The organism is Stenotrophomonas sp. CASM110 (assembly GCF_049384345.1).
GTDB classification, from domain to species: domain Bacteria; phylum Pseudomonadota; class Gammaproteobacteria; order Xanthomonadales; family Xanthomonadaceae; genus Stenotrophomonas; species Stenotrophomonas muris.
In genome coordinates this window covers 109,680-167,350 of sequence record NZ_JBMRGI010000006.1, presented here as the reverse complement: position 1 = coordinate 167,350, position 57,671 = coordinate 109,680, and the positions used below count along the sequence as shown (strand labels likewise).

At 66.7% G+C, this 57,671-nt stretch carries 44 protein-coding genes, 1 tRNA gene and 2 pseudogenes (2 of these 47 cut by a window edge); 16 read left to right on the top strand and 31 right to left on the bottom strand.

Going from position 1 to position 57,671, the window contains the following annotated elements:
• Together hmgA and hppD are read right to left on the bottom strand one after the other, a co-directional pair.
• Positions 1-610, bottom strand: the beginning of a protein-coding gene (gene hmgA, locus VG561_RS07000) for a homogentisate 1,2-dioxygenase (RefSeq protein ID WP_032957134.1). 689 nt of this gene lie to the left of the window's left edge; only the first 610 of its 1,299 coding nucleotides appear in the window; the start codon lies at positions 608-610; the stop codon falls past the left edge of the window.
• 85 nt (positions 611-695) lie between these two features.
• Positions 696-1,808 (bottom strand): 4-hydroxyphenylpyruvate dioxygenase, encoded by a 1,113-nt coding sequence (gene hppD, locus VG561_RS06995; protein WP_014648684.1) that lies wholly within the window; start codon positions 1,806-1,808, stop codon positions 696-698.
• Between the two features lie 129 nt (positions 1,809-1,937).
• Between hppD and VG561_RS06990 the strand changes: the two genes are divergently transcribed.
• Positions 1,938-2,432, top strand: coding sequence for a MarR family winged helix-turn-helix transcriptional regulator (locus VG561_RS06990; RefSeq protein WP_014648685.1), 495 nt, complete (start codon positions 1,938-1,940; stop codon positions 2,430-2,432).
• Positions 2,433-2,512: 80 nt separating this feature from the next.
• Here the strand turns inward: VG561_RS06990 and VG561_RS06985 are convergent, their stop codons facing one another.
• The 4 genes from VG561_RS06985 to VG561_RS06970 all read right to left on the bottom strand — a co-directional run bounded on the left by VG561_RS06985 (position 2,513) and on the right by VG561_RS06970 (position 7,061).
• A complete protein-coding gene (locus tag VG561_RS06985; RefSeq protein ID WP_049404535.1) occupies positions 2,513-3,652 on the bottom strand; it encodes a hypothetical protein in 1,140 nt (379 codons plus the stop codon).
• Between the two features lie 227 nt (positions 3,653-3,879).
• Positions 3,880-4,485 (bottom strand): thioredoxin family protein, encoded by a 606-nt coding sequence (locus VG561_RS06980; RefSeq protein ID WP_014648687.1) that lies wholly within the window; start codon positions 4,483-4,485, stop codon positions 3,880-3,882.
• Between the two features lie 19 nt (positions 4,486-4,504).
• The gene (locus VG561_RS06975; RefSeq protein WP_014648688.1) at positions 4,505-6,004 is read right to left on the bottom strand and encodes a peptide MFS transporter; all 1,500 of its coding nucleotides are present in this window, start codon (positions 6,002-6,004) and stop codon (positions 4,505-4,507) included.
• Positions 6,005-6,185: 181 nt separating this feature from the next.
• Positions 6,186-7,061 (bottom strand): tryptophan 2,3-dioxygenase, encoded by an 876-nt coding sequence (locus VG561_RS06970; protein ID WP_014648689.1) that lies wholly within the window; start codon positions 7,059-7,061, stop codon positions 6,186-6,188.
• A 335-nt stretch (positions 7,062-7,396) separates the two neighbouring features.
• Between VG561_RS06970 and pdhA the strand changes: the two genes are divergently transcribed.
• From pdhA to VG561_RS06950, 4 genes are read left to right on the top strand one after another with little or no spacing between them, the layout of a single operon-like run.
• A complete protein-coding gene (pdhA, locus tag VG561_RS06965) occupies positions 7,397-8,479 on the top strand; it encodes a pyruvate dehydrogenase (acetyl-transferring) E1 component subunit alpha (RefSeq protein WP_014648690.1) in 1,083 nt (360 codons plus the stop codon).
• Positions 8,472-9,539 carry an alpha-ketoacid dehydrogenase subunit beta gene (locus VG561_RS06960; protein WP_005414714.1) on the top strand — a complete coding sequence of 356 codons (1,068 nt, stop codon included), beginning with the start codon at positions 8,472-8,474 and terminating at the stop codon, positions 9,537-9,539. Before pdhA ends, VG561_RS06960 begins: the two co-directional genes overlap by 8 nt.
• 1 nt (position 9,540) lies before the next feature.
• Positions 9,541-9,894 (top strand): SH3 domain-containing protein, encoded by a 354-nt coding sequence (locus VG561_RS06955; protein WP_012512332.1) that lies wholly within the window; start codon positions 9,541-9,543, stop codon positions 9,892-9,894.
• Positions 9,891-11,279, top strand: a complete 1,389-nt coding sequence (locus tag VG561_RS06950) for a dihydrolipoamide acetyltransferase family protein (RefSeq protein ID WP_046432903.1) — start codon at positions 9,891-9,893, stop codon at positions 11,277-11,279. The genes VG561_RS06955 and VG561_RS06950 overlap by 4 nt, the downstream gene beginning before the upstream one ends.
• 123 nt (positions 11,280-11,402) lie before the next feature.
• Here the strand turns inward: VG561_RS06950 and VG561_RS06945 are convergent, their stop codons facing one another.
• From VG561_RS06945 to VG561_RS06935, 3 genes are all read right to left on the bottom strand, one after another.
• Positions 11,403-11,789, bottom strand: coding sequence for a VOC family protein (locus VG561_RS06945; RefSeq protein WP_423179488.1), 387 nt, complete (start codon positions 11,787-11,789; stop codon positions 11,403-11,405).
• A gap of 304 nt (positions 11,790-12,093) precedes the next feature.
• Complete coding sequence (locus tag VG561_RS06940; RefSeq protein ID WP_423179487.1) at positions 12,094-12,801, bottom strand: helix-turn-helix transcriptional regulator; 708 nt, start codon at positions 12,799-12,801, stop codon at positions 12,094-12,096.
• Positions 12,801-13,436: an NAD-dependent dehydratase gene (locus tag VG561_RS06935; protein ID WP_195840040.1), complete on the bottom strand. Its 636-nt coding sequence runs from the start codon at positions 13,434-13,436 to the stop codon at positions 12,801-12,803. Before VG561_RS06935 ends, VG561_RS06940 begins: the two co-directional genes overlap by 1 nt.
• Before the next feature lie 106 nt (positions 13,437-13,542).
• Here VG561_RS06935 and VG561_RS06930 point away from each other — a divergent pair, with 106 nt between their 5' ends.
• Positions 13,543-15,081: a diguanylate cyclase domain-containing protein gene (locus VG561_RS06930; protein ID WP_423179486.1), complete on the top strand. Its 1,539-nt coding sequence runs from the start codon at positions 13,543-13,545 to the stop codon at positions 15,079-15,081.
• 319 nt (positions 15,082-15,400) lie between these two features.
• Here VG561_RS06930 and VG561_RS06925 read toward each other — a convergent pair whose 3' ends face one another.
• Positions 15,401-16,327, bottom strand: coding sequence for a DUF808 domain-containing protein (locus VG561_RS06925; RefSeq protein WP_075076651.1), 927 nt, complete (start codon positions 16,325-16,327; stop codon positions 15,401-15,403).
• Between the two features lie 205 nt (positions 16,328-16,532).
• Here VG561_RS06925 and VG561_RS06920 point away from each other — a divergent pair.
• Both VG561_RS06920 and VG561_RS06915 read left to right on the top strand, forming a co-directional pair.
• A pseudogene (locus VG561_RS06920) lies at positions 16,533-18,182 on the top strand (ABC1 kinase family protein); the annotation flags it as partial.
• Positions 18,183-18,426: 244 nt separating this feature from the next.
• Positions 18,427-20,532 carry a phosphoglycerol transferase I gene (locus tag VG561_RS06915; RefSeq protein ID WP_169411313.1) on the top strand — a complete coding sequence of 702 codons (2,106 nt, stop codon included), beginning with the start codon at positions 18,427-18,429 and terminating at the stop codon, positions 20,530-20,532.
• A 478-nt stretch (positions 20,533-21,010) separates the two neighbouring features.
• Here VG561_RS06915 and VG561_RS06910 read toward each other — a convergent pair whose 3' ends face one another.
• A complete protein-coding gene (locus VG561_RS06910; protein WP_046429929.1) occupies positions 21,011-21,931 on the bottom strand; it encodes a LysR family transcriptional regulator in 921 nt (306 codons plus the stop codon).
• Between the two features lie 140 nt (positions 21,932-22,071).
• On the opposite strand from VG561_RS06910, the gene VG561_RS06905 reads away from it, so the two are divergent.
• Positions 22,072-22,773, top strand: coding sequence for a pirin family protein (locus VG561_RS06905; RefSeq protein WP_014646736.1), 702 nt, complete (start codon positions 22,072-22,074; stop codon positions 22,771-22,773).
• A gap of 115 nt (positions 22,774-22,888) precedes the next feature.
• Here VG561_RS06905 and VG561_RS06900 read toward each other — a convergent pair.
• Together VG561_RS06900 and VG561_RS06895 are read right to left on the bottom strand one after the other, a co-directional pair.
• Positions 22,889-23,131 (bottom strand): annotated as a pseudogene (locus VG561_RS06900) (TonB-dependent receptor domain-containing protein); the annotation flags it as partial.
• A gap of 24 nt (positions 23,132-23,155) precedes the next feature.
• Positions 23,156-23,851 (bottom strand): alpha/beta hydrolase, encoded by a 696-nt coding sequence (locus tag VG561_RS06895; protein ID WP_014646735.1) that lies wholly within the window; start codon positions 23,849-23,851, stop codon positions 23,156-23,158.
• A gap of 184 nt (positions 23,852-24,035) precedes the next feature.
• On the opposite strand from VG561_RS06895, the gene VG561_RS06890 reads away from it, so the two are divergent.
• Positions 24,036-25,175 (top strand): MFS transporter, encoded by a 1,140-nt coding sequence (locus tag VG561_RS06890; protein ID WP_032957729.1) that lies wholly within the window; start codon positions 24,036-24,038, stop codon positions 25,173-25,175.
• An 82-nt stretch (positions 25,176-25,257) separates the two neighbouring features.
• Here VG561_RS06890 and VG561_RS06885 read toward each other — a convergent pair whose 3' ends face one another.
• The gene (locus VG561_RS06885; RefSeq protein ID WP_014646733.1) at positions 25,258-26,376 is read right to left on the bottom strand and encodes an alpha/beta fold hydrolase; all 1,119 of its coding nucleotides are present in this window, start codon (positions 26,374-26,376) and stop codon (positions 25,258-25,260) included.
• 184 nt (positions 26,377-26,560) lie between these two features.
• Between VG561_RS06885 and VG561_RS06880 the strand changes: the two genes are divergently transcribed.
• The 4 genes from VG561_RS06880 to VG561_RS06865 all read left to right on the top strand — a co-directional run bounded on the left by VG561_RS06880 (position 26,561) and on the right by VG561_RS06865 (position 33,441).
• Positions 26,561-27,907: a cytochrome c gene (locus VG561_RS06880; protein ID WP_262093292.1), complete on the top strand. Its 1,347-nt coding sequence runs from the start codon at positions 26,561-26,563 to the stop codon at positions 27,905-27,907.
• Positions 27,904-28,830 (top strand): c-type cytochrome, encoded by a 927-nt coding sequence (locus VG561_RS06875; protein ID WP_134808727.1) that lies wholly within the window; start codon positions 27,904-27,906, stop codon positions 28,828-28,830. Before VG561_RS06880 ends, VG561_RS06875 begins: the two co-directional genes overlap by 4 nt.
• 115 nt (positions 28,831-28,945) lie before the next feature.
• Positions 28,946-31,324, top strand: coding sequence for a TonB-dependent receptor domain-containing protein (locus VG561_RS06870; RefSeq protein WP_262093291.1), 2,379 nt, complete (start codon positions 28,946-28,948; stop codon positions 31,322-31,324).
• An 8-nt stretch (positions 31,325-31,332) separates the two neighbouring features.
• Entirely contained in the window at positions 31,333-33,441 is a 2,109-nt protein-coding gene (locus tag VG561_RS06865) for a phosphocholine-specific phospholipase C (RefSeq protein ID WP_423179485.1), read from the top strand.
• A 108-nt stretch (positions 33,442-33,549) separates the two neighbouring features.
• Here the strand turns inward: VG561_RS06865 and VG561_RS06860 are convergent, their stop codons facing one another.
• The 4 genes from VG561_RS06860 to VG561_RS06845 form a co-directional block, all read right to left on the bottom strand.
• Positions 33,550-35,145: an alkaline phosphatase D family protein gene (locus VG561_RS06860; RefSeq protein WP_262093289.1), complete on the bottom strand. Its 1,596-nt coding sequence runs from the start codon at positions 35,143-35,145 to the stop codon at positions 33,550-33,552.
• A gap of 10 nt (positions 35,146-35,155) precedes the next feature.
• Positions 35,156-38,089 (bottom strand): TonB-dependent receptor, encoded by a 2,934-nt coding sequence (locus VG561_RS06855; RefSeq protein WP_262093288.1) that lies wholly within the window; start codon positions 38,087-38,089, stop codon positions 35,156-35,158.
• A gap of 141 nt (positions 38,090-38,230) precedes the next feature.
• Positions 38,231-39,253 (bottom strand): FecR family protein, encoded by a 1,023-nt coding sequence (locus tag VG561_RS06850; RefSeq protein ID WP_423179484.1) that lies wholly within the window; start codon positions 39,251-39,253, stop codon positions 38,231-38,233.
• Positions 39,250-39,765: an RNA polymerase sigma factor gene (locus VG561_RS06845; protein ID WP_041863300.1), complete on the bottom strand. Its 516-nt coding sequence runs from the start codon at positions 39,763-39,765 to the stop codon at positions 39,250-39,252. Before VG561_RS06845 ends, VG561_RS06850 begins: the two co-directional genes overlap by 4 nt.
• A gap of 320 nt (positions 39,766-40,085) precedes the next feature.
• Here VG561_RS06845 and aceE point away from each other — a divergent pair, with 320 nt between their 5' ends.
• Positions 40,086-42,761, top strand: a complete 2,676-nt coding sequence (aceE, locus tag VG561_RS06840) for a pyruvate dehydrogenase (acetyl-transferring), homodimeric type (protein WP_126411922.1) — start codon at positions 40,086-40,088, stop codon at positions 42,759-42,761.
• Between the two features lie 51 nt (positions 42,762-42,812).
• On the opposite strand, the gene VG561_RS06835 is transcribed toward aceE, so the two are convergent.
• Positions 42,813-43,295: a hypothetical protein gene (locus tag VG561_RS06835; RefSeq protein WP_014646723.1), complete on the bottom strand. Its 483-nt coding sequence runs from the start codon at positions 43,293-43,295 to the stop codon at positions 42,813-42,815.
• A 221-nt stretch (positions 43,296-43,516) separates the two neighbouring features.
• On the opposite strand from VG561_RS06835, the gene VG561_RS06830 reads away from it, so the two are divergent.
• Positions 43,517-45,847 (top strand): TonB-dependent receptor, encoded by a 2,331-nt coding sequence (locus VG561_RS06830; RefSeq protein ID WP_423179483.1) that lies wholly within the window; start codon positions 43,517-43,519, stop codon positions 45,845-45,847.
• Positions 45,848-45,906: 59 nt separating this feature from the next.
• Here VG561_RS06830 and VG561_RS06825 read toward each other — a convergent pair.
• The 12 genes from VG561_RS06825 to folP form a co-directional block, all read right to left on the bottom strand.
• Positions 45,907-45,999, bottom strand: a tRNA-Ser gene (locus VG561_RS06825).
• A gap of 78 nt (positions 46,000-46,077) precedes the next feature.
• The gene (gene csrA, locus VG561_RS06820; protein WP_004152909.1) at positions 46,078-46,281 is read right to left on the bottom strand and encodes a carbon storage regulator CsrA; all 204 of its coding nucleotides are present in this window, start codon (positions 46,279-46,281) and stop codon (positions 46,078-46,080) included.
• A 147-nt stretch (positions 46,282-46,428) separates the two neighbouring features.
• Positions 46,429-49,077, bottom strand: coding sequence for an alanine--tRNA ligase (gene alaS / locus VG561_RS06815; RefSeq protein WP_014646721.1), 2,649 nt, complete (start codon positions 49,075-49,077; stop codon positions 46,429-46,431).
• A gap of 109 nt (positions 49,078-49,186) precedes the next feature.
• The gene (gene recX / locus VG561_RS06810; RefSeq protein WP_005409024.1) at positions 49,187-49,678 is read right to left on the bottom strand and encodes a recombination regulator RecX; all 492 of its coding nucleotides are present in this window, start codon (positions 49,676-49,678) and stop codon (positions 49,187-49,189) included.
• A gap of 110 nt (positions 49,679-49,788) precedes the next feature.
• Positions 49,789-50,826 carry a recombinase RecA gene (gene recA, locus VG561_RS06805; protein WP_005412937.1) on the bottom strand — a complete coding sequence of 346 codons (1,038 nt, stop codon included), beginning with the start codon at positions 50,824-50,826 and terminating at the stop codon, positions 49,789-49,791.
• Positions 50,827-51,030: 204 nt separating this feature from the next.
• Positions 51,031-51,666, bottom strand: coding sequence for a transcriptional repressor LexA (lexA, locus tag VG561_RS06800; RefSeq protein WP_423179482.1), 636 nt, complete (start codon positions 51,664-51,666; stop codon positions 51,031-51,033).
• Positions 51,667-51,876: 210 nt separating this feature from the next.
• Positions 51,877-53,559, bottom strand: a complete 1,683-nt coding sequence (ubiB, locus tag VG561_RS06795; RefSeq protein WP_032962195.1) for a 2-polyprenylphenol 6-hydroxylase — start codon at positions 53,557-53,559, stop codon at positions 51,877-51,879.
• Between the two features lie 34 nt (positions 53,560-53,593).
• Positions 53,594-54,088, bottom strand: a complete 495-nt coding sequence (locus VG561_RS06790; protein WP_005409020.1) for a CinA family protein — start codon at positions 54,086-54,088, stop codon at positions 53,594-53,596.
• A 119-nt stretch (positions 54,089-54,207) separates the two neighbouring features.
• Positions 54,208-55,518 carry a ribosome rescue GTPase HflX gene (gene hflX / locus VG561_RS06785; protein WP_049405705.1) on the bottom strand — a complete coding sequence of 437 codons (1,311 nt, stop codon included), beginning with the start codon at positions 55,516-55,518 and terminating at the stop codon, positions 54,208-54,210.
• Positions 55,519-55,532: 14 nt separating this feature from the next.
• Positions 55,533-55,808 (bottom strand): RNA chaperone Hfq, encoded by a 276-nt coding sequence (gene hfq / locus VG561_RS06780; protein ID WP_004152891.1) that lies wholly within the window; start codon positions 55,806-55,808, stop codon positions 55,533-55,535.
• A 96-nt stretch (positions 55,809-55,904) separates the two neighbouring features.
• On the bottom strand, positions 55,905-56,858 hold the full coding sequence (miaA, locus tag VG561_RS06775; RefSeq protein ID WP_014646715.1) for a tRNA (adenosine(37)-N6)-dimethylallyltransferase MiaA: 954 nt from the start codon (positions 56,856-56,858) through the stop codon (positions 55,905-55,907).
• Positions 56,858-57,671 carry the 3' portion of a dihydropteroate synthase gene (gene folP / locus VG561_RS06770; protein WP_197621514.1) on the bottom strand. Its footprint extends 83 nt past the window's final position, so only the last 814 of its 897 coding nucleotides appear in the window; the start codon falls outside the window, past its right edge; the stop codon is at positions 56,858-56,860. The genes miaA and folP overlap by 1 nt, the downstream gene beginning before the upstream one ends.

The following is a 57,671-nucleotide window of genomic DNA, read 5'->3' as shown; positions in this document are numbered from 1 at the left end:
AGTTCTCGCAGATGTAGCCGCGGCTCGGGCCATCGGGAAGTTCCACGCGGAACCGCACGCCGCGCGGGATCACCGCGATCTGCTGCGGCTCGATCTCGATCACGCCCAGCTCGGTCAGCAGGCGCAGTGCGCCCAGCTGAGGCACGATCAGCAGTTCACCGTCGGCGTCGTAGAAGTAGCGGCCGACCATGTCGCGGTTGGCAGCATAAAGGTGGATGCCCACGCCGGCATGCGCGTCGGGCGAGCCGTTGCCACCCATCGTGTACAGGCCTTCGACAAAGTCGGTCGGCAGCTCCGGCAACGGCAGCGGGCTCCAGCGCAGCTGGTTCGGTGAAGCCGGCTGTGCGCCGAAATCACACTGCAGCTGCGACTGCGCGAACGGAGTGAACTCGCCATGGGTCACCGCCGGGCGGATCCGGTACAGCCAGCTGCGGCGATTGCTGCCGCGCGGCGCGGTGAAGGCGGTGCCGGTCAGCTGTTCGGCGTACAGGCCGTGGGCCACCTTCTGCGGTGAGTTCTGCCCGACCGGCAGCGCGCCGGCGACGGCCTCGGTGGCGAATTCGTTGCCGAAGCCGGACTGGTAGCCGCGGGCGGTGATGGCGGGGGACATGGGAACTCCAGAGATTGCCGGCCAGCGGCCGGCACTACCATTCGGACAGGCAATGCCGGCGGGACGCCGACATTGCCTGCGGACCTTACAGCACGCCGCGGCGGATCTGGTCGCGCTCGATGCTTTCAAACAGCGCGGTGAAGTTGCCTTCGCCGAAGCCTTCGTTGCCCTTGCGCTGGATGATCTCGAAGAAGATCGGGCCAATGCAGTTCTGGGTGAAGATCTGCAGCAGCTTGCGCTGGTGGGTTTCCGGATCGGCGTCGATCAGGATCTTGTTCCTGGCCAGGCGCGCCACGTCTTCACCGTGGTTCGGCACGCGCTGGTCGATCACGTCGAAATAGGTTTCCGGCGTGTCGAGGAAATCCACGCCCTGCGCGCGCATCGCTTCGACGGTCTCGTAGATGTTCTCGGTGAAGCAGGCGATGTGCTGGATGCCCTCGCCCTTGTACGCGTCCAGGTACTCGTTGATCTGGCTCTTCGGGTCGGACGATTCGTTCAGCGGGATGCGCACGATGCCGTCCGGTGCGGTCATCGCCTTGGACACCAGGCCGGTCTTCAGGCCCTTGATGTCGAAGTAGCGGATCTCGCGGAAGTTGAACAGACGCTCGTAGTAGTCCGACCACTGCTGCATGTTGCCGAAGTACAGGTTGTGGGTCAGGTGGTCGATGAAGGTCAGGCCGAAGCCGAACGGGTGCAGGTCGGCCCCTGCGATCGGCTCGTAGTCGCCGTCGTAGATGCTGCCGGCGCTGCCATAGCGGTCGACCAGGTACAGCATGCAGTCGCCGATGCCCTTGATGACCGGCGCGCTGACCGCCTTGCTGTCCGGCTTGAAGGCGATGGCTTCGGCGCCGTTGCCCAGCGCGGTCTGGTAGACCTCCTGGCCCGGCTTCTTGAAGCGGATGGCAAAGCCACAGGCGCAGGGGCCATGCTTTTCGGCGAAGTCGGCGGCGAACGAATCGGGGTCTTCGTTGACCAGGAAGTTGACGTCGCCCTGGCGATAGACGGTAATCGGACGCTGCTTGTGCTTGAGCACCGCGCTGAAGCCCATCTTCCGGAAGTACTCGTGCAGCTCCTGGCCACGGCCGGCCGGGGCGGCGAATTCGACGAACTCGAAGCCGTCGATGCCCATCGGGTTCTCGAAGGTGGTGACCTGCATGCCGGGGTTGGGATGCGAGGCGGTCGGGACTGCGGTATTCATGGCGTGGCTCCGAATCGGTACCGCATCGGTACAAACCAGGTGCGGGCAGGTAGGGACCCGGCGAGAATGCAGGGTCTGGACCCACCCCTTATAGTTACACTTGAAACCACCAGCAAGGTGCACCGCAACATGAGCCCCGCCGATCCCGTTTCGACCCGCCTGCGTGCCTCGCACGTCCTGCTCGACCTGGAACAGTTCCTGCCGTACCGGCTGAGCGTGCTGTCCAACCGGGTCAGCGGCAACATCGCCAAGCTGTACGGCGATCGTTACGGTCTGGCGATCCCCGAGTGGCGGGTCATCACCATCCTGGCGCTGTACCCGGGCTCCTCGGCCAGCGAGGTCTCCGACCGCACGGCGATGGACAAGGTGGCGGTCAGCCGCGCCGTGGCCCGCCTGCTGGAGCGCGGCTTCATCAAGCGCGAGACCCACGGCGACGATCGCCGCCGCTCGGTGCTGGCGCTGTCGGCCGCCGGTTTCGAGGTGTACGAGACCATCGCGCCGATGGTGATCGAGATCACCCGCAAGCTGATGTCGGTGCTGAGCGAAGAGGAAGAGCAGGTGCTGGAAAAGCTGATCCTTCGCCTGGCCGGCGAAGGCCTGGAGCGGATGGGCGAAGGCGTCTGAAAGAAAAGGGGACGGAGGGGATTAAGTCGCATCAGGCACACCTGTGCTGATTGCGGCTTAATCCCCTCCGTCCCCTTTTTTCAGCTGAGGTGCTTGCGGCGTGCGTGGATCCACGGCACGGCCAGTGCTGCGATGGCGCCGCCGGCGAAGCCCAGCGAGGCGGCCACCGTCGCTGCTTCGACCGCCCCCGGCAGCGCCAGCGCCGCCGCCACCAGCAGCAACGACGGCAGGCCGACGAAGGTGCCCAGGAAGAAGTGCCAGCGCGGTGACCAGGTGTTGAGCTGCAGCAGGCTGACCGGCTGCCAGGCGTCAGAGGCGGCGTCCTCGGCGATCTTCGCCACGGCTTTGGCCAGGTCCACTTCCGGCAGCGCGCGCCCCAGGCGGGCGGTCGCCAGCAGCTCGGCCACCGCTTCCACCGGCGGGAAGCTGGACGGCCACGCAACCGGCGCCGGCACGCCGTAGGCGGTCAGCAGCGGCACGCTCAACCACGGCGCCACCAGCGGGCGCATGCGGCGGCGCCCGTGCACGCACCAGATCTGCGGCTGGCCGTGCGCAGTGACGCTGTACAGCGCCAGTTCGTTGGCCGGCGGATAGCCGAGCATGGTCACCCGCGCGGCCAGGCTGTCCTGGCCCATCGCGCGCAGGAAGCCGGGGCGGCTGCGACCTTCCTGCATCCACGCCAAGCCCAGTGCGCCCACCAGATACGCCTCGGCGACGTCCTTGCTGCCGGCCGTGGCGCGCTCGTCACTGGCCAGATACCACGCCAGTGATTTCGGTTCGGCCACATCGTCCAGGCCCCAGCGGCTGTCGTCACCCAACACATGGCGCACCGGCAGTCGCGCGGGGGCGGTCTCGCCACGCTCGCCGGTCTGCAGGAAGGGCAGCACGCCCTGGATGAAGGTGGACAGCTCGATCGCGCGCGCGCCGTGGCCCTGCCATTCGGGCGGCAGCAGCCCGGCCAGCTGGCCTTCGGCGGCCAGCGCATCAAGCCGGGACTTCTGCTCGACCAGCTTCTGCACCGCCCCCTTCAGCACCACGTTGTCGGGCAGCGCGATCTGCGGCAGGCGATGGCGTGGCGGCGCCAGTTCAACGGCGTCCTCGCCGGTGCCCGCGTCGTCCAGCAGGGCCTCCTGCGCTGGCAGGGTCACGCCCTCGCCTGCCCCACCCTCGGCCAGGTCGCTGGCGGGTTCGGGCAATCGTTCGGCGTGGTCGCTGTGCATGGGCGTTCTGGAAGGTTGCATCGACGGGATGTCGACTGAGGTCCTTGCCGGTAACGGCGTGCTCACGGTGAAGTTGAGACGCCGATTCAGAGAGTGTGACGGTGCGCGCAGTAGATCCGCGCCAGGCGTGGATGCGCCTCAGTGCCGACCAACGGTCGGCACCCACCGGGGTGGGCGGTCAGCGGTCGGCACCCACCAGAGCATGCCGGCCAGCGGCCGGCACTACCCTATTCCGGTTTGTCAGGCGCCCACTGCTTGAGGAAGGCACTCACCCGCGCAGGCTGGAACGCCTCGCCCCTGCGCAGCTCGCCGGTGGCCTGCGATACCAGCAGGCCGCCATCTGCATCGAGCACCAGCAGGTACGGGTAGTCGCGCGCCATCACAGGGTACTGGGCGAAGAAGGCGGTGTTGGGCTGCTCGTCGCTGGCGTTGACCTTCACCCACACGTAGTGGGCATCGCGGAAGCGACGCAGGTCGCCGTTGCCTTCCACCACGTCGTCCAGCGCCCGGCAGCGCTCACAGGCGGCGTTGCCGACCTCCAGCAGGATCCGCTTCTTGCCACGCTGGGCTTCCACCTTGGCGGTGGCCAGGTCGTCGGCGGGGTTGCGGGCCGGGTCGAACTGCGCGCCGAGCCCGGCGATGGCGGCGATGTCCGCCGCCACCGGGGTGTTGCCCGAGGCCACCGGTTCGCTGGGGTCAGCAACCGGTGGCTCGGTGGGTCGGGTATCCAGGGGCTGCGTGGGCTCGGCGGCGGCAGGCGGTTGCGGTTGCGAACAGGCGCCGATCAGCGCCGCACAGACCACCACCATTGCACCACCGAGCTTGCTGCGCATGCCTTCTACCCTCTCATCATTACTTGACGCCGTGCATCAGCTTGTTGATCAGCGGGGCGATCAGGAACAGCACCACGCCGGAGCCGATCAGGGCCCAGAACCCGAAGGTATACCCCTTCAGGGCCGACTCGACCGTCATGCCGCCTTCACCACTGACCACGCCGGCGAAGATGCCCGACAGGTTGTTGCCGATGCCGGTGGACAGGAACCAGCCACCCATGCCGAAGCCGACCAGGCGCACCGGGGCCAGCTTGGTCACCATCGACAGGCCGATCGGCGACAGGCACAGCTCACCCACCGACTGGATGACGTAGACCATGAACAGGGTCCAGAACGGGATCTTGCCGTCAACGACCATCTGCGACAGGGCGAACATCAGCAGCGCGAAGGCGGCGCCGTTGAACAGCAGGCCCAGGCCGAACTTGCGCGGGATGGACGGATTGGCGCGGCCCATGGCCACCCAGATCCAGGCAATGACCGGGGCCAGGGTGATGATCGCCACCGAGTTGACCGACTGGAACCACGCGGTCGGGAAGGTCCAGTCACCGAACTGGCGGTTGACGATGTTCTCGGCCAGGAAGGTGAACGAGCTGCCGGCCTGTTCGAAGAACATCCAGAACATCACGTTGAAGGCGAAGATGATCAGCATGGCGATCACGCGGTCGCGCTGCACCTTGCCTTCGCGGACGCCCTCGACCAGCAGCAGGATGGCCAGCGCGGTGAACATCGCGCCCAGGATCCAGGCCAGCGCGGTGGCACCGGTAGCCAGCAGGAAGTACGCCACCGGGATGGCGACCACGGCACCGGCCAGCACCATGATGATGCGGCCGAAGCCTTCAGCGCCGGCCGGCGGTGCACCGATGCCCTTCAGGCCGGCGCGACCGATGTAGAACCACACCAGCGAGATCAGCATGCCCACGCCCGAGGCGATGAACACGACCTTGTAGGACGGCATCGCGTCGGTACCGAACACCTTGCGGGCCAGGTACTCGGTCAGCACCGGGGCGATCATCGCGCCGATGTTGATGCCCATGTAGAAGATGGTGAAGCCGGAGTCGCGGCGCTCGTCCTTCAGGCCGTACAGCTTGCCGACCATGGTCGAGATGTTGGGCTTGAACAGGCCGTTGCCTACGATGATCGTGGCCAGGCCAAGCTTGAAGATGTGCTCCTGCGGCAGCGAGATCATGAACAGGCCGGCGGCCATGATGATCGCGCCGGTCAGGATCGAGCGCTGGTAGCCCAGTACCCGGTCGGCCACGTAGCCACCGAAGATCGCCGCGGCGTATACCAGGGCCAGGTAGGCGCCATAGATGCGGCTGGCGTCGCCTTCACCGGCAGCGCTGCCGTTGTAGAACTGGGCGACGATGTACAGCACCAACGCCCAGCGGATGCCGTAGAACGCAAAGCGCTCCCAGAACTCGGTCATGAACAGCATCCACAACGGGCGCGGGTGGCCCAGCGTGGTCTTGAAGTCCGGCAGCGCCGGCTCTGGGGTGTTCGCAGTGGCGTTTACGCTCATGCGGATTTCCTGGTTCGGTGGATGACGAGCACGTCCGCTGTGCAGTTGGAGCAACGCGCGAGGATCACCGACTTCTGCCGTTCACGTCAAATACACGCCGTTTGAGGCAGGTGCCAGCCTGCTCGCTGAACTTGCATCTGAAACGATCCAGCCAATGGCCGGGGTCCAAGCTGAATGGGGGTCAGCCCAGTTCTGCCGGGGGTGCCGCCTGCAGGCTGGTGCGCACCTGGAACAGTTCGGGGAAGAAGGTCAGCTCCAGCGCCTTGGCGAGGAAGCCCACGCCGGACGAGCCGCCGGTGCCGCGCTTGAAGCCGATCACGCGCATCACCGTGCGCATGTGTCGGAATCGCCACAGCTGGAAGGCGGTCTCCAGGTCCACCAGGTCCTCGCACAGCGCGTACTCGCGCCAGTAGCGGTCGGTGTCCTGGTAGATGCGCTCGAAGACCGGCTGCAGCGCGTCGTCGGCCACATGCGGCTGGGTCCAGTCGTGGGATTCGTACACCGCCGGCACGGCATGGCCGAAGCGGGCCAGGTACTTCAGGAATTCCTCGTACAGGCTCGGCGCCTCCAGCACGATGCGCAGCTGCGCCTGCCCGGCCGGGTCGTGCTCGAACACCTGCAGCATCTGCGCGTTCTTGTTGCCCAGCAGGAACTCGATGTAGCGGTACTGCAGCGACTGGAAGCCCGAAGACGGGCCCAGCACGTCGCGGAAACCCATGTATTCGGACGGGGTCAGCGTTTCCAGCACCGACCACTGCTCGGTCAGCTGGCGCAGCACCTGCTTGCTGCGCGCCAGCACCTTGCGGCACTGCCAGACTTCATCGCGCTGCAGGAAGCCGATCGCCGCACGCAGTTCGTGGCCGAGCAGCTTCAGCCACAGCTCCGAGGTCTGGTGCTGGATGATGAAGAGCATCTCATCGTGGTGCGGCGGGTTGGACAGCGGCTGCTGCGCGCTGAGCAGCTGGTCCAGCCGCAGGTAGCCGCCGTAGGTCAGGCGTCCCTGCAGGTCGGTGTGGATGCCGGCTTCGAGATCGCGTTGGTTGTTGTCGACGGACATGGGCGGGACCAGATCGGGGGCGGCAAGGGTAGCGCGTTGCCGCCGCGCTGGCAGCCGCCGGGTCCATACTGGGGCGTGCGGTGCCCCGTGGAGCAATGGCCGATGCGGGGCCTGCGCGTGGAACCGATCGGGTCGTTGCGCCAGCAGTCAGCCAGAGGCGTATTCTGATGCTTTGCAGCAACGACTGAATACGTTGTTGTTATTGGCCCCCCACCCGCCGGCAGGGGTAAAACAGGGCGTTGCCGTGTTGCGGCGCAGGAAGGCTATTCCGTACGCGTTCCTTAACATGGCGATTCATATCATTTGTAACTTCTCTGTCGAAGGTGCAGTACGCAATGACGGTTGCCGCTGAATTCAAGATCGAATACCTGCAGTACCTGGATACGGACGGCAAACTCGTCCGCGATGACCTGCCCGCGTCGCTGCGCGACCCCAAGGTCCTGGTACCGCTGTTCAAGCAGATGCTGTTCGTACGTACGTTCGACAGCAAATCCATCGCACTGCAGCGCACCGGCAAGCTGGGCACTTACGCCGCCTGCCTGGGCCACGAAGCCGCGCACGTGGGTATCGGCGCGGCGATGCAGAAGGACGACGTGTTCGCGCCTTCGTACCGCGAGTATGGCGCGATGTTCATGCGTGGCGTGCGCCCGCACGACGTGCTGATGTACTGGGGCGGCGACGAACGCGGCAACGATTACGGCGGCAACGCGGCCAAGGACTTCCCGTTCTGCGTGCCGATCTCCACCCAGTGCCTGCATGCCGCAGGCGCCGCGCTGAAGTTCAAGCTCAACAAGGAACCGCAGATCGCCGTGGCGGTGTGCGGCGACGGCGGCAGCTCCAAGACCGACTTCTACGCGGCACTGAATTCGGCCGGCGCCTACAAGCTCCCGCTGATCCTGTGCATCGTCAACAACGGCTGGGCCATCTCGGTCCCGCGTTCGGCCCAGACCGGTGCCGAAACGCTGGCGCAGAAGGGCCTGGCTGGCGGCCTGCACTGCCTGCAGGTGGACGGCAACGACCTGATCGCCGTGCTGGCTGCCATGGAGCAGGCGCGCGAACGTGCGCTGGCCGGCGACGGTGGCACCGTGCTGGAACTGATGACTTACCGCCTGTCCGACCACACCACCGCCGATGACGCGCGCCGCTACCGCGACGATGCTGAAGTGAAGGATGCCTGGCAGCGCGAGCCGATGCTGCGCCTGCGCAAGTACCTGATCAACGCCGGTGTGTGGAGCGAGGATGAGGAAAGCGCCTGGGTCGCCGAGTGCGGCAAGCGCGTGGACGAGGAAGTGAACCTGTACCTCAACACGCCGGTGCAGCCGGTCGAGGCGATGTTCGACTTCCTGTATGCCGATCCGCCGCCGGACCTGCTGGCCCAGCGTGCCCAGGCGATCGCCCTGGAGAAGCGCCATGGATGAGATCAAGAACGGCGCGCCCGGCGCGCACACCAACGCCGCCGACAGCGCTGCGGTCGCGCGCGGAGAAGAGAGCATGACCACCACCCCGATCACCCTCATCGAAGCCATCACCCAGGCGCTGGCCTGGGAGCTGGAACACGACCCGTCGGTGCTGGTGCTGGGCGAGGACGTGGGCGTCAACGGCGGCGTGTTCCGCGCCACCGCCGGGCTGCAGCAGCGCTTCGGCTCGGACCGCATCCTCGATACCCCGCTGGACGAAACCACCATCGCCGGCCTGACCATCGGCCTGGCCGCACAGGGCATGAAGCCGGTGGCCGAAGCCCAGTTCGACGGCTTCATGTACCCGATGGTCGACCATATCGTCTGCCACGCCGCACGCCTGCGTTACCGCACGCGTGGCCGCCTGCACTGCCCGATGGTGCTGCGCGTGCCGTGGGGCGGTGGCATCCGCGCGCCGGAACACCACAGCGAAGCCAACGAGGCGATCTTCACCAACGTGCCGGGCCTGCGCGTGGTGCTGCCGTCGTCGCCGCAGCGCGCCTACGGCCTGCTGCTGGCCGCGATCCGCGAGCCGGATCCGGTGATCTACATGGAGCCCAAGCGCATCTACCGCCAGTACAAGGAAGTGGTCGTCAACGACGGCGAAGCCTTGCCGCTGGACGTCTGCTTCGTGCTGCGCGACGGCACCGACGTGACCCTGGTGACCTGGGGCGCGCAGGTGAAGGAAGCGCTGGAAGCGGCGGACAAGCTGGCCGGCGAAGGCATCAGTGCCGAAGTCATCGACGTGGCCACGCTGCGTCCGCTGGACTTCGCCACCATCGCCGAATCGGTGGCCAAGACCGGCCGCTGCGTGATCGTGCAGGAGGCCCCGAAGACCGCGGGCTTCGGCGCCGAGATCGCCGCGCGCCTGGCCGAGGAATCGATCTACGACCTGCTGGCACCGGTCGAGCGCGTCACTGGCTACGACACCCACATTCCGCTGTTCCGCCTGGAAATGAAGTACCTGCCGAGCGTTGAGCGGATCGTGGCTGCGGCCAAGCGCGCGGTGGCGGCCGGCTGACATGCGGGCCCGCCTTCTGGGGGCTTACCGCAGCCAGTATCCCAACCCGCTCCGGTTCCGCACCGGCCAGATCGTCGAAGTAGGTGTCCGTGACGAGGAATGGCCGGCGTTTGCCTGGGTACGCACCAACGATGGGCGCGCTGGATGGGCGCCCATCGCCTGGTTGCAGCTGCTGGACGAGGGTCGCGCCGAAGCACTGTGCGACTACGACGCCCGCGAGCTGGATGTGGAAAGCGGCGAGATGGTGAAGCTTCATCACGAACACGGCGGGTGGTGGTGGTCCGAGCGCGCCAATGGCGCGACGGGCTGGCTGCCGGCCCGCGAACTGGAACTGCTGGAAGAGAACTGCAAATGAGCCAGACCAAGAACTTCAACCTGCCCGACCTGGGCGAAGGCCTGCCGGACGCGACCATCGTCGAGTGGTTCGTCAAGGAAGGCGATGTGATCAAGCTGGACGAGCCGCTGGTGTCGATGGAGACCGCCAAGGCCGTGGTGGAAGTGCCCTCGCCGTTCTCCGGCAAGGTGCTGAAGCTGTCCGGCGGCGCCGGCGACATCATCCCGACCGGCTCGGTGCTGGCCAGCTTCGAACTGGACCCGAACCTGCCGCAGCGAGCCGATGGCCAGGACACCGGCCACAGCCATGGCCACGCTGCACCGGCGGCCGCACCGACCCCGCCGCCGCTGCCGGCTGCGGCCGCTCCGGTTGCCGCCGAGGAGGCCAAGCCCGCCGCGGCCGAGCGCGATGACGCCGGTACCGTGGTCGGCGCGATGCAGAGCTCCAATGCCGTGCATGCCGAACAGGCGCTGGCCGTCGGTGGCGTCAAGGCCGTGCCGGCCGTGCGTGCGATGGCCCGCAAGCTGGGCGTGGACCTGAGCCGCGTGGCCGCTACCGGCACCGATGGCGCGGTCACCATGGCCGACGTCAAGCAGGCCGCCGCCAATGGCAGCGCCAAGCTCGGCGCTGCTCCGGCACCGGTTGCCGCTGCTGCCTATGCCGCGCCGGCCCCGGCGCAGGTGTCTGCCCCCGTGCAGAGCGAAGCCCGCACGCCGCTGTCCGCCGCCGGCAAGCCGATGCGTACCCAGCCGCCGGGCGTGGTCGCCAAGGGCCAGCCGGAACCGCTGAAGGGCGTGCGCCGCAACATGGCCCGCGTGATGGCCGATGCGCACAGCAAGGTCGTGCCGACCACGCTGAACGACGACGCCGACATCCACGCCTGGCTGCCGGGCAACGACGTCACCGCCCGCCTGGTGCGTTCGATCGTGGTCGCCGCGCAGAAGGTGCCGGCGATGAACGCCTGGTTCGACGGCGAAGCACTGACCCGCACCCTGCACGCGCAGGTGGACATCGGCATCGCCGTGGACACCGACGACGGCCTGTTCGTGCCGGCCCTGCGCAATGCCGACATGCTCGATGCACGCGGCATCCGCGAAGGCGTCAATCGCCTGCGCGAGCAGGTGGAATCGCGTTCGATCGCCGCCTCGGAACTGAGTGGCTACACCATCTCGCTGTCCAACTTCGGCATGTTTGCCGGCCGCTACGCGACCCCGGTCGTGGTGCCGCCGTGCGTGGCCATCGTCGGTGCCGGCCGTGCCCGCCACCAGATGACCCCGGTGATGGGCGGCGTGGAAGCGCACAAGGTGATCCCGCTGTCGGTCACCTTCGACCACCGCGCAGCCACGGGTGGTGAAGCTGCCCGCTTCCTGCGCGCGATGATGGACGACCTGGCACTGGCCAGCTGATCGGCCACCTGACCGGTGGGTGCCAACCGTTGGTTGGCACATGACTTGGAGAAAACGCCGGGCATTGCCCGGCGTTTTTTTTCCGGCATCCACGCATGGCGTGGATCTACACAATGCGGGCGATCAATCGCGCGCGACCATGCCTTCGGCGCGGCTGTACACACGCAGCCGGTGGCCATCAGGGTCGGCACCGACGAAGGTGTGGCCGAACTCCAGCGTCACCGGCGACTGCAGGATCTGCACGCCGAGCCCACGCCACGCATCGTGCATCTGCTGCACGGCCTCGGGGTTTGCGACCACCATCGCCAGTTCGGCGGCGCCTGCCTGCGCAGACACCGGCGGTTGCACGTCATCGCGTTGCCACAGGCCGAGTGCGGCGCCATCGCCGAGCAGGAACAGGGCGAAGCCAGGCGACTGCTCGACCGGCGGTTTGCCGAGGATGCCGCTGTAGAAGGTGGCGCTGGTGGCGACGTCGCGCACGTACTGCAGCAGGGTGCTGGGCATGAACATGGGGAAGCTCCGTTGTTGGGAGCGATCATGGTGGTACGGCCCTGCTGACAGATTCTGTCAGTAGCGGCGAGCGTGCTCTACTGCCGTCGCTCCTGCCCTGGTAGAGGCCGAGCTTGCTCGACTGCCGTTGCCACTGCCCTGGTAGAGGTCGAGCTTGCTCGACTGCTGTTCGCGAAGATCAAAGGCGGTCGAGCAAGCTCGACCCCTACCAGGAGCAAAGATCGAAGAGCAAAGAGCAAAAGCCGCCAACCCATCGCACCAGCAGCAGAAAGCGAAGCGCAATGACAGTCGAGCAGGCCCGACGCTACGAACGATCCAGCCAGTCCGGCGCGATGCCCTGCGCCTTCTGCCAGCGCCGCAGCAGCGTGGCGCGCGGTACGAGGTAGTGCTCCTCCAGCACGCGCACCTGGCGGATGCGATCCAGGCGGAAATGGCGAAAATCCTCGCGGCGCTCACACCACGCCGCAAGCATCGGCACCTCATCGAAGTAGCCCAGCGCGAACGGCCAGACGATGCGCTCGCTGCGCTGGCCGTGCGCGTCCTCGTAGCCGAACTTCAGGCGCTGCTGTGAACCGACAGCCTCTCGCACGGCCTGCAGACGAGCTGGGGGAACCTTGGCCGCCGCACGCGAAGGGCCCACCCGCAGGCCACTGTCACGCAGGGCCTCGCGCCGCGCTGCGGGCAACACATGGGCGATACGCGCCAAGGCATCGCGTGCGGCTTCGGCCAACGCGGGTTCGGTACGGGCCGCCACCCAGCGCAGGCCCAGCACCAGTGCGTCCATCTCGGCCGGTGGCAGGGTCATCGGCGGCAGGGTATCGCTCGGCGTCAGCTGGTAGCCGACGCCGGCCTCGCCGCGCAGGTCGGCGCCCTGCTCGCGCAGGGTTTCGATATCGCGGTACAGCGTGCGCAGGCTGATGCCCAGCGCGTCGGCCAGCACCTGGCCGGCCACCGGCCGCCGATGGCGGCGCAGCAGCTGTTGGAGCTGGGTCAGGCGCAGCGCACGCGACATCAGCCGGCCAGTGCGCTCGATGCCACCACGTGCTCACCCGGTTGCGGGGCCAGCGCGGCCTCGACCAGCGCCTTGGCGATCTCGCTGGCCGGGTTGATCCGCCACGCCCGTGGCAGTACCGGCCCCAGCACGCCCAGCACCTTCAGCGCGAGACGCTCACCGCGCCGCACCTCGTTGCGCTCGCCACCGATCAACCCTGGGCGGACCAGGGTCAACGAGGTGAAGCCCAGCGCGCGCAGATCGCGCTCCAATTCACCCTTCACCCGGCTGTAGAAGATCGACGACCGCGGATCGGCACCGGCTGCGGAATTCAGCACATAGGTCTGCGCACCCTGCGCCTGCGCCAGACGGGCGAACGCCAGCGGGTAATCATGGTCGATGCGATGGAAGGCCTCGCGGCTGCCAGCCTGGGCAATGGTGCTGCCGAGCGCGCAGATGACCGCGTCCACGCCCGCCCACCCGGCGGCGGCGGGCAGCGCATCGAAGGCCAGTACCGGGTTCTCCAGCTTCCCGTGGGCTGCGCCCAACGGGCGACGGGTCGGGGCGATCACGGCGCTGCAGCGCGGGTCGTCCAGCAGCCGGGGCAGGGTCAGCCCACCGACCAGGCCGGTCGCCCCCAGCAACATCACGCGCATCACCACCTCCACTGCGGCATCCTGTCGCCCATCCTAGCCGTTCAAGCCGTCGGCGGCCGCGCCGATATGCTGGAACCAGTCCCTGCCAGCCCCCAGGATTCGCTCCATGACGGACCAGCCCGACCACCGCCCTGCCCCCGGTACCGCCCTTGGGCCGCCGGCACGCGTGCGCGCGGTGGTGGACGATGGGCTGGGCGACCGCGTAGTGCTGCAGGGCGGCGGTGGCGTGGCGCTGCAGCAGCTGTTCGCAGGCGCCGACGCGCCGGAACCGCTGCTGGCCGCGTTCGCCAACGGCATGGCCACCCTGCCCGGCGAGCTGGGCGACATGGGCGACCGCCTGCAGTCGGCGCAGGCCAGCGCCGATTGGCCGCGCTACGGGCGCGCGATGCGCCAGTTGATCGACAAGTACATCCGCACCATCGAACAGCATTCGCCGGATGGGCAACCCGAGAGCCTGCGCCTGTCCGAGCAGCTGCGGCTGCTGCTGGGCGGCGCGGTGGTGGCGCTGCTGCAGCACGACCCGGACCTGCGCGAACAGGCGCAGGCACTGGCCATGCACCTGCGCCAGTGGCAGCCAGGCACGGCGCTGGAACCGATCGAGCAGGGCGTGCGCGAACTTGGCCACCAGGTCGGCGTGCGCGCCGAGAGCTGGCAGGAGCAGCAGGCACTGCTGCTGGAGCTGTTCGCGCTGCTGCTGGACAACGTGAGCGAGCTGCTGGATGACCGCAGCTGGCTGCAGGGCCAGATCGCCGCGGTACGCCAGCTGCTGGACGGGCCGTTGGAAGCTGAAGCGGTCGAGCGCACCCGCGCCGAACTGCGCGAAGTGATCTACAAGCAGGGCCTGCTGCGCCAGGGCATCGACGATTCGAAGGCGGCGATGCGCGGGCTGATGGGCGAGTTCATCGAGCGCATGGATGGCATGGCCACCAGCACCGGCGAGTACCACGATCGCATCGGCAGCTACGCACTGCAGCTGCGCGAGGCGCGCAGCATCGCCGACCTCAACCAGCTGCTACAGGACGTGATGCGCGACACCGGCAAGGTGCAGCAGCAGGCCGCGCAGGCGCGCGATCACCTGGCCAACGCACGGCAGGAAGTGGAGCGTGCCGAGCAGCGCATCGCCGAGCTGGAGCAGGAACTGCGCGCGGCCGGTGACCTGGCACGCATCGATCCACTGACCCAGGCGCTGAACCGCCGCGGCCTGGACGAACTGCTGCAACGCGAGCTGGCCCGTGCCGCACGCAACAACTCGCCGCTGGGCGTGGCGGTGATCGATCTGGATGATTTCCACCAGACCAACGATGCACATGGTCATGCCGGTGGCGATGCACTGCTGCAGCACCTGGTGGCCGTCTGCAAGCTGCTGCTGCGCGCCACCGATGGCATCGCGCGGCTGGGCGGCGACGAGTTCGTACTGGTGCTGCCGGAAACCCAGGGCGCCGACAGCATGGCCACGGTGCAGCGCCTTCAGCGTTCACTGGCGCATCGCGTGCTGACCGTGCAGGACCGGCGCGTACCGGTGCATTTCAGTGCCGGGCTGGCGCAATGGCAACCCGGCGACGACACCGAAACCCTGCTGCGGCGCGCGGACGACGCGCTGTATGCCGCCAAGCGGCAGGGCAAGAACCGCGTGCAGGCAGGCTGACCGTCCGGCCCGCAGCAAACTACGTTGGTAGATGCCAAACTTGGTTGGCACACGCAGAAACAAAGCGCCGACCAAGGTCGGCCTCTACCCGGCGACCCGCCGGCGATGATCCCGACCACCCTGAACCGCTTTGGTAGGTGCCAACCTTGGTTGGCACACGCAGGAAACAAAGCGCCGACCAAGGTCGGCCTCTACCGGGGAACCCGCCGGCGACGATGCCGACCACCTTGAACCGCTTTGGTAGGTGCCAACCTTGGTTGGCACGCGTGGGAAACAAAGCGCCGACCAAGGTCGGCCTCTACCGGGAACCTGCCGGCGACTACTTGCCGCGCAGCTTCTGGAACCCGGTCACCGCCGCCAGCACGATGGCGCCGGCGATGATGCCCACCACCATGTTGCCCGCCGCGCTGACCAGCCAGCCCCACTGGCCCTCGCCGCCCAGCGCCTGTACTGCGTGGTGCAGCGCCGGCACGTTGTGCACCAGGATGCCGCCGCCGACCAGGAACATGGCAATGGTGCCGGCCACCGACAGGAACTTCATCAGCCACGGTGCCGACGCGACCAGGCCGCGACCGAAGGCGGCAACAGCCCCACCCTTGCGCGACAGGTACAGGCCCACGTCATCCAGCTTGACGATGCCCGCCACCAGCCCATAGACGAAGACCGTCATCGCCAGTGCAACCACGGCCAGCGTGACCAGCTGGTTGGTGAACGATGCGGTGGCGACCACGCCCAGGGTCAGTACGATGATCTCGGCCGAAAGGATGAAGTCGGTGCGGATCGCACCCTTCACCTTGTCCTTCTCCCACGCGACCATGTCCACCTGCGCGTCGGCCAGCGCCCTGCGGCGTTCGGTCTGGCGCTCGGCATCGTCGTCGGCCGAATGCAGGAAGCGGTGCGCCAGCTTCTCCACGCCCTCGAAGCACAGGAAGGCACCACCGATCATCATCAGCGGCACGATCAGGGGCACGTTCCAGCCGCGGCTGTGCAGCCAGGCTTCCAGCGCACTGATCGCCAGGGCCGCCGGCACCAGGATCACCTTGTTGACCAGCGAGCCCTTGGCCACCGCCCAGACCACCGGCAGTTCGCGGTTGGCGTTGACCCCGGTGACCTGCTGCGCGTTGAGCGCCAGATCGTCACCGAGCACGCCGGCGGTCTTCTTCGCGGCGACCTTGGTCAGCACAGAGACATCGTCGAGCAGGGTGGCGATATCGTCGAGCAGGGCGAACAGGCTGGCACCGGCCATGGGGCGTCCAAGAAAAGGAATAGGCGGATTCTGACCGATCCGGTGTGGACTGCGGAAGACACCGGGTTCACCGCATGCCCACCGCCCCCGGGCGACACTGCGGAATCCGGACATTGCCGGCCCGCAGCCGGCGCTACCTGTCTTCGTCGCATGGGAGTCCCGCTTGAGCAATCCGTCCGCCGCCAATGGCAATCCCCCGCTGGTCAAAGGCATGAGCCGGCGCAGCCAGATCCTGCGCCTGCTGATGCGCTACCGCCATTCGGGCGTGTTCTCGGGCATGAACCTGGATGCGGCAAGCAACCAGGCCGACGTGCCCGCCGACGGCAATCCGGAACAGTTCGTCAGCGACCTGGAAGCGTTGGGGCCGACCTTCGTCAAGCTGGGCCAGATGCTGTCCACGCGGCCGGACATGGTGCCGGTGGAGTTCGCCACGGCGCTGGAGCGCATGCAGGAGAAGGTGGCGCCGATCCCGGTCGAGCGCATCCACGCGATCATCGAGCAGGAACTGGGCGTAGGGGTGAACAAGCTGTTTGCCTCGTTCGATCCCGAGCCGTTGGGCTGTGCTTCGATCGCGCAGGTACATCGCGCGGTGCTGCACGATGGCCGCCAGGTGGCGGTGAAGGTGCAGAAGCCTGAAGTGGCCGCGCAGCTGCGCTCGGACCTGGAGGCACTGCGCAGCTTCGCGCTGGCCGCCGATCACCTGACCCAGGTCGGACGCCGCGTGCGCCTGCGCGACTGGCTCAACGAGTTCGCCAAGACCCTGATGCAGGAGCTGGACTACCACGCCGAGGCCGAGAACCTGGCGCGCTTCGGACGGCACCTGCGGCCGTTCCGCCGGTTGTGGGTGCCGCAGCCGATCTGGGACTACAGCAGCCAGCGCGTGCTGACGATGGAGCTTGCCACCGGCGTGCGCGTGGATGCGATCTCCGGCGTACGCCGCACCGAGCAGGACATGGACCCGTTGGCGGCGGCGCTGATCCGCGGCTACCTGGACCAGATCTTCGTGCATGGCGAGATCCATGCAGACCCGCACCCGGGCAACCTGCGGGTGATGCCCGACGGCCGGCTGGCGATCTTCGACCTGGGCATGGTCGCGCACATGCCGCCGCGCCTGCGCGAGCGTCTGCTGAAGATCCTGTTCGCGGCGGTCGACGGCCGTGGCGAGGAAGTGGCCGATGACCTGATCAGTATCAGCACGCGGCTGGAGGCCTTCGATGAAGAGCGCTACCTGCGCGAAACCGGTCAGCTGATCGCGCGCTATGCGGCCAGTGGCAGCTTCTCCGAAGGCCGCGTGGTGCTGGACATGGTGCGCATCGCCACCGCCTGCGGCCTGCGCACGCCGCCGGAACTGAGCCTGCTCGGCAAGGCCCTGCTCAACCTGGAAACCGTGTGCCGGCTGCTGGCGCCAGAGCTGGACACGCGCCGCATCGTCGAGCGCCAGCTGCAGCACGTGATGCGTGCGCGCCTGAAGAAGTCGCTGTCTGCAGCCAACATCGCCAGCGAGGCGATGGAGCTGCAGCAGCTGCTGCGTGATGGGCCGCGCAAGCTGTCGGACATCATGGCGCTGCTGGCCGAGAACCGCCTGCAGATGAAGGTCACCGGCCTGGAAGAATCGCGGCTGATGGAGAACCTGCAGAAGATCGCCAACCGCGTGGCGGCCGGCATCATCAGCGCCGCATTGATCATGGCCGCCGCGATGATGATGAGGATCGACACCGGCTGGCACCTGTTCGGTTACCCGCTCATCGCCCTGATCCTGTTGTTCATCGGCGTGGTGCTCGGCCTGGGCATCGTAACCAGTGCATTGCTGTTCGACCGTCGTGCGCGGGCACGCGAAGAACGTGGGCATCGCTAGCGCATCGACGAAAACGCCCGTATTCATGCAGTTTTTAATGCAATCCAGCTACCCCTTTCACGCTCGTTTTACCTTCTGAGCGCGATTACGCGCGCGTCATTTCAACAAACATTTCAGTCAGGTTCGTGCATGCACTATCGGGTCATCGGCCTGTCACATGCATGTGCTTGCGGCAGCGCCGGTCGGATGGACACGCGTCGGTACGACGTCCATCACCACCACCCCGTCACTGCCGAAGCTGCCTATGCTCTGGATACTGCTGCTGTCGTTGTTGCTGTTGTGCTGGTTGTTCCTCGCGTCCGACAAGTGGGTGTGGTGGAAGGCCGGCGCGTTCTCGCTGCTGCTGCTGATGCTCAGCGCGTGGTGGCTGATCGACAAGCTGTCCGGTGATGGGCTCAATGCCGCCACCCTGTACCACCTCGGCGCCGACATGGAAGGTGCCGGTGTCTCCGACTTCAAGGGCTACATCGCCGGCTTCATCGTGTTGGCGCTGGTCTCGCTGCTGCCACTGTTCGCCACACGGGTGAAGCGCTGGCGCCGGCCCGGCCACGGTGGCGCGTTGTTCGCCGGTTTCGCGGCCGTGTGGGTGGCCACGATCATGATCAGCCCGCTGGCCCGTGACGGCCAGCGCCTGTACCAGCAGCTGCGCCCGGTCGACTTCGCCCGCATCGCCCCTGAGTACCAGGTGCCGACGCAGCCGCTGCAGCGCCCGCGCAACATCGTCTGGATCTACGGCGAAAGCCTGGAACGCACCTATCTGGACGAGGCCGTGTTTCCCGGCCTGATGCCCAACCTCAACCGCCTGGCGTCCGAGTCGCTGGACGTGCGTGGGCTGGCCTCGGCCGAAGGCAGCGGCTGGACCATCGCCGGCCTGGTGTCGTCGATGTGCGGCGTGCCGCTGACCACCTCGCAGGGCGATGAAAACAGCATGGACCGCATGGGCAGCTTCCTGCCCAAGGCGGTCTGCCTGGGCGACTACCTGAAGCAGCAGGGCTACACCAACCATTACCTGGGCGGTGCCAACGGCCAGTTCGCCGGCAAGGGCCAGTTCCTGGCCAGCCACGGTTTCGATGAAGTGCACGACCTGGCATGGTTCAAGCAGCAGAAGAAGATCGGCCGCATCCACTACTCGGCCTGGGGCGTGCACGACGACGTGCTGCTGGATACCGCCTACCAGCGCTTCGAGCAGCTCTCGCGTGCCGGTTCACCGTTCATGCTGACCACGTTGACCATGGACACCCACCACCCGGCGGGCCACCTGCCGGTATCGTGCAAGGGCGAGCGCTACCAGAGCCAGTACGGCAACATCAACATGCTCAACGCGCTCAAGTGCAGCGACCGGCTGATCTCGCAGCTGGTGCAGCGCATCCAGGCCAGCCCGTACGGCAAGGACACGCTGATCGTGATCGCCTCCGACCACCTGGCGATGCCCAACGATCTGACCCACATCCTGACCCGGCAGAAGCGCGAGAACCTGCTGCTGTTCCTGGGCGATGGCATTGCCCCGCAGCAGCTCAGCGCCGACGCCGGCACCACCCTGGATTCGGGTGCCACCCTGCTCAGCCTGCTGGACCCGAACCTGAAGACGATGGGCTTTGGCCGCTCGCTGATCGACAGCCAACGCGCACCCAGCGCCAGCGTGGCGGCCCGGCGCGATGGTGGCCGCGACTACCCGCAGTACCTGGCCTTCGCCCGCTCACTGTGGCTGGGCGAACCGACCCGCGAACTGAAGATCGATGGCGATGACCAGGTAGTAGTCGGCCTGCAGCACGTGCAGCCGCCGGTGCTGCTGGAGTACGACAAGGACTGGGGGCTGAAGTCGGTCTACCTGGAGAACACCTCGCGCCAGTTCGATGACGCGGATCCGGACAACACGCTGGCCTATGTTGATCGCTGCACCGCATTCGAGGACGGCTCGGCCGACGGCGACTGGTGTGCGCTGCTCGTCAACCGCGACAACGGCATCAAGCTGTACCGCGACAATGACCTGCGCGGCGGCATCGCGGTCGATGCACCGCTGGACGCATTCCAGGGCCCGCGCCCGAGCGTGCGCCAGGCGCACATGATCACCCAGAAGGGCCGCCGCACCCGTGCCGGCCAGTACATGCTGCAGCTGGTGGCGAGCACGCGCCCGGATCGCGGTTTCTGGATCGAGGCGGTGTCCTCGCAGCGCAAGGTGGTGCTGGCCCAGCAGTGGGTGCAGCCCGATGCCGACGGCAAGATCAACGTGTCGTTCGGGCTGGACCACGAAGTGGATGATCTGGAGATCCGCGCGTGGTTGAACCATGCCGAGAAGCTGGCGGTGGATACGTTCGCACTGGTGCCCTCGCGCGGCCGACCACGGGGATAGGGTTCTTTGCAGGGCTGCGCCCTGCACCCGCGGTAGTGCCGGCCGCTGGCCGGCAACCTCAGAAGCAACGGCAACAGCGTGCAATCCGTGGTTTGGCGGGGCGGTGTCGACCTTGGTCGACACACTCTGTCAGATATCGAAAATCAAGATGGGGTCAGATCCGTTTTCCTCCGGAAAACGGATCTGACCCCAAGAGCATTTCCGACAGATCGCGGGAAACTGTCGAAGCCGGGGTGGGTCCGGTTGCGGGAGTGTCCGCGGCATGGATGCCGCGGCCAAGCCCCCATGGGTGAGGGCGCTTTGCTTGCGAAGCACTGCTTCGCAAGCGCCCGAACGCACAGCCGCCAGCGGCTGGGCCGGCCTGGGGGTTTACGGCGTCTCCCGCAGCCGGACCCAACCCGCCACCTCACGGAATGCACGCTGTTGCTGTTGCTGTTACTTTGGCCTCGGCGGGTGCAGGGCGCAGCCCTGCCAAACCCTACCCCTTGGCCATTGCCTGCCACCACTGCGACAGCAGCTCCGGCCTGCGCAGGCGCTCGCGCCACCACCGCAGTGCCGCGCCGTCCTCGCCGGTGCGCCAGGCCAGCCAGAACGTTTCCTCCGGCTTGTGTTCCTCCACCTCGCGGATCACCAGCTGGCCACGCGCCACTGCAGCGCGCGCGCACGGCTCGGGCAGGAAGCCGAAGCCCACACCTTCGCATTGCAGCTTCAGTTTGCTGGCCATGTCAGGCACGGTCAGCATCTCCTGCCCCATCAACAGGCCCACCGTGCGCGGCAGCAACCGCCGCGCCGAATCAGAAACGGCGATCGCGCAGTGCTCGACCAGCTGCTCGCGACCGAGCACGCCCGGCACCTTGGCCAACGGATGATCCGGTGCGACCGCGAACACGAACTCCACCGTGCCCAGCGGCTCGACCACGTAACCACCGCCACTGGGCCCCTCGCCCGGCGCCCCGACCAGCAGGTCGGCGCGCCGGTCCAGCAGGGCCTCCCAGGTGCCGGACAGGGCCTCGCCGATCAGCCGCAGCCGGGTCGGCGCCTCGGCCTCACGAAACGCGGCGATGTCCGGGCCCAGCAGCCAGGTCGGGAACACCGAGTCCACCGCCAGGGTCAGTTCGGTCTCCCAGCCCGACGCCACCCGGCGCACCCGCAGCTCCAGCTCGCGGGCCGCACGCAGGAGATGGCGCCCCTCGTCCAGCAGGGCGCGTCCGGCCTCGGTCGGTTCGGCACGCGGGCCGACCCGGTCGAACAGCTGCACGCCCAGGTCCTCCTCCAGCTTGGCCACAGTGTAGGAAATGGTCGAGGGCACCTTGTGCAGCGCCTTGCCGGCGCCGGCAAAAGAGCCGCGGCGGTCGATGGCATCCAGGATCTGCAGGGCATCGAGGCTGAGCTTGAGCATTCGAATTTTTCGATGATGGCCGTCAAAACTATCCGTTTTTCAAACCCCGGGCGCAAGCGGATACTTCTCTCCAACGGGGAAACACGGCAACTACCGCCTCACCCCGCCCCATCGAAACCATCGAACAAGGAGATTCCATCATGCTGCAGATCCGCAAGAGCGCTACCCGTGGCCTGGCCGAGCATGGCTGGCTGTCCTCGCGCCATACCTTCTCCTTCGCCAACTACTACGACCCCCGCTACGTCAGCTTCGGCCCGCTGCGGGTGATCAACGAAGACAAGGTGATCGGCGGCCAGGGCTTCGGCACCCATAGCCACAGCAACATGGAGATCGTTTCCTATGTGCTGGGCGGCGCGCTGGAGCACAAGGACTCGATGGGCACCGGCTCGGTGCTGCGCTACGGCGACGTGCAGCGCATGAGTGCCGGCAGTGGTGTCAGCCACAGCGAATTCAACCACTCGGCCGACGAGACCGTGCACTTCCTGCAGATCTGGATCTTCCCGGACCGCGAGAACATCACGCCGTCCTACGAGGAGACCCACTTCGCCCCGGAGACCAAGCGCGGCCAGCTGCGCCTGATCGCTTCGCCGGACGGCGCCGACGGTTCGCTGCGCATCCACCAGGATGCCCGCATCTTCGCCACCATCCTCGATGGCGGCCAGAAGCTGCACCACGCGCTCGGCAATGGCCGTGGTGCCTATGTGCAGGTTGCCCGAGGCCAGCTGCAGGTCAATGGCATCACCCTGGAAGCCGGTGATGCACTGCAGGTCAGCGACGAAGCGCAGCTGACCCTGGAAAACGGCAACGACGCCGAAGTGCTGGTGTTCGACCTGCCGCTGTAACCACAACGCCCGCGATGCCGCAAAGCATCGCGGGCGCATTTCCGTAGAGCCGAGCCCACGCTCGGCTGCGGTGTGACAGCCAGCCGAGCGCGGGCTCGGCTCTACAGGACCCGCGTCAGAACCTGTACGTCATCGCCAGCCGCACATTGCGCGGCTCACCCCAGGTGTAGGTGCTGTACCAGCTGAAGATCGTGTAGTAGCGCTTGTCCAGCAGGTTGTTGACGTTGAGCGTCGCCGACAGGCGATCACTGAATTCATAACGCGCCATCGCATCCAGCAACCAATACGGTTGGGTGCGATGTACCACCTTGGCCTGCGTGGCCGGGTTGGTGATCTCGCCGAAGGTGGAATCCTGTCGTGCGGTGCGACGCGCCGCGCGGGCTCAGCCGCCGATGGCGGCGCAGGCCTCCAGGATCAGCGCGGTCACTTCCTTCGGCTGCGAGGCCAGCGAGGCATGGCTGGCATCCAGCTCCAGCAATCGCTTGGGCTGGATGCGCGTGGCCATGGCCTTCTGGTTGTCCGGCGCGATCATGCGGTCTTGGCGGGACAGCTGGTACCAGCTCGGCTTGTGCTTCCAGGCCGGATCGCTGACCGCATCACCGAAGGTGCTCGCCAACGGCGCCTTCTGGGTCACCGCCATCACCCGGCCCTCGTCGGCGCTCAGGTCCTGGCAGAAGCTCTCATGGAACCTGTCCGCACGCAGCCACAGGTAGCCATCGCTGTCGGGTGCCAAGTTCGGCGCTGCCTCCGGCAGGTGCTGCTGGGTGATGCCACCGGGGCTCTCGCCGGCATCAGGCGCGAAGGCAGCGATGTAGACCAGGCCCTTCACGTTGGGCTCGCTACCGGCCTGGCTGATCACCGCGCCGCCGTAGGAGTGGCCGACCAGCAGCACCGGCCCGTCGATCTGCCGGATCATTTTCCGGGTGCGTCCTGCGTCGTCGGCCAGCGAGGTAAGCGGCAGTTCCACCGCCTGCACACGGTCGTGGCCGTTGCGATGCAGTTCCAGGATCACCTTGGCCCAATGTGCGGCCCCGCCCCAGAATCCATGGACAAGGAGGATGGTCGGTGTCGTGCTCATGTACAGGTCTCCGGCAGCGGCCGGCGGGATGCCGACTGTGCAGCCACTGTCCGTGCGTGGCGTTAATCGCTGGTGACGCAATCGGGTCACTGCAATCGTATGCGTCGTTTGATGTCGTGCATGGCACTTGCCGACCTGGCCTGATAACGATTTCATGGAGCTCTCCCGGAGCTTCGCATCGCGCATGACGCCTTCATCCCCACGTGCCCAGCAGCACGCCACCCGTGCCGCCTTCTTCATTCCCGGCTTCGCCACCGCCGCGTGGGCGCCGATGGTGCCCTACGCAAAGGCCAAGGCCGGGCTGTCCGACGCCAGTCTCGGCGCCGTGCTGCTGTGCCTCGGGCTGGGTTCGTTGCTGGCGATGCCACTGGCAGGTGCGCTGACCGGGCGACTGGGATGCCGTCGGGTGATGGTGATCACCTGCGCGATGATGCTGGGCGCCCTGCCCTTGCTGGTGCTGGCACCCTCGCCCGTGGCGCTGGGCGCAGCGCTGTTCGTGTTCGGCGCCGGCGTCGGTGCATTGGATTGCGCGATGAACATGCAGGCCGTGGCGGTCGAGCGCGACGCCGGACGCGCGATGATGTCCGGCTTCCACGCCTTCTACAGCATCGGTGGATTCGTCGGCGCCGGCTGCATGACCGGGCTGCTGATCCTCGGCACGCCGCTGTGGCTGGCCGCGCTGCTTTCGGTGGCCGCGCTGCTGCTGGTTGCCGTGCTGTCGGCACCGCACTGGCGTCCGCAACGGATCCTGCACGAAGGCCCGCTATTGGCGCTGCCGCATGGCGTGGTCCTGTTCATCGGCGTGCTGGCCTTCGTGGTGTTCCTTGCCGAGGGCTCAATGCTGGACTGGAGTGCGGTGTTCCTGGCGGAAGTGCGGCAGGTACCGCGCGACCAGGCCGGGGCCGGCTTTGCGTTGTTCACCCTGGCGATGACCGCGATGCGCCTGTTCGGCGACGGCATCGTCGAGCGCCTCGGCCGGACCCGCACGCTGGTCATCGGCGGCATCACCGCTGCGGCGGGCTTTACCCTGGCCACGCTGGTGCCCTCGTTCCCGGTGGCGTTGGCCGGCTACGTACTGGTCGGGCTGGGCTGCGCCAACATCGTGCCGGCGCTGTTCTCGATGGCGGGCCAGCAGCGGGTGATGCCGGAGAGCATCGCCATCACCGCGGTGACCACACTGGGTTACGCCGGCATCCTCGCCGGTCCGGCAGCGATCGGCGCACTGGCGCATGCCACCAGCCTCGGTTTCGCCTTCCTGTGCGTGGCCGCGCTGCTGCTCGGCGTCGCGGCGTCTGCCCGCGCACTGGCACGACGCGTGGCCTGACAGAAAAAGGGGACGGAGGGGATTAAGTCGTTTCCCGCACACCTGGCCTGGAAACGACTTAATCCCCTCCGTCCCCTTTTTCTCAGCTGCGCGCCAGCCACTCAGCCTGGGCCGGCAGCTGCGGTGCCGGGCACGCGCTCTGCGGATGGTGCTCGTCGCGCGCCATCCAGTCATCGACCACGCCCGCCAGCAGGTCCAGCCGCAGCGGCAGGGTGATGTGGTCCTCGCCGCGCATTTCGATGTAGTGCGCGCGCGGATTGGCCTGGGCCAGTTCGCGGCCCTGGCTGACCGGAATGTGCTGGTCGCCCTGCCCGTGCAGCAACAGCACGCAGGCGCGGGTATCGGCCAACGCACGCGCGACGTCCACGCGGTCCAGATCGACGTCGATGCGGCGGCTGGCGGCGGCGATCACCTGGTTGATGTCCTGGCCGCCGTAGCGCCAGCGCGCGTACGACGCCACCGCCTGCGCCTTCAGGCCTTCCGGCTGGAGCCCCATCAGGTGCGGGATCATGGTGCGGATCGCCACGCCGGCATTGGCGAACGATTCCATCGCCACCACGCCTTCGACCTGGTCACCCAGCTTGTCGGCGGTGAACACCGCCGTGGCCGCACCATAGGACACACCGAACAGGTACAGGGGCCCGGTCACTTCGCCGCGCGCGCGCAGCTCGCCGATCACATCGACCACGTCATCCGACTCATAGGTGCCATAGCCGGACGGGCCGGTGCCGGACTGGCCATGGTTGCGCAGGTCGAGCGTGACCACGCGGTAGCCGGATTCGGCCAGCTGCAGCGACCATGGCAGCATCGAATCACCGTTCATCATCCACCCATGCAGCAGCACCACGGTGCCGCGCGGCGCCTGCGCGCGGAACGGCTGCGGCACGGCCAGGCTCAGGCCGGTATCCAGCGGCAGGCCGTTCTCGTGGCGCTGCGGCAGGTAGCGGTAACGCGCGCCGTAGTCGCCCGGATCGAATACGCGCCAGAAGATCGGCACGCCATCGCGGCCCGCCGCGAAGCCATGGCGGTTGGGCAGTTCGGCGATGGCCGCGGCGATGCGCGGACGATCGAGCAGGGTCGACACGCCGCCCGGCGCGATCAGCTGATCGGCGAGTGAGGTGGACGAGGCGTTGATCGAGGATGAGCATGCGGCCAGCCACAGGCCGGCGCACGCCAGCAACAACAGCAGCAGGCGCTTCATATCACGTCATAGGGGTGAATCAGACAGATTGGGACGGTAACGCCCAATAGACCGGCCATCTATCGCGCACGGATGACGGCTTGATGACAACGCAGGAACGATTCAGTTTGGTGTAAAAGCTGTATCCGTTCAGTCATTGATCCGGATCAATGAACGCGCGCCCGGGAGTGCCCACAGTGCCGCCATGCGCATCTCGTTCAAGCTCGCCATTGCCCTGGCCGCCACGGTGGCCGCCGCCTACGGCATCGCCCGCAGCACGCCCTACTGGTTCGCACCGCGACAGACCGCGCAGGTCGACATCCACGACCCAGCGCTGATCGCGCAGGGGCGCTACCTGGCACGTGCCGCCGACTGCGCGGCCTGCCACACCGCGCCGGGCGGCAAGCCGTTCGCCGGTGGCCTGGGCATGCAGACGCCGATGGGCACGATCTATTCGACCAACATCACCCCCGATCCGGACTCCGGCATTGGTGCCTACGACTACGCCGATTTCGAACGCGCGGTCCGCCGCGGCATCCGCCACGACGGCCAGCCGCTGTATCCGGCGATGCCGTATGCCTCGTACGTGATCGCCAGCGATGCCGAGATCAAGGCGCTGTATGCCTATTTCATGGGCTCGGTGCAGCCGGTGAAGCAAAGCAACGCCGACAGCACGATTCCATGGCCGGCCAACATGCGCTGGCCTTTGGCATGGTGGCAGCTGCTGTTCGCGCGCCCGCGCAGCTTCAACCCGGATCCGTCGCTGGATGTGGGCCAGCAGCGTGGCGCTGAGCTGGTTGAGGGCCTGGCCCACTGCGGCGCCTGTCATACACCACGTGGGCTGGCGTTCCAGGAGAAGGCGATGGCCGACGATGGCAGCCGCCAGTTCCTGTCCGGCTCGGTGCTGGAAGGCTGGTATGCGAAGAACCTGCGCAATGAATCGACCGGCCTGGCCAGCTGGAGCGAGGGCGAGATCGTCGACTTCCTGCGCACCGGGCGCACCGATCGATCGGCAGCCTTCGGTGGCATGGCCGACGTGGTCGAGCACAGCACGCAGTACCTGTCCGACGCTGACCTGCTGGCCATGGCGCGCTACCTGAAGCAGCTGCCGGCGCGTGAGGGACGCAGTGCGCAGTGGTCGCCTGGTACCGACACCACCACCGCCGCGCTGCGTAGTGGCGACTATCGCGTGGCCGGTTCGCTGGCCTATGCCGAGCACTGCCAGGCCTGCCACCGTGCCGACGGGCGCGGCATGCCACGCGTCTATCCGGCCCTGGCCGGCAACTCGATCGTGTTCGCCGACGACCCCAGTTCGCTGGTGCAGGTGACCCTGATCGGGGGTCGCACCCCGCATACCCCGCACGACCGCATGGCCTTCACCATGCCCGGCTTCGAGCAGCTGCCGAACGCGCAGCTGGCACAGATCCTGACCTTCATCCGCAGCAGCTGGGGCAACCAGGCCAGCGCGGTGAGCGAGGTCGAGGTGGCACGCATGCGCCGGGTGGTGCGTGACAAGCCGGTGCACTTCGTTCCGCAGGAGGCCGCACGATGAAGCGTTCGCGCAAACGTTCCCGCCTGCTGCTCGGTAGTGCGATCACCGTGGTGCTGCTGGCCGGTGCGGGCACCCTCGCCTATCGTCACCTGCACCCGGGCCTGGATGCCGCCGTAGCCAGTACGATCGATATCCTCGATGCACAGGGCAAGTTGGTCGCCCACTACCACGCGCCCAGTGCCGAGGAGATCGCCGGACTGGGCAATGCCGAATCGGTGATGCTCGGCCGGCGCATCCTCAACGAGACCGCGCGCCTGCTTCCGGACAACGTCGGCAACGATCTGAACTGCAATTCGTGCCACATGGCCGAGGGCAAGCGACCGTTCGGCAATCACTACTTCAATACCGGCGGCGGTGCCTATCCGCGCTACATGCCGCGCCCGGGCAAGGTGATCGGGCTGACCGAGCGCATCAATGGCTGCCTGCAGCGCTCGATGAACGGCAAGCCGCTGCCGAAGGACGCACCGCAGATGCGCGCGATGCTCGACTACATGGCGTGGCTGAGCAGCCCGGTGCCAGAGGGTGCAAAAGTGGCCGCGCCCAGTGAGGGCCCCATCGACAGCACGCTGACTCCGGACCCGGTCCGCGGCCAGGCGCTGTATGCCGTGCAGTGCGCCGCCTGCCATGGCGACAACGGCGAAGGCCGACGCGATGCCAGCGGCGACATCGCCTTCCCGCCGCTGTGGGGCGACCACAGCTTCAACATCGGTGCCGGCATGGCGCGCCTGTACAAGGCGGCCGGTTTCATCAAGCACAACATGCCACCGGCAGTGACCCGCGCACCGCCGCTGGGGCAGCAGGTGATGCCGGACCAGGATGCGGTGGACATCGCCGGCTATTTCATCAACCAGCCGCGGCCGGACTTCGCCAACAAGGGCAAGGACTGGCCGCGTGACCCGAAGCCCAAGGACGCACGGTACTGAAGCAGGCGGCGGGTGCCGGCCGTCGCACAACACGATTCCTGCATCGCCACGTCATGCCGATGTCATTGGCGCTGCCGACACTCCGGGGCTTCCCTCCTCTGAAGGTCCGGTCTCGATGCGAACGTCTGCGCGCTTTCCCCGTGTCTCGCTGCTTGCCCTGCTGATCGCTCCCGCACTGGACGCCCTGGCCGAAGCACCGCAGGGCGATGCCGCTGAAGCGCGCAGCAGTGGGGCCCGCACCCTCGACCAGGTGCAGGTGATCGGCCAGGCCACCAGCTATGCCAAGACTTCCGTGCGTGCGGAAACGCTGAACCGGCAGACCGTGATGAGCAGCGTCAACGACGCGCTCAACGAAGTGCCCGGCGTGGTGGTCAGCGAGGCCGATGCCACCGGCTCGTCGGTGTGGGGCACGCAGATCAGCATGCGTGGCTTCGTCACCAACCGTGATACCCAGCAGATCGGCACCACCATCGACGGCCTGCCCAATGGTGGCTCGGGTTACGGCGGCGGCTCGCTGGCCAACCGCTACATCGACACCCTCGACCTGGAAACGGTGGAAGTCAGCCAAGGCACTGCCGATATCTCCTCGCGCTCGAACGAGGCCCTGGGCGGCACGCTCAACTTCCTCACCAGCGATCCGCTGCAGGACAGCCGCCTGCGCTTCGTGGTCGGCGCCGGTGACAACGAGGCACGCAAGTACTACGTGCGCTACGACACCGGCCTGCTCGGCGGCCACACCCGCGCCTGGGTCAGTGCCTCGTCGGCGCGCGTGCATGACTGGATCGATGGCAGCGGCAAGACCAGCAATGACCACATCGCCGGCAAGTTCATCACCGAACTGGATCGCTGGACCCTGACCGGCTACCTGTCCTACAACGATGCGGACGAGCCGGAGTACACCAGCGTCTCACCGAAGGGCTTCGCGACCAATCCGGATCGCGACAACCTGGTCGGTACCCTCACCGGCATTCCCTACCTGGACCAGAACTACCGTTCCGGCTCGCGTGCGCTGCGCGAGAACACCTTCGGCTACCTGCGCGCGGCCTTCGACGGTGGCAACGGCTTCAAGGCCTCGGTGGCCGCCTACGGGCACCGCATGCAAGGCCGCGGCGACTGGCTGCCACCGTACCTGGCGCAGGTCAGCGATGACGGAGCCGGTCGCCCGGAGTCGGAATACCTCGGTGGCAAGACCGTGTACGGCGGCAGCAACCGTGGCCAGATTTTCTTCGTCAATCCCGATGGCAGTGCAGCGCAGCGCCTGGCCAGCTGCAGCCCGCGCCTGGGCTTCACCGCCGAGTACGATCCGAACTGCTACGCCGGCAACGTGCTGGGCGCGCAGTCGTATCGCCACACCCACTACGACAACGACCGCATGGGCGTTACCGCCGACGTCGAATGGCGCCAGACTTTCGGCGCAGTCGACAACACGATCCGCGGCGGCCTGTGGGTGGAGAAGCTGGACCGTTCGGCACGCCGCGACTGGCATCGCCTGCTCAACGTCGGCCAGGACATCGCCTTCGACCACCAGCCGTACTGGGTACAGTTCGAGGACAAGTACAAGGTCGACGAACAGATGTACTACGTCGAGGACGTGGCCCGCTTCGGCCCGTTCAGCGCGCGCCTCGGCGTGAAGCAGTTCTTCGTGGACCAGTCGCGCCGCCGCGTGATCGGTGCCAGCGAGCACGTCACATCCGACTCCAGGTCCGATCCGCTGCTGTCCACCGGCTTCACCTGGGCGCCCGGCGTGGAAGGCATGGAGCTGTTCGCGGGCTTCTCGCAGAACTTCGCCGCCATCCCCTCCGGCGTGCTCGGCGAGACCGACCCGCAGCGCTTCCGCAACGTCGAGCCGGAGACCGCCGACAACATTGAAATGGGCATGCGCATCAGCCGCTGGCCCCTGACCGCCTCGGTCACGCTGTACAACATCAAGTTCGACAACCGCATCGTCTACCTGCCGGCCGGCTTCGTCAGCGGCATCGACTACCTGGGCGAGACCGACGGCGTCTACGAGAACTTCGGCGGCGTGGAAAGCAACGGCCTGGAAGCGGCGTTCGGTTACGGTTGGGACAACGGCTGGCGCCTCAACGCCGCCTACACCTACAACCGCTCCAAGTACCTGGGCAGCGGTGATGCCGCGCGCGATACCCAGCTGGGCATCGTCGACGGCGCCAAGGTGATCGGCCAGCCCGAACAGACCCTCGTACTCTCGGCGGACTGGCAGGGCGAGAACTGGAACTTCGGCCTGTCCGGCCGTTACCTGGGCACCCGCTACCTCGACGCCGCCAACGTCAACAAGCTGCCCTCGGCCACCGTGTTCAACGCGAACATCGGCTTCGACCTGCAGGGCCTGTCGCCGCGCCTGAAGGGCATGGGTGCCAACCTGGTGGTGAGCAACCTCACCGACAAGCGGTATCTTGCGGGGGTGGACGGCCGCGACAACGCCTTCATCGGCGCTCCGCGCACCGTCGGCATCTCCTTCCGTGTGGACCTGTGAGTGAGCCCGTGACCGATATCGGCCGACGCCGGTTGTTGCAGGCCGGCGTTGCCGCCGGCCTTTCCCCGCTGCTGCCCAGCATCGCCCGGGCCGCCGCGATCGCCCCCGCCGCGCAAACCCGCAGCCTGGAAGACCTGCAGCACATCGTGGTGTTCATGCAGGAGAACCGTTCGTTCGACCACTACTTCGGCACGCTGCCGGGCGTGCGGGGTTTCGGCGATCGCTTCGTCGCTCCGGCGCAGGCACTGCAGGCCGGCGCCCGCGCGCGCAGCCTGTGGCTGCAGCCCGATGCCAGCGGCAAGCGCGCGATCGCGCCGTTCCCGCTGGATACCGCCGCGCACTTCGGCTACATGCGCGTGGAAGGCACGCCGCACACCTGGCCGGATGCACAGCGGGCCTGGGACCACGGACGCATGGGGCAATGGCCGAAAGCCAAGCAGAACCACTCGATGGGCTACTTCCAGCGCAGCGACCTGCCCTTCCAGTTCGCCCTGGCCGATGCCTTCACCATCTGTGACGCCTACCACTGCGCGATGCAGGCCGGAACCAACCCGAACCGGGTGTTCCTGTGGACCGGCCACAACGATGCTGCCGCCCGCGCCGGCGGCCCGGTGATCGCCAACTCGCACGACAACTTCCCCGAGCACGGCGGGCATCCTGCGTCGTACCGCTGGGCCAGCTATGTCGAACGCCTGCAGAAGGCGGGGGTATCCTGGCAGATCTACCAGGACATGGCCGACAACTTCACCGACAACCCGCTGGCCGGCTTCGAGGCGTTCCGCCAGGCCTACCGCGCTGCGCCGGGGCATGACCCGCAGCTACGCGCACGCGGGGTCAGCACGCGTGGCCTGGCGCAGCTGCGCCAGGACGTCATCGACGGACGCCTGCCGCAGGTCAGCTTCATCATCGCCGACGCGGCCGGCAGCGAGCATCCCGGCCCCTCCAGCCCGGCCCAGGGCGCGGCCTATACCGCACGCGTGCTGGATGCACTGACCGCCGATCCGCAGGTGTGGAGCCGCACCGCCCTGCTGCTGATGTTCGACGAGAACGACGGTTTCTTCGACCACATGCCACCACCGGCACCGCCTTCGCCGGTGGACGGTGGCTGGGCGGGTGCGTCCTCGGTCAGCACTGAAGGCGAGTACCACCGCCATCCGGCACCGGGAGATGAGAAGTACGACTTCGCTGAACTGCGCGGCCGCCCGTATGGACTGGGCCCGCGCGTGCCGCTGTACGTGATCTCGCCCTGGAGCCGCGGTGGCTGGGTCGATTCGCAGGTGTACGACCACACCTCGGTCATTCGACTGATCGAACGCCGCTTTGGTGTGCCCGCGCCGGACATCTCGCCGTGGCGCCGCGCGGTCTGCGGCGACCTCAGCACTGCGTTCGACTTTGCCCAGCGCGATACCCGCCCGTTCGTCCGCGGCCTGCCCGACGTGAGCGCGGTGGCCGCACGCGCCGCTGCTTTGCCGGGGCGCACCGTGCCCGCGCTGCCAGAGGGGCTGAAGCCAGCGAAACAGGAAAGCGGTGTACGCCCGGCGCGCGCCCTTCCCTATCGACCGCAGGCATCGATTGCTGCGGTCGACGTCGCGGGCGTTGACCTGGCGTTGTCCTGCGAGGGCGCAGCGGCAGTGCTGCATGTCTACGATCGGCTGCGGCTGGAGGCGGTGCCGCGCCGTTACACGCTGCTGCCGGGCATGCCGCTGCGCGAGCGTTGGCCGCTGGACGCCCAGGGCCGCTATGACCTGTGGCTGCTCGGTCCGAACGGCTTCCACCGCCACTTCCAGGGTGCGGCCAAGGCTCCTGCCGTGCAGGCTTCAATTGATCGCGCGGATGGCCAGCTGCGGCTGCACCTGCGCAATCTGGGTGACAGTGCACAGCAGGTGCGCGTGCATGGCGGCGCCTATGCAGGACACATGCCCGAACAGACATTGGCGCTGCCCGCACATGCGCAGACTTCATTGGCGTGGGATGCAACGCCTACCGCCGGCTGGTATGACCTGCGCATCAGCGCGGGTGGGAGTGTGCTGCGTTTGGCCGGCCGCGCCGAGGATGGTCGCCCCGGCACCAGTGACCCGGCGATGGGCACCGAACCGCTGCGGTTCGAGCACGATTGAAGAATCCCTAAAGAGCCGAGCCCATGCTCGGCTGCTTTCGCCCCGGTCGCATTGCCCCGAAAGAAGCAGCCGAGCGTGGGCTCGGCTCTACAGCGCAGACCGCTAGATTCAGGCCTCCTGCAGCCCCGGCCGGCCGTGCTCCACCGCGTAGCGCTTCCAGCTCTGCACGGTACCGTTCGGTCGCATCACCGTATCCAGCGTCTTCATGTCGCCGATCCACGCATCAGGGGTGACATCGCACAGCACATAGCCACGCTTGTCGGTGGTCGCCTTCAGATTGGGGCTGTGCGCAAGCTGGTTGCGGGCGTAAGCGTCCATGCCCTGGCCATCGGCCCCCGAAGTGATCGAAGTGGCAAGGAACTCGCTGGAGACCACGCCCGAATCACGATGGTCCTGCACCAGGTCGCTGGCGTAATGCCGGTGCGCGTCGCCACAGGCGGTCACCACGTTGCCGAAGCCGACCTTCTGGATGTGGTCGAGCAGGCGCCGGCGGCTGTCCAGGTAACCCGACCATTGGTCATCGGACGACTGCACCACGCCGTCCTTCTCGCGCATGTAGTTGCCCAGCGCTACCTGGTGGGCGATGGTGTGCCAACGCGGTGCGGCATCGGCCAGGCCATCGAACAGCCAGCGCTCCTGCTTCGCACCGACAATGCTGCGCTCCGGCGATTCCACGTCCTCACGCAGCGCCATGTTCACCTGCTTGCTGCGGTACTGGCGTGTGTCGAGCAGGTGCAGGTCCATCAGCGTTCCGTAGCGTGCGCGCCGGTACAGCTGCATGTGGCCATCGCGCGGGAATGCCGAACGGCGCAGCGGCATGTTCTCGTAGTAGGCCTGGAACGCCTGTGCGCGCCGCAGCAGGAACACTTCGCTGGGCGTATCGTCCTGGTCTTCGGCGCCGGCCCAGTTGTTGTCCACTTCATGGTCATCGAAAGTGACGAACCACGGTGCCGACGCATGCGCGGCCTGCAGGTCGGCATCGCTCTTGTACTGGGCGTAGCGGCGGCGGTAATCATCCAGCGTGTAGGTCTGCGGGCCGACGTGGTTGCGCAGGTTGGTGAACGGCTGGCCGTTCATCTTCCGCAGGCCAGGCTGGCTTTCACCTTCGTAGATGTAATCACCGTAGTGGAAGACGAAATCCAGCGGCTCCTCGGCGATGCGCCGCCACGCGGTGTAGTGGCCTTCTTCGTAGTGCTGGCAGCCGGCCACCACAAAGCGCACGCGATCCACCGCTGCCGCGGCTGCCGGCAGCGTGCGGGTACAACCGACTGCACTGGCGTGGCCACCCACGGTAAAGCGGTACCAGTAGGGCCGTCCGGGCGCCAATCCTTCCAGTTCCACGTGCACCGCGTGCCCGAGTTCGGGATGCGCGAGCGCCGAACCCTGGCGTACCACCTTGCGCATGCCTTCGTCCGCTGCCAGCTGCCATTCGACCACCATCGGCCGGGTCGGCATGCCACCGCCGAACACCAGCGGCTCGGTCGCCAGCCGCGTCCACAGCACCATGCCGTCGGCCGTGGGATCACCCGAGGCAACGCCCAGGGTGAAGGGCGTGCTGGCAAAGCGCGGCTTGGCCAGCAGGTTGCGCGGGTTCAGCGTGGTGGCATCGGCCTGCGCGGCCAGCGCGCGTGCCGTGCCCATCCAGGCGCCGGCAGCGGACAGGCCGGCCAGGGCCAGGAATCGCCTGCGATTGATCGTCTCCACGGCTGTGCCCTCAGTTGTAGATGATGTGGAAGTAGAAGAAGCGGCCGTAGTCGTCGATCTCGGTACGGAAGCGCCCGTTCGGGCCGGTGCTGTAGGTCGGCTGGGTGTTGAACAGGTTCTTGGCTTCGTACTTCAGCGTCACGTGCCTGCTGACCTTGTGGCTGAAGGCCATGTTGAAGGTCATGTACGGGTCGTAATACGAATCCAGCCACTGGGTGTCGCCGAAGTCGACCAGCATCCGGCTGCGGTAGGTTCCGGACAGGCGCAGTTGCGAGTTCTTCCACGGCATGCGCCAGATCACCGAACCATTGAGCGACCAGTCCGGCTGGTACAGCAGCCGGTCCAGGCGTCGCTCGGTGCCATCGGTGATGCGGTAGTTGGTCCTGCCTTCCAGCCGCGTGGCGTTGAAGTACATGTCGAAGCGCTGGCGGCCCCATTGCAGGTTGCGGTTGGCCACCGCGAACTCGACGCCGCGCAGCCTGGACTCATCGGTGTTCATCGGTTGGGTCACCCGGTAACGGGTATCGCCCACGTTCTCGAAGGTGGTCAGGGTGTAGATGTCGTCCTTGATTACCTTGTCGAACAACGCCACCGAGACCAGGCCGTTGTTGCCGTTGAAGTACAGGTCCCATGCAAGGTCGATGTTGGTGGAACGGCGCGGCTGCAGGTTCGCATTGCCCTGCTTGATGGTGCAGAAGCCCCTGCCCTCCTCGTCATCGCCACAGCTGGTGCTGGTGGCCTGGGCAATGTTGCTCGGCGTCGGCCGGCCCAGCGTGCGGCTGGCGGAGAAGCGCAGGCGCTGGTCCTCGCTCAGCTTGAACGTCGCATTCAACGAGGGCAACAGGTTGTTGTAGCCACCGCTCGTGTTGCGGAAGGCGGAGGTATAGGTGGTGCCGCCATCATTACTGAACGGGCTGTAGGCATCGAAGCGGGTGTGGTCATAGCGCAGGCCACCGATCAGCAGCAGCCGGTCCCAGGCGTAGTGCGCGGACACGTACGCATTGGTGATGTCCTCCACGTACTTGTAGTCACTGGTGAAGTTGGCATTCGGATACGCCGCATTGTTGTTGCCCAGTTTCGGTAGCAGTTCCTCGTTCCACTTGCGGTTGTCAATCAGCGGGAAGCCCGGCACGCTGCCCAGCAGCGTCGATCCCGGATACAGGTAATCGTTGAGCGTGGCGCTGCTCTTGAAGTAGTCGAAGTCGATGTCCTGCCAGATCTTCAGGTGGCGGTATTCGGCGCCGGTGGCCAGGCCGAAGCCACGCGCATCGGCGTCGATGTTGTAGCTGAAGTCGGCGCGCAGGTTGTCGATGCTCTCCTTGGCATCGCGCGGGGAGACATAGGCCTGCGCCGGATTGAGCTTGAACGCCGAGCTGGTCAACAGGCTGGAATCGGACACCGCTACCGCGTTGGGGAAACCGTGGCTGTCGTTCTCGTAGTCGACGAACAGGCTGCTTGGGTAGGCGCGCACACCCCAGTAGACCTGGTTGTTGTGGAAAGTCTCTTCGGTATGGCCGCCACGCAGGCTCAGCCGCGAACGGTCGCCGATGTCCCAGTTGAAGCTGGCGATGGCGCCACGGTTGCTGCGGTCCCAGCGGTCGTGGCGGTTCTTGATGTAGATGCTGTTGATCTGGGTGGTGCCGCTGTCCTCGGTCTGGTTGCGGATCGGAAACTTGGCGTTGCCGTACAGATCGGTCTTGTTCATCGTCGAGTTCTCGTAGAACCGGTACGAGTACAGCAGCAGCGATGCGTAGAACGGATCGTCCGACGGCTTCCATTCCAGCTTGGCCGAGCCGCCGAAGTTGGTGATGAAGTTGGTGTAGGTGCCGGTGCTGAAATTGCCGGGCGCACGCAGCCCGTTCCAACCCTTGGCCTCATCCGGCCCGGTGGTGCCGTCGGTGAGGTACTTGCCGGCGTCGTTGTAGTAGTAGTTCGACTCCACCCAGCGCTTGACGCTGTTGCGCGAACGCTGCTCATAGCGTGCCACCGCAACGATGCCGAACTCCTGCCCGGCGCCGAACTGGTTGGAGAACACCATCTTGGCGCTCTTGCCGAAGTGGCCCAGGGTTTCGTGGTTGCCGCCAGCGCTGCGCTCGACGTTGGTCTCGGCCGTGGAATAGATACCTGCCACGTCGGCAAACACGTACTTGCCGGACCGGTCGAAGGCACTGCGGCTGATGATGTCGATCACGCCGCCGATCGCATCCGGTGCCTGCTCCGCACTGAAGCTCTTGTAGATGTCGGTACGGGTGCCGATGTCGCTGGGAATCAGCTGCAGGTTGTTCATGCGTTCGCCGGAGCCACTGCCACCCACGCTGGCAATCGCGATGCCATCGATGGTGGTGTAGTTGAGATTGGCCTGTACGCCGCGCACCGTCACGTAACGTGGCTCGCCGGCATCCTCCACCGCACTCAGGCCTGGAGCGGCCATCAGGCTCTCGGCCAGGGTCTCGTCGCCGTAGCTGTCCATTTCGTCGTAGACCACCGAATCCTTGATCACCGGTGAGGTCTTCTTCTGGTCGATCACCTCGTGCGCGGCAATCACCTTCACCGTGTCCAGGGTCGGCGCCACCACCGCCTCGGCCTCGCGCGGCTTCGGTGCTCCGGGGTTCGGCGCGTTGCGTACCGGTGCCGGATCGATGGCGATGACATTGCCATCCACCACGGTGTAGCCCAGACCGGTACCGGCCAGCAGTGCATCCAGCGCCTGCCTGACGGTGGCACCGCGCGGCACCGCACCGGCCATGCGGGCATCGCCATCGGCCGAGTACAGGAACTGCACCCCGGAACTGCGTGACAACTGCTCCAGTGCACGCGCCAACGGCTGTGCCGCGATCGGCGTGGACACACGCGCCTCCAGGCCATCGGCGGCGGCGGCGAAGGCCAATGGCATGCTGCCGGGAGACAGGGCGAGGATGATCGACAGGTAGAGCGTGTTGCGCATCACGGGTCCTTGGAAGAGAGAAGGCAGCAGGCGCCGCTGCGCGGATCGGCAGCGGCTTCTCCCAAGTAAGAGCCCGCATCCACCAAAGTGGAGAACGCGGATTCAATGAATTTTTTCTGACAGTCCACGGCCACCTCGGCCTCAGCGGCTGCCAACCCGCACTGTGTCGCCCTCGCGGCTCACCACGAAGCGCGGGTCACGTTCGAGGAAGGCCTGCAGCGCACCGATGCGATGCGCATCGAGGCTGCCGGACAACCGTGCCGATGCCGCGCCCTCGTCCAGCACGCGCACCTGCACCTGGTTGTGCCGGTTGAAGGCAGCAGCCACTTCGTCCAAGCGTTCGTCAAGGAAGGACACTTTGCGCTGCTGCCAGTCCAGCAGCATCGACAGTGGCATGTCCAAGGACTCCACCGCATGGCTGCGCGCGTCGACCTGCACCACCCGGCCCTGCCCCAACTGGGCCAGGCGGCGGGCACCCGCGCCTTGGCTCCAGACCTCGACCTCGCCGGAAACCACACCGATGCGCGTGCTCTGCAGGCGTCGCGACACGTCGAAGACTGTGCCGATGTCCCGGATCTCCAGGCCGTTCACCTGCACCTGGAACGGGCGGCGGTCGCGTGCGATGTCGAACGTCGCCTCGCCCTGCAGCAGTTCCGCCTTGCGACTGAACCAGCCCATGCGTACCCGCAGGCGGCTGTCCGCGTTGAGCCGCACCTGTGTCCGGTCAGGCAGCACCAGGTCACGCAGTTCACCGTGGTCGGCGCTGTACAGCTGTTCGGTGGGCATCAGCTGCGGAACCAGGCCCACGCCGAGCAGGGCGATGCAGGCTGCGGCAGCCATCACCCACCCGCGCGTGCGGCGGCGCAGCGGCGCGGCGTGCGGCGCGGCGGGGGCACTATCGAACAGAGGCACCACTTTGGCGGCCGCCTGCCGTGGCGGCGCCGGCGCCTCTTCCGGCAACGGCGATTGCAGTGCCTCGCCGACCTGCCGGTGCAGCGCGAGGGCGTGCATATAGGCGCGCACGTGCTCGGGCGAGCGCTTCATCCAGTCCAGGAACGCAATCCGCTCGGCATCGTCCAGCACTCCCTCGCGATTGCGCAGAAACCAGTCCATTGCCTCGCAGGCGACCGTGTCGTCGGCCATGGGCGATGCGTTCCGGTTCATGCGTGCTCCCTGGCGCCCAGCGCCTTCCTGCAGGCCTCCAGACCCTTGCCGATGTGCTTGCGCACCATGTGCACCGACACCTGCAACTGCTGGCTGACTGCCGGGCAGTCCAGCCCGTCGCGGTAATGCAGCTCCATCACCCGTCGCGTGGTCGCCGGCAGACGTGCGATGGTGCTGCGGATATCGTTCCAGCGCTGCGCGCGCTCGAACTCGCCCTCGATGTCTTCTTCGCTTTTCAGCACTTCGGCCAGCTGATCCACGTCTTCCAGCGGCGGCAGCGACAAACGCGCGCGCGCGTGCTCGCGTGCCAGGTTGGCCGCGACCGTGAACAGGTAGGCCTCCGGGTTCTCGATCGCTGCGGCATTCTCGCCGGTGGCCCGCAGCAGCCGCAGGTACACCTCCTGCGCCAGGTCCTCGGCGTCTTCGCTGGCAGAACCGCGACGCAGGAAGAAGCCACGCAGCAGCCGTCGGCGCAGCGCGTAGCTCTTCTCCCAGATCCTCACGCTGTTCACGGCCGGCCAACACCCCGAGGCTGGAAAGCCCCGCAGGGTGACGGCCATCGATGACAGTGGCGTTGCAGCAGGCGGCCATGCCAGGCACTCTCCGCCCGGCACATTCGCCCATGATACGGCGCACCCTGCCAACCCTTGCTTGCCAGAGATCCAAGCCAGGCCCGCCTATCGAAGCCGCGGGGCCGGGCCTACGCTTGCCTCCCCGGTGGCCGCGACGGTCGCCCTTCGCGTCACGGCCCCGCCATTGCGACCCCGCTCCAGTGCTGTGCGCCCTGCCGGTGTTGTCGCCCAGGCAGAGCCGGCGCCCTCTGGAGACAGTCATGAACCAAGCCCTGACCCCCTTCGATACCGACCCGCTGGAAACGCGGGAGTGGCGTGAATCGCTGGAGGCGGTGATGCAGGCCGGTGGCCGGCCACGCGCGCATTACCTGATCGACCAGCTCAGCGAGCTGGATGCGCAGCGGCACGGGGACCTGCATGCGCGCGCGTGGACCGCCTACGTCAACACCATCCCGCCGGAGCGCCAGCCGGCCTACCCGGGCGACCTGGCCATCGAGCGCCGCCTGAACGCGATGATCCGCTGGAATGCGATGGTGATGGTGCTGCGCGCCGGCAAGCACTCCAACGTCGGCGGCCACATCGCCACCTACCAGTCGGCGGCGGTGCTGTACGACGTGGGCTTCGACCACTTCTTCCGTGGCCGTACCGACACCTTTGACGGCGACATGATCTACATCCAGGGCCATTCCGCGCCGGGCATCTATGGCCGTGCGTACGTGGAAGGGCGCATCGATCCGGCACGGATGGACAACTTCCGCCGCGAAGCCGGTCGTGACGGCCTGTCTTCGTATCCACACCCGCGCCTGATGCCGGAGTTCTGGCAGTTCCCCACCGTGTCGATGGGGTTGGGCCCGCTGACCGCCGCCTACCAGGCGCGCTACATGCGTTACCTCGAGTACCGCGGCCTGAAGCAGCACCAGGACCGCAAGGTCTGGGCCTTCCTCGGCGACGGCGAGATGGACCAGCCCGAATCGCTGGCGGCGATTTCGCTGGCCGGCCGCGAGCGGCTGGACAACATCGTATTCGTGGTCAACTGCAACCTGCAGCGCCTGGACGGTCCGGTGCGCGGCAACGCCAAGGTCATCCAGGAACTGGAAGGCACGTTCCGCGCGGCCGGCTGGAACGTGATCAAGCTGATCTGGGGCAGTGGCTGGGACGACCTGCTGGCCCGCGACCATAGCGGCCTGCTGCGCCAGCGCATGATGGAATGCGTGGATGGCGACTACCAGACCTTCAAGTCGCAGAGCGGTGCTTACGTGCGCGAGCATTTCTTCGGCCGTTACCCCGAGCTGCTGGAGCTGGTCGCGCACATGAGCGATGACGACATCTGGGCGCTGGCACGTGGTGGCCACGATCCGCAGAAGGTGTACGCCGCCTACCAGCAGGCGGTGAACACCCGCGGCCGGCCGACGGTGATCCTGGCCAAGACGGTCAAGGGTTTCGGCATGGGCGAAGCCGGCGAAGGCCAGAACATCAACCACCAGCTGAAGAAGATGAGCGCCGATGCAGTACGCGCCTTCCGCGACCGCTTCAACCTGCCGGTCAGCGACGAGCAGCTGGAGGAGATGCCCTATCTGCGTCCGGAACCGGGCAGCGCCGAGGCCGCCTACTTCGCCGAACGCCGCCGCATCCAGGGTGGGCAGCTGCCGGCGCGCCTGGCCAAGGTGGATCCGCTGCCGCTGCCGCCGCTGTCGATCTTCAACACCCAGCTGCAGGGCAGTGGCGATCGCGGCCAGTCCACCACCATGGGCTTCGTGCGCATCCTCACCAGCCTGCTGAAGGACCCGGATCTGGGCAAGCTGGTGATTCCGATCGTGCCCGATGAATCGCGCACCTTCGGCATGGAAGGCCTGTTCCGCCAGATCGGCATCCACTCCTACCTGGGCCAGCTGTACACCCCGCAGGATGCCGGCCAGCTGAGCTATTACAAGGAAGCCAAGGACGGTCAGATCCTGCAGGAAGGCATCAACGAATCCGGTGCGATCTGTTCATGGATCGCCGCCGGCACCGCCTACAGCAACCACGGCCTGGCCACGATTCCGTTCTACATCTTCTATTCGATGTTTGGCCTGCAGCGCGTCGGTGACCTGGCCTGGGCCGCTGCCGACGCGCGTACCCGCGGCTTCCTGCTCGGTGCCACGTCGGGCCGCACCACGCTGATGGGCGAAGGCCTGCAGCACGATGACGGCCACAGCCACGTGCTGTCGTCGGTGATCCCGAGCTGCGTGTCCTACGACCCGACCTACAACTACGAACTGGCGGTGATCATCCACGACGGCCTGCGCCGCATGTATGTCGACCAGGAAGACATCTACTACTACATCACCGTACTCAACGAGAACTACCCGCAGCCGGCACTGCCCGAAGGCACCGAAGCCGGCATCCTGAAGGGCCTGTACCTGCTGCATCCGGCAGCCGCCGACAACGCCTTGCAGCCACGCGTGCAGCTGATGGGCAGCGGCTCGATCCTGCGCGAAGTGGAAGCCGCGGCAGACCTGCTGCAGCAGGACTTCGGCATCGCCAGCGATGTGTGGAGCGCGACCAGCCTGACCGAACTGCGCCGCGACGGGCTGTCCGCCGAGCGCTGGAACCTGCTGCATCCGGCCGAAGAACCGCGCGTGCCCTACGTGCAGCAGTGTCTGCAGGGTCATGAAGGCCCGGTGGTGGTGGCCACCGACTACATGAAGATCGTCGGCGACCAGATCCGTCCCTTCATCAACGACCGCCGCTTCACCGCATTGGGGACCGATGGCTTCGGCCGTTCCGACACGCGTGAATCGCTGCGCACGTTCTTCGAAGTGGATCGCCACTTCATCGTACTGGCGGCCCTGAAGTCGCTGGCCGACGAAGGCCGCATCGAACGCTCGCGGATGCAGGACGCGATCGACAAGTACGGCATCGACACCGGCAAGCGCGATCCGGCCGCCGCCGTGTAGGGCCGTTGCATTCACCACGCCTGTCCTGCGGGCGTGGTGAATGCAGCATCGCTACGGCATGCGCTTGAACAGGTTGGTCTGCAGGATCGGCGTACCGTCATGACCGTAGAACGCCTTGGTCTCGGTCATCGTCGCCTGGTCATCCGCCACGGTGTAGATGCGGGTGGAGGCCGGCGTGCCATGGTCCACCAGCTGCATCACCAGCGTGTTCGGCGCAGGCAGTTTCAGGTTGGCCTTGTCCGCGCCATAGGTGCCGGACAGGGCGCCGGGCGTGCCATCCAGGGCCAGCGTGCCGTCCGATTTCATGGTCTTGCCGTCGTGCAGGACGATGTCCACGTGCGAGCTCCAGCGGCCACCACCGGCGTCCTTGAACTCGAGCACCACGTGCTTCGGGCGCTGCGCTTCGGGTAGCGCAGACGTGGCGATATCCAGCGACCAGCGCCCCAGCAGGGGGGAAGGCGAAGTCTCCACTGCCAGCGCCGGAACGGCGGGGAGTGAAAGCGCAGACAACAACACAGCGGACAACAGCTTCATACGTTGCTCCGTTCCAGTGAAGAAGATTCTGCGTGACGCGTTGTGGGGCGCAGCGCCTCGGATCGTGCACAGCATCGGCGCCCGGCGCAAGGCGGGGCGCTGAACACGCGGCAACCTCATTCGCGCCCCCGCGATTTCGGTCTGGCGGCAAGGTCTCATCCGTCCTTGCCGATACAAAGAGTTACGTTATAACATTTCACTTCGCCTTCACGAGTCCTGCCATGCGTCGCCACCTGCTTGCTGCTGCCATTCTGTTCGCCGTCCACACCGCCCAGGCCGCGGACGAACCCACCCTCCCCACCCTCCAGGTCCAGGCCTCCCAGCCCTCGCGCATCGACAGCCGGGTCACCGTCGACAATCCGCAGGCGCAGAACCGCACCCTCGGCGGCCTGCTCGAACACGTCTCCGGCGTGCAGAACAGTGCTTTCGGGCCGAACGCAGGCGCCCCGGTCATCCGCAGCCTCAGCGGCAACCGCGTGCAGATCCTGCAGGACGGCCAGTCCATCCTCGGCATGAACGCGATCAGCGGCGACATCAACATTCCGTTCGATCCACTGTTCGTGCGCAGCGTCACCGTCAACAAGTCCTCGGACACGGTGCGCTATGGCGGCAATGCGATCGGCGGCAGCGTGGAGATCGATTCGGGCCTGATCTCGCGCAGCATGGAAGACGAGGACCAGTCGATGGAACTGGTCCTGCGCAAGGGCTTCAATGCCGCCGATGCGCAGGGCTTCCGCATGAACTTCAACAACCAGCGCAACCTCTCGACCAACCTGCAGGTCTCGCGCCAGCGCATCTCGCACTACGACATCCCCGGCAACAGCAAGGCCCGTGTCTGCAACACCCGACTGTTCCCGCCGGCCGGCGGCGTCAACTCGGCGCTGGCCGACAGCTGCCAGAAGGAAGCACGCGTACAGCAGATCTACAACAAGGCCTCGCAGCCTTACATCGACCAGTTCATGACCGAGAATCCTGACTGGGCCGATGGTGAATTCTCGTTCTACACCAACAACCCGACCTCGGTCTGGCAGCGCCGCACCTATATCAACCCGGTCAATCCTGCCTATGTCGCCGGCACGCCGTCATACGTGCAGAAGCAGATCAACAATGATGTGACGCCCGACTACCATCATCGGCTGGGCAACAGCCATGCGCGCAACGCGCAGGTGGCCTTCGGCTCGACCCTGTTCTTTGACCGCGGCTACGTCGGTGTCAGCATCGATGCCAAGGACAGCGAGTACGGCGTGCCGGGCTTCTCGATGCAGAACCTGTCGTTCGGTTCCAACCATGCCGATGGCCTGCCGGTGGGCGTGGTGATCAAGCAGCAGCGCTACGCGCTGGACGCCCTGCTGCGTGATCCGCTGCCGTGGTTCGAGCGCGCGGAACTCCGCGTGTCCAGGCTGGACAACACTTCAGGCGAACGGCTGGGTACCACCAGGGCAAACGACTACGATTTCGAGAGCACCCAGGCCGAGTTGCTGCTCAGCCATCAACGCGTCGGCCCGCTCAGCGGCCTGGTCGGTTTCAGCCACCAGTCGCGTGATGTCAGCGGCAGCGGCTCGCAGCGCTACCTGCCGGACGTGGACACCCGCAGCAATGCGGTATTCCTGAAGGAAACGGTGGACGTCGGCTGGATTACCTTCGATGCTGGCGTACGCCACGAACGGGTCGACCACGCACTACAGCCCAGCCGCTTCAAGACCGCGCGCAATGCCGCCAACACGAAACTGCAGGACCGCGACTACCGGCTCAACAGCTACAGCCTCGGCTCGTACGTCGAGCTCGGCCCCTTGTTCGCGGCCAAGGTCCGTTACTCATCCTCACAGCGCGCCCCGGAGATCAACGAGCTGTATGCCAGCAACGCGCACTATTCCGTGATGACACAGGAAGAAGGCAACCAGAACCTGGAACCGGAGCGCGCGAAGAACCTGGAACTGACCGGCCTGTTCCACCTCGGCGGTTTCGAGCTGTCCGCCACCGCGTACCGGATGCGGTACGAGAACTACCTCTATCTCGGCTATTCCGGCCTGCAGACCGCCAACCGCCTGCCGCTGAAGTACTGGAAGCAGACCGACACCACGGTGAAGGGCTTCGAGATCGACGCGTCGCAGGCATTGGACCTGGGCCGCTATGGCACGTTGAACGTCTCCGCCTTCGCCGACCTGGTGAAGAACAAGGCCGACCACCCGGATTCGCTGCGCGCCCACAACGACGGCGAGTATCTGCCGAACATGCCGACCAACCGCTACGGCGCCAACCTGCAGTGGCAGCGCGAAGGCTGGAAGGCACAACTGTCCAGCACCTGCTACGACGCGCAGAAGTACCTGGGTCGCAATGTCAGTGAGGAAATTCCGCTCGACGCATTCAACCTGGTCGACCTGCAGGTCAGCCGCGAACTTCCAGTGCGCAACAGCTACATCGCAGGCGTGGAAGTGTTCGTCAATGGCAGCAACCTGCTCAATGAAGAAGCGCGGCCGCACAACTCGCCGCTGAAGTACATCGCGCCCCTGCCGGGGCGGGGCTTCCAGGTCGGCGTGACGATACGGCTCTGAAGGCCGGCCATAAAGAAAAACGCCTGCAGATCGAGGATCTGCAGGCGCTTCTTTGTATCTGGCGGAGTGAGAGGGATTCGAACCCTCGATAGAGCTTTTGACCCTATACTCCCTTAGCAGGGGAGCCCCTTCGGCCACTCGGGCATCACTCCGGGGTATTCTCCGCATCTGGTGCGTTGCACCTCAGCGGGGCGTGAATCATAACGTTAATCGAGTGCGAAGGTAAAGCGTTATTCGGCAGAATTTTCGCTACCGGTGCCACCGGCTTCATCACCACGCTGGATGCGCTGGTAGATCTCTTCGCGATGCACAGCGACGTCCTTCGGCGCAGTGATGCCGATACGCACCTGGTTACCCTTGACGCCAAGCACGGTGACGCTCACCGAGTCACCGATCATCAGGGTTTCGCCGACGCGGCGAGTCAGGATCAACATTTTTGTAAGTCTCCATGGAACCGTGTGGAAGGGTATCCCCCACCGGCTTGACGCTCCGTCAAGAAGCGCTACCACGACAAAGGGAAAAGATTCGCAATGGTACCGTCAGCCGTCCCGCTCCTACAAGGAGGGGGACGGCAGGGTTCATCACAGGCGGGGGCTGACCCATTCGACGACTGCAGCCAGCGCAGTGGCAAGGGCGGGCCCGTCCTCGCCACCACCCTGGGCGAGGTCCGGGCGTCCGCCGCCCTTGCCCCCGATCTGACCGGCGATATGGGACAACAGTTCCCCGGCCTTGACTTTGCCCATTGCGCTGCCGTTCACACCCGCGACCAGGGCGGCCTTGCCGTCCTGGGCACCGGCCAGCACGATCACCGCGTCGCCCAGCTGCTGCTTCAGGCGGTCCATGGCGTCACGCAGGGCCTTGGCGTCGAAGCCCTCCAGGCGGGCAGCCAGCACCTTCACGCCGGCGACCTCGACGGCCTGGCCGGACAGGTCGGCCGTGGCACCCGCGGCGACCTTGGCCTTCACGGCCTCCAGTTCGCGTTCCAGCTGCTTCTGGCGCTGGCCGAGGGCACGGATCTTCTCGACCACGTCGGCAGCGCTGCCACCGAGCAGTTCAGCGGCCTCGGCCAGGCGGGCCTCTTCGGCGTCCACGTAGTCCAGGGCACCCTGGCCGGTAACCGCCTCGATGCGGCGCACCCCGGCGGAAACACCGCCCTCGGAGGTGATCTTGAACAGACCGATGTCGCCGGTACGGTTGACGTGGGTGCCACCGCACAGCTCGGTGGAGTAGTCACCCATCTTCAGCACGCGCACGTGCTCACCGTACTTCTCGCCGAACAGGGCCATCGCGCCGAAGTCCAGCGCTTCCTGCATGGCCATGGTGTGCACTTCAGCGGCGTTGTTGGCACGCACCTGCTGGTTGACCTTGCGCTCGATCACCGCCAGCTCTTCCGCGCTGATCGGCTGGAAGTGCGAGAAGTCGAAACGCAGGCGGTCCGGCGCGACCAGCGAGCCCTTCTGCTGCACGTGGGTGCCCAGCACTTCGCGCAGCGCGGCGTGCAGCAGGTGGGTGGCCGAGTGGTTGAGGATGGTGGCGCCACGGCGCTCGCCATCGACCTGGCCGGACAGCACATCGCCGACCTTCAGGCCGCCTTCGGACAAGGTGCCGACGTGGCCATGGAACTGGCCGGCGAACTTCTGGGTGTCCTCCACCGCCAGGCGCACGCCGTTGCCGGCCAGCACGCCGGTGTCACCGACCTGGCCGCCGGATTCGGCATAGAACGGGGTCTGGTTGGTGATGACGATGACCGAATCACCGGCATCGGCCGACTGCACCGGACGACCGTCCTTGAGCAGGGCCAGCACGCTCAGGCCGTCGGCCTGCAGGCGGTCATAGCCCAGGAACAGGGTCGGGCTCAGCGTTGCCACCAGCTCGGCCGGCAGGGTCACGCCGCCGCCGAACTTGCCGGCCGCCCGTGCGGTTTCGCGCTGCTGTTCCATCGCGGCATCGAAGCCGGCGATGTCGACGGTCAGGTCGCGCTCGCGCGCGATGTCCTGGGTCAGGTCGAGCGGGAAGCCATAAGTGTCGTACAGGCGGAACGCGTCAACGCCCGGGATCACGCCATTGCTGGCCTTGCCGGCCACGTCCTCGAAGATCTTCATGCCGGCGTCGAGGGTTTCGGCGAAACGCTCTTCTTCGGCCTGCAGCGCACGGGTGACGGTGTCCACCGCCGCCGGCAGCTCTGGATAGGCCTCGCCCATCTGCTCGACCAGGGTCGGCACCAGCTTGCTGAAGAACGGCTGGCGCACGCCCAGCATCCAGCCGTGGCGCAGGGCGCGGCGGATGATACGGCGCAGCACGTAACCGCGGCCTTCGTTGGACGGCAGCACGCCATCGACGATCAGGAACGAACAGGCACGGATGTGGTCGGCAATCACGCGCAGCGACTTGTTCTCCAGGTCGGCGGTGCCGGTCAGCTCGGAAGCCTTGCGGATCAGCGCCTGGAACAGGTCGATCTCATAGTTGGTGTGCACGTGCTGCAGGATCGCCGCCAGGCGCTCCAGGCCCATGCCGGTATCCACGCACGGTGCCGGCAGCGGCACCAGGGTGCCGTCGGGCTGGCGGTCGAACTGCATGAACACCAGGTTCCAGATCTCGATGAAACGGTCGCCGTCTTCGTCCGGGGAACCCGGGGGACCACCGGCAATATGATCACCGTGGTCGTAGAAGATCTCGGTGCACGGGCCGCAAGGACCGGTGTCGGCCATCTGCCAGAAATTGTCCGAAGCGAACGGCGCGCCCTTGTTGTCGCCGATGCGTACGATGCGCTCTTCCGGAACGCCGACCATGTCGCGCCACAGTTCGTAGGCTTCGTCGTCGGTCTGGTACACGGTGACCAGCAGGCGTTCGGCCGGCAGCTTCCAGACCTGGGTCAGCAGCTCCCAGGCCCAGGCGATCGCGTCCTTCTTGAAGTAGTCGCCGAACGACCAGTTGCCCAGCATTTCGAAGAAAGTGTGGTGGCGCGCGGTGTAGCCGACCTGGTCGAGGTCGTTGTGCTTGCCGCCCGCGCGCAGGCAGCGCTGCACGTCGGCCGCGCGCACGTAGCTGCGCTTTTCCGCGCCAAGGAACACGTCCTTGAACTGCACCATGCCGGAGTTGGTGAACAGCAGGGTCGGATCATTGCCCGGCACCAGCGGCGCCGACGGCACGATGGTGTGGCCTTTACCCTTGAAGAACTCAAGGAAGTCGCTGCGGATCTGGGATGTCGTGAATTTGGCGGATGCGTTCATTGGGGGCTGGCAGTCTGCGGGCCGGCGGACCCGGACCACCGGCCGCGTTGGCCAGGGTCGCGAGGGACCGCCGAAAACCTAAAGGGTATCAGGCCCGGCGCCGCCAGTCTCAGTCATCCGGGTCGTAGCGGGTCGCGCGGCGGATGCTGTCGCCGTCGAAGCCCCGCCGGGCCAGCAGATCGGCAGCCTTGCGCCGCTGCGTCAGGTCCTGCGGACCGGCCTCGCCAAAGCGTCGGCGGACCAGATCACGGGCGTTTTCCTGCCAGTCGCCTTCGTAGCTGTCCATCGCTGCGGCAATCGCGGCACTGTCCAGGCCATGGGTCCCCAGCTCGGCGCGGACATGGATCGGCCCATAACCGGTGTTGGCGCGCATCCTCACCAGGTTCTCGGCAAAACGGGTGTCGTCCTGCCAGCCGGCCTCGGTCAACTTGGCGACAGCGGCCTGCGCGGCTTCGTCTTCGATGCCACGGGCCGTCAGCTTGCGGGTGAGTTCCTTGCGCGAGTGCTCGCGGCGGACCAGCAGGCCCAACGCCCGTTGCACGGGGGTCTGCTCACGCGGCCGGCGCTTGCGGCCGGTCGGAATGTCTTCGGCGTCGGACATGGGTACTCCAAGGGTGGCGCCATCCGTGGCGCCCAGCCCATCCCTGGGCGATTCGAACCTGCGGGACAGGGCGACGTCACTGACGGCGCCCCCCTGCCCCACAGCAAGCCTTATTCGTCTTCGCCTTCGTCGTCGCCTTCCTCGCGGGCCGCTTCGGCCGGCTGGAATTTCTCGCGCAGCTCGGCCTCGAGCTTGGCGGCGACAGTCGGGTTGTCGCGCAGGTAGCCGCGGGCGTTGTCCTTGCCCTGGCCAATGCGTTCTTCACCGTAGCTGTACCAGGCGCCAGCCTTCTCCACCAGCTTGGCATCCACACCCATGTCGATCAGCTCGCCTTCACGGCTGATGCCTTCGCCATACAGGATTTCGGTGATGACCTGCTTGAACGGAGGTGCCAGCTTGTTCTTGACGACCTTGATCTTGGTCTGGTTACCGATGATCTCGTCACCCTTCTTGATCGCGCCGATACGGCGGATGTCCAGGCGCACCGAGGCGTAGAACTTGAGCGCGTTGCCACCGGTGGTGGTTTCCGGGCTCTGGCCCGGCATCATCACGCCGATCTTCATGCGCAGCTGGTTGATGAAGATCACCAAGGTGTTGGAGCGCTTGATGTTGCCGGTCAGCTTGCGCAGCGCCTGGCTCATCAGGCGGGCCTGCAGGCCTGGCAGCTGGTCGCCCATCTCGCCTTCGATTTCGGCCTTCGGGGTCAGCGCGGCAACCGAGTCGATCACCAGGATGTCCACCGAACCCGAACGGACCAGCATGTCGGCGATTTCCAGCGCCTGCTCACCGGTGTCCGGCTGCGACAGCAGCAGGTCGTCCACGTTCACGCCCAGCTTGGCGGCGTAGATCGGGTCCAGCGCGTGCTCGGCGTCGATGAAGGCCGCGGTGCCGCCCATCTTCTGGCATTCGGCGATGGCCTGCAGGGTCAAGGTGGTCTTGCCCGAGGATTCCGGCCCGTAGATCTCAACGACACGGCCCTTTGGCAGACCACCAATGCCCAGCGCGATGTCGAGCATCAGCGAACCGGTCGGGATGGCTTCGACGGGCTCGACCACGCGGTCGCCCATGCGCATCACCGAGCCCTTGCCGAACTGCTTTTCGATCTGGCCCAGAGCTGCAGCGAGGGCGCGCTTCTTGTTCTCGTCCATCGGATTGGTCCTTGCAGAGGTCGTGTCGTTGGAGGTGCTGTCTTTGGGGGTCTTCTTTGCCATGGGCTCACTTTAAGTCGGACGTATCGCACAGGCTGAGATTCTGCCCGGCGCTCTGAAAAGAATTATCGGACATCCGTACCAACCTCAGTGGAACCAGAGAATCGCCACAAAAGACCGCGGGGTAATGCGCTACGGAATGGGTCAACGGTTGGGCCGCAACAGGCCGCAATAGAGGCCCTCGATCGCGAAGTCCTGATCCGGCAGCACCTCGATCGGCTTGTAGTCGGGATTGCGCGGCAGCAGGCGGATGCGATCCTTGGCGATCTTCAGCAGCTTGACCGTGATCTCGTCATCGATGCGGGCCACCACGATCTGCCCGGAATGGGCGTCGCGGGTGCGGTGCACGCCGATCAGGTCACCGTCGAAGATGCCCTCATCGATCATCGAGTCGCCCTGCACCTTCAGCAGGTAGTCCGGCGCCGGCGAGAAGAACACCCGGTCCAGCACCACGAAATCGTCCGAGCCGATGTCGGCACCGATCGGCAGGCCGGCCGCAACCCGGCCCAGCACCGGCAGGCGCAGCACGCTGTCGGCCAGGCCCGGCTTGGCCAGCTTCTCGACCGGCGGTGCCTGCACCAGGCGGATGCCGCGGGCCTGACCCGGGATGCGACGGATCGCGCCGGCCTGCTCCAGGGCTTCCAGGTGGTACTGGGCCGCGCGCACGCCCTTGAAGCCGAATGCGCGTGCGATTTCAGTCTGCGACGGCGGTACGCCTTCGCTCTCGATACGCTCGGCGATCAACTGCAGGATCGCCTGCTGGGTGTCGGTCAGGTCCATGGTTAGTAGTATTACTACTAATATGCGCGACTGCAAGTGCCGGGGCGATCGGGGTGGTGCGGGCTTGTTGGGCCGAGGCATGCTCGGCAAGCGCGCGAATGACGGGGCCGACCCAGGCAAGAGCAGCCGAGCATGGCTCGGCTCTACAGGAATCGCTGCGCGATTCCGCGGTTCCTGTGGAACCGCAACAGGCGCACTTCGTGCACCTGCCTACGTGTGCTTACCGCTTCTCCATATCGAAACCAGGATCCATACGCCGCAGAAGCCGGCGCCGATGAATCCGCACACGCCCAGCGCCAGCAACCAGCGGCTGGAAACCCCGCCGACGCTGTGCATCACGATCGACGAGCCGATGATCAGCGCGGCCGTGATCACGCCCACCACCAGTCGGTTCGCGGCCCGGTTCACCTGCTCGCCAAAGCCCTGCAGCGCGGTGGTCTCCACCTTCAGCTGGAGGCGCCCACGGCGCGCTGCCTGGACCAGCTTGCGCAGGTCGCGCGGCAACTCGCCGGCGAAGTCGACCAGGCCCAACAGGCTGCGCCGGCCGCGCTTGAGCAGCGCCCTGGGCGCATAACGCTGCAGCACCACACGCTCCAGGAACGGGCGGGCGGCGCTGGCCATGTCGAAATCCGGATCCAGCTGCCGGCCCATGCCTTCCAGGGTCAGGAAGGCCTTGATCATCAGTGCCAGGTCGGCCGGCAGGGTCAGGCTGTAGCTGCGCAGCAGCTGGGTGATGTCGCCCAGCATCAGGCCGATGCGCAGATCCTTCAGCGGCACGCCACGGTACTGGTCGACGAACTGGCTGATGTCGTGCTGCAGCCGGTTCTCGTCCACTTCCACGCCGCCGGCCCAGTCCAGCAGCACGTCCGCCACGCCCTGCGGGTCCTGCTCGACCAGGCCGTGCAGCAGTTGCGCGACCTGGAAGCGGCGCACTTCGGACAGCGCACCGACCATGCCGAAATCGATCACGCCGATGCGGCCGTCACGCAGGTAGATGATGTTGCCGGGGTGTGGATCGGCGTGGAAGCTGCCGTCCTCCAGCACCATCTTCAGCACGATGCCGGCACCACGCCGCGCCAGCTCGCGCCGGTCCAGGCCCGCCGCATCGACGCCAGCCAGATCGCGGCCGGGAATGCCGTCGACGAAGTCCTGCACGTTCAGGCTCTCGCAGGTCCACTGCCAGTGCACCTTCGGAATCAGTATGTCGTCGCGGCCGCTGAAGTTGCGCGCGATGCGTTCGGCATTGCGGCATTCGGCGGCAAAATCCAGCTCACGGCGCAGCGATACGGTGAACTGCTGCACGACCTCGGCCGGGCGATAGCGACGCAGGTCCGGCAACCGGGCCTCGACGATCTCGGCCAGCCGCGCCAGCAGCCGCAGGTCGGCCTCGACCACGTCGCGGATGCCGGGACGCCGCACCTTCAGCACCACCTCACGACCATCATGCAGCCGCGCGCGATGGGCCTGCGCCAGCGAGGCGGCGGCCATCGGGGTTTCGTCAAGGAAGGCGAATACCTCCGCCGGCGACGCGCCCAGGTCGGCTTCGAGCTGCCCGCGGATCTCGGCGTACGGCAGGGCCGGCACCGCGTTCTGCAGTTCGGACAGCTCGGCAATCCACTCCGGCGGCAACAGGTCGACGCGCGTTGCCAGCACCTGGCCAAGCTTGACGAAGGTCGGGCCAAGATCCTGCATCGCACTGCGCACGCGCACCGGTGCGGTCATCCGCAGCAGCTCCTGCCGGTCCTCGTTCCAGTGCAACAGGCGCCCTGCCCGCTCCAGCGTGCTGGCCAGGCCGATGCGCCGAACCACGTCGCCGAAGCCGTAGCGGATCAGGACAACGGCGATTTCCTGCAGTCGGCCCAGGTCACGGACCGTGCCCAGCGTTTCCCACATCATGCGTGCTCCGGACGGTTACCGGAGCAGCATGTCACAGCTGGGCGTCGATACCGCGCAATGCCGCCGCCACGGTTTGCCGGCGGATGGCTTCGCGGTCGCCATCGAACTGGAACAGCTCGGCGCGGGCGTAGCCACCGCGGCGCTTCCAGCCGATCCAGACACTGCCGACTGGCTTGTCCGGACTGCCACCGCCGGGGCCGGCGATACCGGTCACCGCCACGGCGATGCCGGCACCGGAATTGACCAGCGCACCGGACACCATCTCCAGAACGGTTTCGCGACTGACCGCGCCGAACTGTTCCAGCGTCTGCGCACGCACGCCCAGCAGGCGCTGCTTGGCTTCATAGCTGTAGACCACCATGCCGCAGTCGAAGAACGCCGAAGAACCGGCGATGTCGGTCATGCACTTGGCGATCCAGCCGCCACTGCAGCTTTCGGCCGTGACCAGCTGCAGCGAGGCCTGTTGCAGGCGCTGCCCGAGCGCGGCGGACTGGGCATTGAGATCGGCGTCGGTGGGGATGGACATCGGCATGACGGTGGGGTGAAGAACCCCGTTGTACCGCAGATGACAGCCGGATGTCGCGCCCCTCCGGCACGATTGCGTTGCCGGCCAGCGGCCGGCACTACCAGCCATGGGCCGCTAGCTCACCACTCCGGCAGTTTCTCCGGCAACAGCGCCCGGATCGGCGCGCCATCGGCACTGGCGGCCAGCTTCTCGGCTTCGGCAATCGGCAGGTCCACCTGCAGCAGCCAGCCCTCTTCATCGGCCTGTTCGCTGCGGATCACTTCCAGCTGGTGCAGGCGCGCACGCAGGCGGCCGGCATCCGGCGGCAGGCGCAATTCACCGGTCACGTGCTGCAGGCCCAGGCGCTTGCCCAGCACTGCCTGCAGCAGCTCAAGGCCCTGCCCGTCACGCGCGGAAATCCAGACACGTTCACGACGCGACTCGTCGGGCACGCCATCCTGGCCATCGTGGCGGACGTCGGCACCGTCGATGCGGTCGATCTTGTTGAACACCAGCAGCTGCGGCAGGTCACCGGCACCGACCGCGGTCAGCACCTCGTCCACCTGGGCGATGCGCTCCTCGCGGTGCGGATCGGCGGCGTCGACCACATGCAGCAGGAAATCGGCCTCGCGTGCCTCGGACAGCGTCGAGCGGAACGCGGCGACCAGATCATGCGGCAGGTCGCGGACGAAACCGACGGTGTCGGCCAGCACCACGCTGCCGCCCGGGACCGCGATGCGGCGCACGGTCGGGTCCAGCGTGGCGAACAGCTGGTCGGCGGCATAGGCCTCGGCGCCGGTCATGGCGTTGAACAGGGTCGATTTGCCGGCGTTGGTGTAGCCCACCAGGGCCACGCGCGGCAGCTCGCTGCGCACACGCGCCCGGCGCATCTGGGTGCGCTGCACTTCAACCTTCTCCAGGCGCTTCTGCAGCTGCTCGACCCGCTTCTGCAACAGGCGGCGGTCGGTTTCCAGCTGGGTTTCACCCGGGCCACGCAGGCCGATCGAACCGCCGCGCTGGCGCTCCAGGTGGGTCCAGCCGCGAACCAATCGCGTAGCCAGGTGACGCAGCTGCGCCAGCTCGACCTGCAGCTTGCCCTCGTGGCTGTGTGCACGCTGGGCAAAGATGTCCAGGATCAGACCGGTGCGGTCGATCACCCGGCGCTCGAGGAAGCGTTCCAGGTTGCGCTCCTGACCCGGGCTCAGCGCATGGTTGACCAGGATCAGGTCGGCGCCACTGGCATCGGCCGCGGCCTTGATCTCGTCCAGCTTGCCGCTGCCGATCAGGGTTGACGGATTCGGACGGTCCAGGCGCGCGGTGATCGTCGCGGCGATGCTGGCCCCAGCCGAGCGGGCCAGATCACCGAACTCTTCCAGCACATCGTCTTCCAGCTTGCCGAAATGGGGCTGGATCAACAGGGCGTGTTCGCCCTTTTTCGAGCGGTCAAACATTCACCGCTCCGGTATTACTCGTCTGCTTCATCACCTGCCTGACCACCTTCACCCGACTGCACGTAACCACCGCCCGGACCGACCTTCACGTTGCGTGCCGGAACCACCGTGGAAATGGCGTGCTTGTAGACCATCTGACTGACCGTGTTGCGCAGCAGGACCACGAACTGGTCGAACGACTCGATCGTGCCCTGCAGCTTGATGCCGTTCACCAGGTACACCGAAACCGGCACGCGCTCGCGCCGCAGTGCGTTCAAGAAAGGATCCTGCAGCGATTGCCCCTTGGACATTGCACACTCCTGATTATTGTTCTTATTGGGTTGCCGACGGTTGCCACGGCCCCCGAGCCGCCCGCCGACCGATGATGTTACACGGCTGGCGGGGGTTCAGCGTGCGACGAAGGCCGACACCGCGCCGGCAAGGCGCTCCTGGTCGATATGGGGGTCGAACCAGCGCGCATCAAGCTCGCCGCGCAGCCACGTCAGCTGGCGCTTGGCCAGCTGGCGGGTGGCGAAGATCGCCTTGTCACGGAAACGGGCGGCATCACCCTCCCCGTCCAGGTACTCCCAGGCCTGGCGATAGCCGACCGCACGCACCGCCGGCAGGTCCAACGGGGCCTCCACGGCGGCCATTTCCGGCATCGCGCGCAGTGCCCGCACTTCGTCCAGGAAGCCCTGCGCCAGCATGGTGTCGAAGCGCGCCTCGATGCGCTGGTGCAGTACCGCGCGGTCACGCGGGGCCAGGATCAGCTTGAGGGTGCGCACCGGCAGCGGCGCCACGCCCGGACGGCGCTGCCATTCAGTGATGGGGGTGCCGGTCAGGCGATAGACCTCCAGTGCCCGCTGGATGCGTTGCGGGTCGGTGGCATGGATGCGTGCGGCGGCGGCCGGATCGACCTCGGCCAGCTCTGCGTGCAATGCCGCCCAGCCCCGCTCGGCCGCCTCGGTGCTGAGTGCTTCGCGCATCACCGGGTCGGCCTCCGGCATCGGCGACAGGCCCTGCAGCAGGGCCCGGAAGTACAGCCCCGTGCCACCTGCCAGGATCGGCGTTTTGCCGCGTGCCACGATGTCGGCCACGACCCGGCCGGCATCGGCGGCGAACTCGGCCGCCGAATAGGTCTGCCAGGGATCGCGCAGGTCCAGCAGATGGTGCGGCGCCTGTGCACGCTCGGCCGCATCAGGCTTGGCCGAGCCGATGTCCAGGTGGCGGTATACCAGCGCCGAATCGACGCTGACGATTTCGCCGTCCAGTTGCTGTGCCAAAGCGATTGCGGTGGCGGTCTTGCCACTGGCGGTCGGCCCCATCACGGCGATCGCCAGCGGCCGCCGATCGACGCCCATCAGTCTTCGTCCGGCCAGCGGATCGTCGGCGCAGCGTCGGCACGCGGCGTCGGCACGGCCTCCACTGCCTGCCAGATCTTCAGCGCATCGACGGTGGCCGCCACGTCATGCACGCGCACGATGCGCGCGCCACGTTGGACCGCGATCAGGTGCGCGGCCACCGAAGCCGCCACGCGTTCGGAGGGCGTGTCGCGGCCAGTGAGTTCTCCCAGGCTGCGCTTGCGTGACAGGCCGGCCAGCACCGGCACCCCCAGTTCCAGGAAGCGCTCCGAACGCGCCAGCAGGGTCATGTTGTGGGCGGTGCTCTTGCCGAAGCCAAAACCAAGGTCGATCAGCAGGTTCTTCTTCGCAATGCCCGCCATCTCGGCAGCGAACAGGCGCTGCACCAGGAAACCATGCACCTCGGCGACCACGTCGTCGTAGTGCGGATCGGCCTGCATGTGGCCCGGCTCGCCCTGCATGTGCATCAGCACCACCGGCACGCCGGTTTCAGCGGCGGCGTCCAGCGCCCCCTCCTGACGCAGGCCGAAGATGTCGTTGATCATGCCGGCGCCAGCGGCCACCGCCGCGCGCATCACCTCCGGTTTGAAGGTGTCGATGCTGATTGGCACCCGGGTGCGTGCGGCCAGCTGCTCGATTACCGGAATCACCCGGCGCAGTTCCTCCTCGACCGAGACCGGCGCAGCGCCCGGGCGGGTCGATTCGCCGCCGATATCGAGCAGGTCGGCGCCCTCCTCGACCAGCTTCAGGCCATGGGCGACCGCAGCCTCGGTGGTGTCATGCGCGCCGCCATCGGAGAAGGAGTCCGGGGTG

Excerpts from the sequence above, each read along its gene's own strand:
- VG561_RS06885 (WP_014646733.1), bottom strand. The coding sequence starts at position 26,376 with ATGAAGCGCCTGCTGCTGTTGTTGCTGGCGTGCGCCGGCCTGTGGCTG.
- hfq (WP_004152891.1), bottom strand. The coding sequence starts at position 55,808 with ATGTCCAAGGGGCAATCGCTGCAGGATCCTTTCTTGAACGCACTGCGG.
- VG561_RS06935 (WP_195840040.1), bottom strand. The coding sequence starts at position 13,436 with ATGCGCGTGATGTTGCTGGGGGCGACCGGCCTGGTCGGTGGGCTGACC.
- VG561_RS06970 (WP_014648689.1), bottom strand. The coding sequence starts at position 7,061 with ATGTCCGTCGACAACAACCAACGCGATCTCGAAGCCGGCATCCACACC.
- VG561_RS06880 (WP_262093292.1), top strand. The coding sequence starts at position 26,561 with ATGCGCATCTCGTTCAAGCTCGCCATTGCCCTGGCCGCCACGGTGGCC.
- VG561_RS06915 (WP_169411313.1), top strand. The coding sequence starts at position 18,427 with ATGCTCTGGATACTGCTGCTGTCGTTGTTGCTGTTGTGCTGGTTGTTC.
- VG561_RS06985 (WP_049404535.1), bottom strand. The coding sequence starts at position 3,652 with ATGCACAGCGACCACGCCGAACGATTGCCCGAACCCGCCAGCGACCTG.
- VG561_RS06980 (WP_014648687.1), bottom strand. The coding sequence starts at position 4,485 with ATGCGCAGCAAGCTCGGTGGTGCAATGGTGGTGGTCTGTGCGGCGCTG.
- VG561_RS06945 (WP_423179488.1), bottom strand. The coding sequence starts at position 11,789 with ATGTTCATGCCCAGCACCCTGCTGCAGTACGTGCGCGACGTCGCCACC.
- VG561_RS06895 (WP_014646735.1), bottom strand. The coding sequence starts at position 23,851 with ATGAGCACGACACCGACCATCCTCCTTGTCCATGGATTCTGGGGCGGG.
- VG561_RS06850 (WP_423179484.1), bottom strand. The coding sequence starts at position 39,253 with ATGAACCGGAACGCATCGCCCATGGCCGACGACACGGTCGCCTGCGAG.
- pdhA (WP_014648690.1), top strand. The coding sequence starts at position 7,397 with ATGACGGTTGCCGCTGAATTCAAGATCGAATACCTGCAGTACCTGGAT.
- VG561_RS06790 (WP_005409020.1), bottom strand. The coding sequence starts at position 54,088 with ATGTCCATCCCCACCGACGCCGATCTCAATGCCCAGTCCGCCGCGCTC.
- VG561_RS06960 (WP_005414714.1), top strand. The coding sequence starts at position 8,472 with ATGGATGAGATCAAGAACGGCGCGCCCGGCGCGCACACCAACGCCGCC.
- csrA (WP_004152909.1), bottom strand. The coding sequence starts at position 46,281 with ATGTTGATCCTGACTCGCCGCGTCGGCGAAACCCTGATGATCGGTGAC.
- VG561_RS06940 (WP_423179487.1), bottom strand. The coding sequence starts at position 12,801 with ATGTCGCGTGCGCTGCGCCTGACCCAGCTCCAACAGCTGCTGCGCCGC.
- VG561_RS06875 (WP_134808727.1), top strand. The coding sequence starts at position 27,904 with ATGAAGCGTTCGCGCAAACGTTCCCGCCTGCTGCTCGGTAGTGCGATC.
- ubiB (WP_032962195.1), bottom strand. The coding sequence starts at position 53,559 with ATGTGGGAAACGCTGGGCACGGTCCGTGACCTGGGCCGACTGCAGGAA.
- hflX (WP_049405705.1), bottom strand. The coding sequence starts at position 55,518 with ATGTTTGACCGCTCGAAAAAGGGCGAACACGCCCTGTTGATCCAGCCC.
- VG561_RS06890 (WP_032957729.1), top strand. The coding sequence starts at position 24,036 with ATGACGCCTTCATCCCCACGTGCCCAGCAGCACGCCACCCGTGCCGCC.
- VG561_RS06930 (WP_423179486.1), top strand. The coding sequence starts at position 13,543 with ATGACGGACCAGCCCGACCACCGCCCTGCCCCCGGTACCGCCCTTGGG.
- VG561_RS06950 (WP_046432903.1), top strand. The coding sequence starts at position 9,891 with ATGAGCCAGACCAAGAACTTCAACCTGCCCGACCTGGGCGAAGGCCTG.
- lexA (WP_423179482.1), bottom strand. The coding sequence starts at position 51,666 with ATGGACCTGACCGACACCCAGCAGGCGATCCTGCAGTTGATCGCCGAG.
- miaA (WP_014646715.1), bottom strand. The coding sequence starts at position 56,858 with ATGGGCGTCGATCGGCGGCCGCTGGCGATCGCCGTGATGGGGCCGACC.
- VG561_RS06905 (WP_014646736.1), top strand. The coding sequence starts at position 22,072 with ATGCTGCAGATCCGCAAGAGCGCTACCCGTGGCCTGGCCGAGCATGGC.
- VG561_RS06835 (WP_014646723.1), bottom strand. The coding sequence starts at position 43,295 with ATGAAGCTGTTGTCCGCTGTGTTGTTGTCTGCGCTTTCACTCCCCGCC.
- VG561_RS06830 (WP_423179483.1), top strand. The coding sequence starts at position 43,517 with ATGCGTCGCCACCTGCTTGCTGCTGCCATTCTGTTCGCCGTCCACACC.
- VG561_RS06870 (WP_262093291.1), top strand. The coding sequence starts at position 28,946 with ATGCGAACGTCTGCGCGCTTTCCCCGTGTCTCGCTGCTTGCCCTGCTG.
- VG561_RS06910 (WP_046429929.1), bottom strand. The coding sequence starts at position 21,931 with ATGCTCAAGCTCAGCCTCGATGCCCTGCAGATCCTGGATGCCATCGAC.
- VG561_RS06855 (WP_262093288.1), bottom strand. The coding sequence starts at position 38,089 with ATGCGCAACACGCTCTACCTGTCGATCATCCTCGCCCTGTCTCCCGGC.
- recA (WP_005412937.1), bottom strand. The coding sequence starts at position 50,826 with ATGGACGAGAACAAGAAGCGCGCCCTCGCTGCAGCTCTGGGCCAGATC.
- VG561_RS06925 (WP_075076651.1), bottom strand. The coding sequence starts at position 16,327 with ATGGCCGGTGCCAGCCTGTTCGCCCTGCTCGACGATATCGCCACCCTG.
- VG561_RS06975 (WP_014648688.1), bottom strand. The coding sequence starts at position 6,004 with ATGAGCGTAAACGCCACTGCGAACACCCCAGAGCCGGCGCTGCCGGAC.
- VG561_RS06955 (WP_012512332.1), top strand. The coding sequence starts at position 9,541 with ATGCGGGCCCGCCTTCTGGGGGCTTACCGCAGCCAGTATCCCAACCCG.
- alaS (WP_014646721.1), bottom strand. The coding sequence starts at position 49,077 with ATGAACGCATCCGCCAAATTCACGACATCCCAGATCCGCAGCGACTTC.
- hppD (WP_014648684.1), bottom strand. The coding sequence starts at position 1,808 with ATGAATACCGCAGTCCCGACCGCCTCGCATCCCAACCCCGGCATGCAG.
- aceE (WP_126411922.1), top strand. The coding sequence starts at position 40,086 with ATGAACCAAGCCCTGACCCCCTTCGATACCGACCCGCTGGAAACGCGG.
- VG561_RS06990 (WP_014648685.1), top strand. The coding sequence starts at position 1,938 with ATGAGCCCCGCCGATCCCGTTTCGACCCGCCTGCGTGCCTCGCACGTC.
- recX (WP_005409024.1), bottom strand. The coding sequence starts at position 49,678 with ATGTCCGACGCCGAAGACATTCCGACCGGCCGCAAGCGCCGGCCGCGT.